The following is a 53,764-nucleotide window of genomic DNA, read 5'->3' as shown; positions in this document are numbered from 1 at the left end:
CGTCGCTGGGACCAGCTCGCCGTCCTCGAAGGTGTAGACCTCGGCCAGCCGGTCGCGGTCCTCTTCGGGGACGACGTAGCCCGTATCCTTCATGTCGAGGGGGTCGAGGATCGTCTTCTGGACGTACGCGTCGAACGGCATGCCGGACAGCCGCTCGACCATCAACGCCTGGACCTCGACCGCGTCGGAGTAGTGCCACTGCGTCCCGGGCTGATAGGCGAGGGGGACGCTGGCGAGCCGGCGGACCTCCTCTTCCAGGGTGATGTCCATGTCCCGCACGCCCGCCTCTTCATAGGCCCGTTGCGGGTAGCCCCCGATGTCGCCGCCGCCGAGCCCCGCCGTGTGGCGCGTGAAGTCGCGCACGGTCGGCATCCGCTCGGGCGCGACGAGGATCGGCTCGCCGTCCTCGTCCAGGCCTTCGAAGACCCGCACGTCCTCGAACTCGGGCACGTAGTCCGTGATCGGGTCGTCGAGGTCGAAGAGCCCCTGCTCGTAGAGCGTCATCAGCGCGACGCCGGTGATGGGCTTCGTCATCGAGTAGATGCGGAACAGCGTGTCCTGCGCCATCGATTCGTTCGCCTCGAGGTCCGCCTCGCCGAACGCGGCCTCGTAGACCTTCTCGCCGTCCTGATAGACGCGGGCGACGAGCCCCATGGCCTCGCCGCGCTCGAGGACGCCGTTGAGCGCCTTGCCGATCCGCTCCTTGCTGATCTTCAGCGGCTCGTCCGGTGCGGGGTCCGTCTGGGCGGCAGCGGCGGCGGGCAGGGCGGCGACGACCGTGACGGCGGCGAAGAGAGCGGCGATCTTCATGAGTCCTCCCGGATTTTTTCCGCAGTCTAGCGGCGCCGGGGCATGCGGACCATGCGCCTCGTCAGCCCCGCGGCGGCCGGGCGGCCTGCGCATCCCGCTGCATCTGAGTCCCGCGCGGGCTCGCAAGCCTCTCGGCAATCCGGTTTCTAGCCGCTAAGCGCCCCCTATGACCGATCAATCCTACGACCTTCTCGTCATCGGCGCGGGCCCCGGCGGCTACGTCGCCGCCATCCGCGGCAGCCAGCTCGGCATGAAGACCGCCATCATCGAGCGCGAGCACCTAGGCGGCGTCTGCCTCAACTGGGGCTGCATCCCGACCAAGGCGCTTCTTCGGACCTCCGAGGTCTACACCAACATGAAGCACGCCTCGGCCTTCGGCCTGAAGGCGGAGGGCATCGGCTACGACCTGGACGGCGTCGTTCAGCGCAGCCGCAAGATCGCCAAGCAGCTCGCGGGCGGCGTCGGCTACCTGATGAAGAAGAACAAGATCGACGTGATCATGGGCGAGGCGAAGCTGAAAGCCGCCAACGGCAAGGGCCCCGCCGTCACCGTCAACGAGAAGGGCAAGGAGCGCACGATCACCGCGAAGAACGTGATCGTGGCGACCGGCGCCCGCGCCCGCACGATCCCGCAGGCGGGCCTCGAGCCCGACGGCAAGCTGATCTGGACCGCGCGCGAGGCGATGACGCCGGACGTCATGCCGAAGCGCCTCCTGGTCATCGGCTCGGGCGCCATCGGCATCGAGTTCGCGAGCTTCTACAACGCCATGGGCTCCGAGGTCCGCGTCGTCGAGATGGTCGACCGGATCCTGCCGGCCGAGGACGAGGAGGTCTCGGCCTTCGCGCTCAAGACGTTCCAGAAGCAGGGCTTCAAGATCGACACCGAGACGCAGGTCCAAGGCCTCAAGAAGAACAAGGACACCGTCACCGCCACGATCAAGACCAAGGACGGCAAGACCGAAGAGGCCGAGTTCGACCGGGTCATCCTGGCCGTCGGCATCGTCGGGAACACCGAGAACATCGGCCTCGAGCAAGTCGGCGTGAAGGTCGAGCGCGGGCACATCGTCGTCGACGAGTGGCTCTCGACGGGCGTGCCGGGCGTCTACGCCATTGGCGACGTGACCGGCGCCCCCTGGCTCGCGCACAAGGCGTCGCACGAGGGCATCATCTGCGTCGAGAAGATCGCCGGGAAGAACGACGTCCACCCGCTCGACGTCAAGCGCATCCCGGGCTGCACCTATTGCAACCCGCAGGTCGCCTCGGTCGGGCTGACCGAGGCCAAGGCCAAGGCAGCGGGCCACGAGGTGAAGACCGGCATGTTCCCCTTCCAGGGCAACGGCAAGGCGATCGCGCTCGGCGAGCAGGAAGGCTTCATCAAGACCGTCTTCGACGCCAAGACCGGCGAGCTCCTCGGCGCCCACTGCATCGGCGCGGAGGTCACCGAGCTGATCCAAGGGTTCGGCATCGCCATGACGATGGAGGCGACGGAGGAGGACCTCTTCCACACCATCTTCCCGCACCCGACCCTGTCGGAGATGATGCATGAGAGCGCGCTCGACGCCTTCGGACGCGTCGTTCACATCTGATCATCGATACGGCGAATAGCGGACATGCGCTGCGGTCCTCACTGGCCCGCAGCGCGTCCTCGTCCTAGCTACGAGAGTGAAGCGAGAAGGAGCCCCCCATGGCGCTGAGCGGCAAGTACAACGTCACCATCAACACCCCCATGGGCAGGCAGGAGGGCATCCTGACCCTCGAAGAGGCGGGCGGCACGCTGTCCGGGACGATGGAGCAGGGCGGCGACTCCGTGCCGATCAAGAACGGACGGGTCGAGGACGACACCGCCATGTGGGACGTCGACGTGACCAAGCCGATGCCGCTGACCTTGTCCTTCGAAGGCAAGGAATCCGGCGACATGATCAACGGCACGGTCAAGCTCGGCGCCTTCGGCAACGCGCCCTTCGAAGCCCATCGGGTCTGACCTCGATTCCGGGACAACCTTAAGAGGCCGGAAACCCCGCGTGGCTAGGACACCGGTCCAGTCGCGCGGAACGGGGTCATGCTCAGGGTTGCTACGGTCGATCTGCCTGAGAGCGTGACCCGGCGCCTGGCCGAGCGCGCCGCGTTCTCGGAGAGCTGGGGCGAGTTCCTGAAGGAGCACCTGGCAGGGTTCAGGCAACCCGTGGCCGCGGCGGCGGCGTTGATCGGGCCGATCCTCGTCGCCTTCGTCTACGCCGTGTCGGACTTCACCACCATGGTCGAGGTCGCGGGCACGTTCGGCCTGACCGCGATCGCCTTCCTGCTCGGCGCCTGGTACGTGAACCGGCACGACATCCGCGAAGCGTATGCCCGGCACATGACCGCCCAGCGCCAGGCCAAGGCCGACCTCAAGGCGGGACGGGGCGTGGCGGCGGACCTCCTGCTGAAGACGCGGCCTTCCTTCTACGAGCACGAGCACGGCGTCATCGTCCTCGCCGATTCGGGCGACGGCCGGACCCTCTACTTCGACGTCGACGGCACGGGGGACGACCCGCGCTGGTTCCTCTACGTCAACGGCGACATGCACCGCGGCAACTGGCGCTGGCTGAAGCTCCTGGGCTCGGGCAACGTCACGGAGTTCGAGGCCAAGGGGCAGCGCCTCGCGGGCATCGGCGATACCCCTTACGTCGACGCGCCCGACGCCTGGGAGGCGATCAGCCTCGCCCTCGGCGAGCCGCAGGACGGCGACGTGGTCGACATGCCCTTCGAAGAGGTCAAGCAGACCGTCTCGCGCCTGCTCTGACGTTCAGACCACGAAGAGCGAAGCGCCTTCGGCTTCCGCCGCGCGCTTCTCGACGAAGGCCCGGAGCGCCGCCGGATAGAGCCTGTGCTCCGCCTTCAGGATGCGCGCGGCGAGGCTGTCTTCGGTATCGCCCGGCAGGACCGGCACGGCCGCCTGGCCGACGATCGGCCCGTCGTCGAGCGCGGGCGTGACGACGTGTACCGTGCAGCCCGCGATCTTCACGCCCGCCTCCAGCGCCTGCCGGTGAGTGTGGAGACCGCGGAAGGCGGGCAGGAGGCTCGGGTGGATGTTCAGCATCCGTCCCTCGAAGGCGCGGACGAAGTCCGCCGCGAGGACCCGCATGAAGCCCGCAAGGCAGATCACGTCCGGCGCGGCCTCCTCGAGCGAGCCGCGCAACGCCGCCTCGAAGGGCGCCCGGCCTTCATAGGCTTTGTGGTCGATGACCTCGGTCCGGACGCCCGCTGCGGCCGCCCGCTCGAGGCCGTAGACGCCCGGCCGGTTCGAGACGACCTTCACGATCTCCGCGGGAAACGCCTCGTCGGCGCAAGCCTCCAGCAGCGCCTGAAGGTTGCTGCCGGAACCTGAGATGAGGACGGCGACCCGCGCCGTCATGCAGGCCGCAGCTCGCCGATCGCCTTCGCGTCGGCGCAGGCGGAGAGGACGGCGTCGACCCTCTCCGGCGCGACGATCAGCGCCGCGCCGATGCCCGCGTTGAAGGTGCGCCGAACCTCGGCTTCCGAGAGGCCGCCCGCCTCCTTGAGCCACGAGAAGAGCGGGGGCAGGGCGAGGGCGGCGTCGTCATAGGCGGGGGTCAGCCCTTCGGGCAGGGCGCGCGGCACGTTGTCGGTCAGCCCGCCGCCGGTGATGTGCGCGAAGCCCTTCACCGCGCCGCCGCGCAGGAGGGGCAGGACGTCGCTGACGTAGAGCCGCGTCGGCGTCAGGAAGGCGTCGCCGATCGTGCCCTCGCCGAAGGGCGAGGCGTCGTCCCAAAGGAGTCCCTGATCGGCGACGATACGCCGGATCAGGCTGTAGCCGTTCGAGTGGGCGCCGGAGGACGGCAGGCCGATCAGCACGTCGCCTGGCGCCATGTCGCCCGTCCGGGGCAGGAGGCGGGCCCGGTCGACGGCGCCGACGCAGAACCCGGCGAGGTCGTAATGCCCGGGCTCGTACATGCCCGGCATCTCGGCCGTCTCGCCGCCGATCAGGGTGCAGCCCGCGCGTTTGCAGCCCTCGGCGATGCCGGCGACGACCGCCTCCGCAATGCCGGGCTCGAGCTTGCCGGTCGCGAAGTAGTCGAGGAAGAACAAAGGCTCCGCGCCCTGCGCAAGGACGTCGTTGGCGCACATCGCGACGAGGTCGATCCCGATCGTGTCGTGCCGTCCCATGGCGAAGGCCAGCATCAGCTTCGTGCCGACGCCGTCCGTGCCGGAGACCAGCAGCGGGTCGTCATAGCCCGCCGCCTTGAGGTCGAAGAGCCCGCCGAAGCCGCCCAGCGCGGCGTCGGCCCCTGGCCGCGCCGTCGCCTTGGCGATCGGCGAGATCGCCCGCACCAGGGCGTCCCCCGCCTCGATGTCCACACCGGCACGCTTGTACGCTTCGCTCATGCGGCGGGGTTACGCGCAGTCGCGAGGCGGGTCCAGAGTGCGGCGTCCGTACCAGCCAGCTCCACGCAAACCCCCGTAGCGGTTGCACATTCGGCGGTTGCCTTCGAGGTAGAATGACCTGCTCGTTCCCGAACGAGACCATGCACCGCTGCTGGAACATCAACCCCACTCATCCACTCATCGAGAAAGGAGAGCCGGACCTATTCACGCGCCGCAGCGCGTTTCGAACCGGCGAGCGCGGAACGCCGGTCTTTCTTCAGTAGATACCGACGCCTTTGCCGATCCCGGTCTCGATCCTCGTCAGAACGGCCGACTCGCCTGCTTCGTCCTCGCGCGCCACTCGAACGACGGTATCGCTTCTGCCCAGCGTCAACGCCGCGCCTTCGTTAGTGAGAGGCGCATCCATTCTCGCTATCCGTTGGCGTTCCCCGCCAAGCTCGGCCAACCAGATGTCGAAGACGGCGCCATTCTCCTTCCACTCGTGGAACACGACAGTCATGGTCAACGTCATGCCGACATCGGTCGGCTGGCGCTCGACGTCGACGGCGGACGCCATGGAGGTGCTGCCGGAATATCCTAGTCGGGTCGACAGAAGATCGCCCTCGCTTGGAACCCAGCGGCCCAGCGGAAAGCAAACAGTGCTCCAACCGAACGCGCCGTCACCTTTGTCGCGCCGTCGCGGCGCGCACCAAGTATAGTCCATCTTTGCACCGCGCATTATCCCCGCCGCGCTGACGAGAGGAGTGCCGTAGACGGGCGTTCCGGCAGGCACCGGGGCAGTGGCGATGTTGATCCAGCCCTTGGCTTTGACCTCCTTCGTCAGCACGCCGGTGATGCCGTGCCGTACGGGCACGGAGAGGACGACATCGCCTTCCTCGAGTGTAGCGCCCTCCGACGCGAGAGTTGGGTCCGCTCGAGCGACCAGAGTGGGTTCTTTCGCGAGCGCAACCAGATTCTCGATGCCGCGCTGCATCTTCGTCTTCGCCGTGGCGGCGGACTGGAACGGCTCGTTGTTGTCTTCGATGTAAAGCGCGCCGGCGCTGGGGGCTTCGACGACTTCGTAGGCAAGGGCGTCGCTTGCTTCTTCCGTCTTGAGGACGAGCGTATCGACGACGAGGTTTCCGTCCTCCTGTCGTTCGCCGAACGGACAGCGCCCCGCACTCGTCCACTTGCCATCGTGCCTTTCGATGACGCTCGCGAAGCGCGCCGGGGTGTCGTCCCCGCACCGCCGGTACCCGATCTTACGCGCCGGCCCGGCACCTTGGTCTAGACGGCGGTAAGGTATGGGTTCGGCGAGGTCGCGAATCTGGACGATCGGAGACCAAGCCAACGCCGTATTTGAGATGGTTCCGCCGAGCGTCTGCGACTGCATCAACTCATCGAACGCACCGTCGCCATCGCGATCGCGTAGGCAGGGAATGGCGCTTCGACCGAACGTGCCCGGCTCGCGGCTGTCACACCAGGCTATCTTGCTCGTATCGCTTGGCAGAGCTGTATCGGATGTCTTCGCGCCGAGAAGGGCGGCGAAGAACGGCGTTCCGGCGGGGATTGTCCAGGTGCCGGCGTGGCTGTCCTCGTCGATGACGGCGACGTAGCGGGGCCGCGCAGACCCGACGACGATGACGTCATTCTTCGCGACGATGCCGGTGGCCCCAGGCACGATAGGCTCGACTAGGTCGACCGGTGTAACGGCGGACGAGGTTTCCCTGGCGCTATAAGGATTCGTTGCGCAGGCACCGAGCATCAGGACGATACTGAACTTATGGCGGACATTCATCGGTAGCGCTCTCTCGACAACCACCTCCGCTTGCAACGTGCCGGTTAATCTGAGGTCTACACGTCCTTGAACTGACCTTGCGTTTTTCCAAGGGGGGCGGGCAGTGCGCTGGTTTTCATTCTGGGTCGAGGCTTGGGAAGCGTCGGAAGGTCATGGCAAGTCTGCCATCGGTTCTATGAGCCACGGAAACGCGACGCGCTGATGATCGCTCAGCCTCGCATCGCGGGGGCTCTAGGCTTATCCCTGCCCGCGCCGCCCATGCCGTTCTGTCTGCGCGGCGGGCAACCGGGGGTGGGACGGCCGCCTGACCTTCCCGTTCGTCGCCGCATGGCTTCGGCTGAAGGGACAGGGGCTGGTTCGCCGCTTTTCTCCTCCTTCGGTCCCATGGCAGCAGGGCGAACTCTAGCCAGGGCCTGCGAAGAAGCCGTGCGACCGCGTGCGGTCTAGGCAGTAGGATCCCCGAACGCCGTAGCTACAGTATCGTCTTCCCTGCCTCTCGCTGCGGCGAGCCGCGCGCGGATCCGCCGGACCATGCTATCACCGCGCAGCGGACGAGAAGGGCTGCACGGCATCCCCGATCCTCCAACTTGACCGTTCGGCGCCCCGACGCTAGCAGCCGCGCTCATTTTCATTTCCGGCACCCGCCGCCCGCCTTCGAGGTTTCCCATGTCCCGCGTCTGCGAGTTCACCGGTAAAGGTCCCATCACGGGCCACAACGTGTCTCACGCCAACAACAAGACCAAGCGTCGCTTCCTGCCGAACCTGTGCAAGGTCACGCTGATGAGCGACAAGCTCGAGCGCAGCTTCAAGTTCCGCATCTCGGCACACGCCTTGCGTTCGGTCGACCATGTGGGCGGTCTCGACGCGTTCCTCGCCAAGGCAAAGGACGACGTCCTCTCGGATCGTGCCCGCAAGGTGAAGCGCGACATCGTCGCGGCCGGCTGACCCGCTCTTGACCGGGCTGCCGCCGGACGAAGCGGAGGGCGGCATGACGGCGAGTGCGACCTTGAACCGAAGCGGGGCTTCGCGCCTCGCCGAGCGCAACCTGGCGAGCATCCAGGACCTGCTGATCGGTGAGCAGGACCGGCGCGAGGACTACACCGCCCGCGCCCGTGCGGTGCGCCGTCTTCAAGAAGGACTGCGCCGCCTCGGCCTCGTTGCCGGCCTCAGCGTCTTCGTCCTGCCGCTCCTTCTCGCCGCGCTCATCACGCTCGACCTGCCGCTCGGCTGGTTCGACGGCTGGGTCCACAACGACGCCCTCCGGGCGAGCCAGTGGGTCAGCCGAGGCGAGGCGCTGCTTGCGGCGTCGATCTTCCTTCTCATCCTCCTCACCCGTCGTTACGGCGCGCTGGTCGTCACCCGCGTTCAAGGCCTGTCTTGGATCCTTGCGGTCGGCCTGTCCGCCGTCATGCTCGTCTACCTCGCGCCGCAGCTGACCGAGGCCGACATGCCGCCCATGCGCTACGTGCTCGGCGTCATCGTCGCTTGGTTCACGGGGCAGCAGGTGGCGATCCAGGTCTACGACACGGTGCGGGGCAGCGCCTGGTGGCGCGCGCCCTTCTACGGCGCGCTGTTCGGATTCGGCGTGGAGGTCGCGCTCTTCTTCCCGATCGCCTATGGCGGGGCGGACGTGCCGTGGGCGTCGTGGATGTTCCTCGACTTCTGCCTCAAGGTCCTGGCCGCCGCCGCCTTCCTAGTCCTCTACCGGCTCCTGCGCCGGCGCATCCGTCCCCGCGGCGGCCTCGGCGGCGCCTGAGCCGCAGCCCGCCGCGAGGCCGACCGTCATCAGCACAGTGCGCTGGACCGGCGAGACGTTGTCGTCCGACAAGAGGTAGAGACGAAGGCTGCCGTCCGGCGCGGGGGCGAGGTCCATCCCCTCCATGTTGTCGATCCCTTCGAGGAAGCCGAGCCTTCCGAGCGCCTCGCCCTCGACGACCGCGTCGCCGATTCGGTCTTCCGGCACCCGGACGAGCCGAGCCCGCGCCCCGCGCCAGGGCGACCAGGCCCGCTCCAGGACGAAGAGGTCGCCCGACGCCGCGTCCTGGCGCACCGCCGTCACCGCGAAGTCCTCGGCGGGCCTGTAGGCCGACCTTCGCCACGCCGAGAACGCCTCGTCCTGCCGTCCCGAGCGGACGATCGCCAAGCCGTCCCGCTTGCCCTCCGAGATCGCGATGAGGCTGCCGTCCCGAAGGCGCGCGAGGCCCTCGAAGCCCGAGTTCGCGCCCAGGACGTCTTCGTCCTCCTCGGCCGGGGCTTGCGCTGCGCCGAGCCTGCCCTTCGCCGTCATGGGCACGAGCCGGTCCTCGCCCTCGAACGTGACGACGTAGCCGTCCGCGACGGGCGCCAATCCCTCCGCGTCTCCCGTCTGCTTGTCGAGCGTGCGGCCTTGGGCGTCGATCATCGGATGCCATCGGGACGCCGTCGCCGCCGTGACGTCGCCTTCGGCGTCGAAGGTCAGGGCGAGGGGCAGGACGTGGCCCGTATCGGAGATCGCGAGCGCGCTGCCGCCTTCCGCGTCCAGGAGGATATCCGAGTACCCGCCGAAGGGCGCGCTGCCGGTCAGCGTGATCGCGTCCCGCACGACGAGGCAACCGCTTTGCCGCGGCTCGTCGAGGGCCGGGAAGGGCTCGGAGCGCACGTCGATCGGCCCTACGAGCGCGAGGAGAGCGAGGATCACCGGCGGCCCGTCGCGGGCGTGTCCGCCTCGAACAGTGCGGCCAGCTGCTCCGTGATGGCGCCTGCGAGCTGGTCGACGTCCGCGATCGTCAGGGCACGGCGATAGAACCGCGTGACGTCGTGTCCGATCCCGATCGCGAGGAGTTCGACCGGCGAGGCCGTCTCGATGAAGCCGATGACCTCGCGCAGGTGCCGTTCGAGGTAGGCGCCGCCATTCGCGCTGGACGTCGCGTCGTCGACGGGCGCCCCGTCCGAGATCACCATCAGGATCCGACGCGCCTCGGGCCGGCCGAGCAGGCGCTCATGCGCCCAGAGCAGCGCCTCGCCGTCGATGTTCTCCTTGAGGAGCCCTTCCTTCAGCATCAGGCCGAGGCTGTCGCGCGAGCGGCGATAGGGCACGGAGGCGGGCTTGTAGATGATGTGGCGGAGGTCGTTGAGGCGCCCCGGGTTCTTCGGCCGTCCGTCCACGACCCACTTCTCGCGGGTCTGACCGCCCTTCCAACCCTTGGTCGTGAAGCCGAGCACCTCGACCCGCACGCCGCAGCGCTCCAGCGTTCGGGTCAGGATGTCCGCGCAGATCGCCGCGACCGTGATGGGACGGCCCCGCATGCTCCCGGAGTTGTCGATCAGCAGGGTGACGATCGTGTCCTTGAACTCCTGATCCTTCTCCTGCTTGAAGCTCAAGGGCTGCATCGGATCGACGACCACGCGGGCGAGGCGTGCGGCGTCGAGCACGCCTTCGTCGAGGTCGAACTGCCAGGCCCGGCTCTGCTGGGCCAAAAGGCGCCGGTGAAGCCGATTGGCGAGCCGGGCGATGACCGCGTGCATGGTGTCGAGCTGGCCGTCCAAGGTGGCTCTAAGACGCCCGAGCTCGCTCGGATCGCAAAGCTCCGTCGCCGCCGCGATCTGGTCGAACTCGGTCGTGTAGGGGGCGTAGCGCGAGCCTGAATCGCCCGCGAAGTCGGGCCGCGAGACGCCCGCCTGAAGCTGGTCGTCGTCCTGCTCGGCGGGGCTTTCCTGCGCGTCGGTCAGTTCCTCGGACGGTTCGCTCTCCGAGGAAGGCTGCTCGCCGAAGTCGGGGGTCTCGTCCTCCGGCTCGTCGGCGGCGCCGTCGTCCTGCTCGTCGTCGCGCTCGTCCCGTTCGTTCTTGTCGCCCTCCTCCGTGGGCGCATCGTCCTCGCCTTCCTCCTCGGTCTCGTCCTCGCCGCGCTCGTCGCCGAGGTCGAGGTCGTCGATCAGGCGGCGGGCGAGCTGGGCGAAGGCGTCCTGACTGTCCTGCGCCGCGTGCTCGGCGAGGGCGTCGAGCGCGGGACCGGCCTTGCGTTCCACCTCTTCGCGCCAGGCGTCGACGAGCTTGCGCGCGGGCGCGGGGACGGGACGACCGGTCATGCGTTCGCGTGCGAGGAGGCCGATGATGTCCGTCAGGGGGACGTCCTGGCGGTCCTCCATCCGCTGATAGCCCTTCTCCTCGAGGCTGCGGGCGAGGGCGGCGTCGAGGTTGTCGCCGACGCCCGGCAGGGCGTTGGCGCCGATCGCCTCGATCCGCATCGCCTCGAGGGCGGCGAAGACCGCTCGGCCCTCGCCGTTCTGCGGGGCGAGCGAAGCGTGAAGGCGGGCGTCGTGATGGGCGAGGCGCAGGGCGGCCGCGTCGGCATGCCCCCGGCTGATCGCCACCTTGCGCCGGTCGAGCTTGCGCGGGGGCAGGGGAAGGCGCGCGTTCGCGCCCTCGACCAGCGGCGCGTCGCCGCCATAGCGGACCTCCACGTCCCGCTCGGCGGACAGGGCGCGCGTCGCGCCGGTCAGCACGCGCTTGAAGCGGTCGGTCGGTGTCTCGGGTGCAGACGACATGGTCTGCGAGGTAAGCCTCGCGGCCCTGTCTGGCCAGGGACGATCAGGCTTCTATCGGCTTCTCCGAGCGCGGCGGCTCGAGTTCGGCGTGCCGGGCCGAGAGGAAGTCGCCGAGCCCGCGCAGCTTCGGGATGTGCTCCGAGAAGGCGCGGACGGCGATCAGGATCGGCATCGCCACGATCATGCCGATCACCGACCAAGCCCAGCCCCAGAAGGCGACCGCGAGGAACACGACCACGGTGTTCAGCTTGAGGCTGCGCCCGACGGCGTAGGGCGTGACGAACTGTCCCTCGAGCGAGGTGAGGGCGAAGAAGAGGAAGCCCGCGAAGGCTGCCTGACCGATCGTGTCGAAGGTGATGAGGCCGATCACGGTGCAAAGCGCGATGCCGGCGAGCGCGCCGAGATAGGGGATGAAGTTGAAGACGAAGGCGGCGACCCCGAAGAGGAGCGGGTTCGGCATGCCGATCGACCACATGGCGAGGCCGATCGCGACGCCCAGGCCCGCGTTGATGACGGTGATCGTGAAGAAGTAGCGGCTGAGCTTCGCCTCGATGTCGTAGATGATCTGCACCGCGCGCCGCTTGTCCCGGAACCGGCCGATCGAGTGGACGATCTTCTCGTAGAACATGTCGCCCGAGGCGAGGATGAAGAAGAGGAGGACGAGCGTCAGCACGGTCTGCGCCAGGATGAAGGGCGCGATGGCGGCGATCTTCTCGACGACGCCGGGTTCGGCGACCACGACTTCCTGAGGCGAGTCCGTGCCCTCCTTCGACAGCAACTCGATGCTGTCGCCGGCTTCCGCGACCTGGCTGACCGTGTCGGAGACGTCGCGCAGCTTGCTTTCGGCCTGCTCGAGGATCTCCGGCGCATTGGCGATGTAGCTCGAAACCGGTGCCGACAGTCCGGCCACCAAGCCGACGAGCCCGGCAAGGAGGCCGACGACGATCAAGAGAGCCGTGATGCCCGACGGGATGTGAAGGCGTTCGAGGACGCGGCGGATCGGGCTGAAGGTGAGCGCCAGCAGGAAGGCGAACATCACCGGCATCAGGAGCGCCTTGGCGTAGATGAAGACGCCGACCATCGCGATCAGGAACAAGCCGATCATCGGCCAAGTCGCCGTCGACCGCCGCGCCGCTCGTTCCTCGGCGAAGTCGGTGTCAACCTTGTAGCCGTCCGGCATCGTTTCTCCCTCGTGCCCCCAAGGCGGAATTAACCTCTAACACGCAAGAGGCGGGCCTGTCCGGCGCGCGTCTGCTGCGGCGCGCGCGATTTTCCCGTATCCTCCCGCCGCGATAGAGGAAGCCCGTGCTCGAGACTCCCCCTTCTGCGACCCGTCACGCCTCCTCGCCCGTTCCGGACTGGTCCCGCGAGCGCGCCGAGCGGTGGTGGGAGCCGAGCCGCCGACTGATCGGCGCCGTCCGCGACTATCAGCGGGCCGGTTCCCGCCTGGGCCGCGTCGCGGCGGTCCTACGGCACCGCTTCTGGTCGGCAGTCTGCTCGTCCGAGGTTCCCCTCACGCTGAACGCGGGCGGCGGCCTCCTCATGCCGCACCCGTTCGGGATCGTGATTCATCCGGAGGCCGAACTCGGCGTGAACTGCCTGGTCATGCAGGGCGTGACGATCGGCACGAACGGCAAGGGAGGCTTGCCCCGGCTGGGGAACGGCGTCGACGTCGGACCGGGCGCCGCGATCCTCGGGGGCGTGCAGATCGGCGACAACGCCGCGATTGGTGCCAATGCCGTCGTCCTGTCCGACGTGCCCCCCTACGGCGTCGCGGTCGGGATCCCGGCGAAGGTGATCAGGATCGCCGAACCGGACGCCGCCGGCTAGCCCACCGGTCCGTCAGCCGTGGAAGTGGTCGTAGATGCGCTCGGCAAGCTGCTCGGAAATGCCGTCCACGGCCTCCAAATCCGCCCTTTTCGCCCGCGCGACGGCCTTCGCGCTGCCGAAGTGGTTCAGGAGCGCCTTCTTGCGGCCGGCCCCCACGCCTTCGATCGCGTCCAGCGGGTTGCGCTTCATCTCCTGCGCGCGCTTCGCCTTCTGCGCGCCGATGACGAAGCGGTGCGCCTCGTCCCGTAGGCGCTGCAGGTAGTAGAGGACCGGGCTGCGCGGGGGCAGCAGGAAGGTCTGCCGCCCCGGCATGTGGATCTGCTCGGCCGCGGCGCTCGCCGAGCGGTCCGCGACGCGGGCGCCGGAGGCGGTCTCGCGGCGGGGCTTCGAGATCGAGACGAGGGCGACCTCGCCCTCGGCGGTGTTCGTGCCCACGGTGATGCCCGCCGCGGCCATCGCCCAGCGCGCGGCGCCCAGCTGGCCCTCGCCGCCGTCGATCACGACGAGGCTCGGCCAGTCGTCGTCGCCGGGCTTCGATTCCTTGAGGAGGCGCGAGAAGCGGCGCTTCATCACCTCGCGCATCATGCCGAAGTCGTCGCCCGCCGACAGCGTCTCGTCCTTGATGTTGAACTTGCGGTACTTCGCCCGCGCGAAGCCCTCCTCGTCGGAGACGATCATCGCGCCGACCTGGCCCGTCCCGCCGAGGTGGGAGTTGTCGTAGCACTCGACCCGGCGGGGCGGGGCGGACAGGCCCAGCGTTTCTTGTAGCTCCGCCATCAGCTTGCGTTGGCTCTGCGTGTCCGACAGCTTGCGGCCCAGCGCCTCGCGCGCGTTCATCAGGGCGTGGCGCGTCAACTCGCGCCGGTCGCCCCGGGCGGGGACCAGGATCTCGACCTTCCGCCCCGCCTTGATCGTCAGCGCCTCGGCGAGAAGCTCGCGCTCGGGCACGTCCTCGGACAGCAGGATCAAGGCCGGCGGCATCCGCCCGTCGTAGAACTGCGCGATCCAGGCGCCCATGATCTCGCCGGTCGGCACGTCGTCGTCGACCTTGGGGAAGTAGGGCACGTTGCCGAGGTTCTGCCCCGCCCGGAAGAAGAAGGCCTGGACGCAGGCGGCGCCCCCGTCCGCATGGACCGCGAAGACGTCCGCCTCGCCGACCGAGGCGGTGTTGATGCCTTGGGTCTCCTGGATGAAGGCGAGCGCGCGGATACGGTCGCGCAGGCGCGCGGCGCGTTCGAACTCCATGCGCTCGGACGCCTCCTCCATCTCCTTCGACAGCCGCTTGGTCACGTCGCGGTTGCGGCCCTTCAGGAAGGCGAGCGCCTCGTCCACAAGCTCGTCATACTCCGCCTTCGTCACCTCGCCGGTGCAGGGCGCGGAGCATCGCTTGATCTGGTGCAACAGGCAGGGCCGGGTGCGGCTGTCGTAGACGCTGTCCGAGCAAGAGCGCAGCAGGAAGGCCTTCTGCATGGTGTTCAGCGTGCGGTTGACCGCGCCCGCGCTCGCGAAGGGGCCGAAGTACTGCCCGGGCCGCTTCTGAACGCCCCTATGCTTCAGGATCTGCGGCACGGCGTGGTCGGTCGCGATCAGGATGTTCGAGAAGCTCTTGTCGTCGCGCAGGAGGACGTTGAAGCGCGGCTTCAGCGTCTTGATGAGGTTCGCCTCGAGCAGGAGCGCCTCGGTCTCGCTCTCGGTGACGACGAACTCCATCTGCCGCGTCTCGGCGATCATGCGGGCGATGCGGTTCGAGTGCCCGTTCATGCTCGCATAGTTCGAGACGCGGTTACGCAGCGACTTGGCCTTGCCCACGTAGAGGACGTCGCCCGACGCGTTCAGCATGCGGTAGACGCCGGGCTTGGCGGGCAGCCGCTTCACGTAGTCCGCGATCAGGGCGGAGCCTGTGAGCTTGGAATCGGGCTTCGTGGCTGCGGCGGGCATGCGGGACAGAACGGCTCGGTAAGGGGCGGACCCTTCATGTGAATCCGGAAGGGCCTTCCGGCAAGCCCGGCATCATCGAGCCCGTAGGGGCGGAGGGACTCGAACCCCCAACCTAGCGGTTATGAGCCGCCAGCTCTAACCATTGAGCTACGCCCCCGACGGGGCGTCACGCGTAGCACCGAACGCCGCTCTTCCCAAGCTCTTGGGCCCCGGGCTCACAGCCGCCGCAGCAGCGCCTTCGCCTGGCCGGGCCAGTCCTCGCGCCTGATCCGCTCGCCCGCGCCGAGCTTCTCGTCGAGCCAGGCGATCTGCGCGTCCGTCAGCTCGGCGAGCTGGATGTAGGTCCCGATCCCGTTCTCCCGCAGCAGCCGCTCGTAGTGCGGACCGATGCCCTGAATGCGGGTCAGGTCGTCGAAGGGACCGTCGGGCGGCGGCGGCGCTTGCGGGGCCGGCCGCGGCGCGGCGCTGCGCACCGTGCCGGGGTCGGGCAGGGGGACCGGACGCCGCGGCTCGCGCGGGGGGCGCGCCCACCAGCCGGTGAAGACCCCGAGCGCGAAGGCGATCAGCAGCGCCGCCCACATCTGTCCGATCAGCCAGATCACCGCCGGACTCCCCGCAGGCGCAGCGCCGCTCTTTCGTCCGATGCAGGCATGACATCAGCCTGCCTTATATCGACGCCCGTCACCCCGCCCGCGACGGGTCCGCCGACCGAGACGGCCCGGACGGCGACGCGCCGGGCCTCCCGCAGCGCGTCCGCGCTCGGCGCCGTGCCGAGCAGGATCGCCCGCTGGCCGTCCATCCGGACCGCGGCCCAGTCATGCCCCTCCGCGAGAAGCGCAGCCGTAACAGCGACTTCGAGCTTGGCCGACACCTCGCCATGCGACGGACCGATCAGCCCCGCATGGACGGTGGCGAGACCCAACAGCGCCGTCGCGAGGCAGCCGATCGTCAGGCGCAGGGCAGGGGACAAGGCGGGCGGACTCCGAAGATTCGCATCCCCTCTTCTTCCCGTCCGAACGGGCGAGGTCCAGCGGGCTCTTCGCAAGCAGGGGTTGCAGCGGCGCTGTGCCCGCTTCCGTTGCAAGCGATAGGGTGGCCTAATAGGTCAAAACAAAGGGCGCCCGAACGCCCGCGCGAGGAGACCCCATGGCAGACGCTCTCATCTACGACGCCGTCCGAACGCCGCGAGGCAAGGGCAAGCCCGACGGCTCCTTGCACGAGATCACCCCCGTCGCGCTCGGCACCCAGGTGCTCGAGGCGCTGCGCGACCGCAATGAGCTCGACACGGCGCACGTCGACGACGTCATCTTCGGCTGCGTCTCGCCGGTGGGCGAGCAAGGCTCGGACATCGCACGCACTTGCGTCCTGATGGCGGACTACGCGCAGACGACGGCGGGAGTTCAGGTCAACCGCTTCTGCGCGAGCGGCCTCGAGGCCGTGAACATGGCCGCCGCCAAGGTGATGACCGGCGAGGCGGAGATGGCGATCGGCGGCGGGGTCGAGGCGATGAGCCGCGTGCCGATGGGCTCGGACGGCGGCGCCATGGTCTCGGACCCCGCGGTCACCTTCAAGAACTACATCGTGCCCCAGGGCATCTCGGCCGACCTCATCGCGACCCGCTACGGGATCAGCCGCGACGACGCCGACGCCTATGCGGTCGAGAGCCACAAGCGCGCGGCGAAGTCCTGGGAAGAGGGCCGCTTCAAGGGCTCGGTCGTCCCGGTGAAGGACGTCATCGGCATGGACGTCCTCTCCACCGACGAGACGATCCGGCCGAACACGGACATGCAGTCCCTCGGCGCGCTCAACCCTGCCTTCTTGGGCCTCGGCGAGATGATGCCGGGCTTCGACAAGGTCGCGATCCAGAAGTACCCCGAGGTCGAGAAGATCGACCACGTCCACACGGCGGGCAACAGCTCGGGCATCGTCGACGGCGCGGCGGGCGTGCTGATCGGCTCTGCCGAGATGGGATCGAAGTTCGGCATGAAGCCGCGCGCCCGCATCCGCGCCATGGCGTCCATCGGCTCGGAGCCGACCATCATGCTGACGGGGCCGGAGTTCGTGACCCGCAAGGTCCTGGACCGCGCCGGCATGACGAGGGACGACATCGACCTCTTCGAGCTCAACGAAGCCTTCGCCAGCGTCGTCCTGCGCTACATGCAGGCGCTCGACATCGACCACGACAAGATCAACGTCTGCGGCGGCGCCATCGCGATGGGCCACCCCTTGGGCGCGACCGGCGCGGTGATCCTCGGCACGGTGCTCGACGAGCTCGAGCGCACGGGGAAGGGCACGGCGCTCGTGACCTTGTGCGTCGGCGGCGGCATGGGCACCGCGACGATCATCGAGCGGGTGGCGTGACGATATGAGCGAGAAGAATGCTCTCGATTACCCACAGAGCAGGTACGTTTCGTTCGTCGACTCGATCCCGCTTTTCTTTCGTAACTACCTGAAGTTCGAAGGGCGCTCGTCCCGCGGCGCGTTCTGGTGGTGGATGCTGGCCAGCGTCCTCATCAACGTTGGACTTGCTTTGCTGGACGGAATGATCGTCGGGTGGGAGCAAGACAATGGCCCGCTTGGTATGCTCTTCTCGTTGATCACGCTCATCCCGAGCCTGGCACTGAACGTTCGGCGGCTGCACGATGTCGGAAGGAGTGGCTGGTGGTTGCTCCTCGCAGTGACGATAATCGGGATACTACTCCTATTCTATTGGGCCGTGCTGCCTGGCCAACGCAGGCGAAACCGCTTCGGCCCCGACCATGAAACCGGTCGTGGCGACTATCATGAAGAATTGGCCACAACTTTCAGCTGAGGCGCAGACTATGTCAGACTACGATACCCTGACCCTCGACATCGACGCAGACGGCATCGCGCTCGTCACGATCGACCTGCCGGACGCCTCGATGAACGTCTGGAACCGGGCGCTGATCGAGGAGTTCTCGGCAGTCATCGACCGCTTCGCGAGCGACGATGCGATCACCGGCCTCGTCGTCACCTCCGGCAAGGCGTCTGGCTTCCTCGCGGGTGCCGACCTCCGCATGCTGAGCGACGTGCCGGCGGACGCGACCGCCGCGCAGGTCTTCGAAGAGAACTTCAAGCTCCAATCCCTCCTTCGCAAGATGGAGACGGCGGGCAGGGCGCCCAAGGACCTCCTCAAGGGCGCGGCGACCGCCAAGCCCGTGGTCGCGGCGGTGAACGGCCTCGCGCTCGGCGGCGGGATGGAGCTGGCGCTCGCCTGCCACTACCGCCTCGCGGCGGACAATGGGCGCGTCCAGATGGGCCAACCCGAGGTGCAGGTCGGCCTCATCCCGGGCGCGGGCGGCACGCAGCGCACGCTGCGCCTCGCGGGCGTTCAAACGGCGCTTCAGACCTGCTCCCTCGGCAAGCCCATGAAGGCAGCGGAGGCGAAGGCGGCGGGCTTCCTCGACGAGATCGTGCCCGAGGGCGAACTGATCGATCGCGCCAAGCAGTGGTGCCGCGACAACCCTAAGTCCACCCAGCGCTGGGACAAGAAGGGCTTCAAGATCCCTGGCGGCGCGGGCGCGATGGACCCGCGCGTCGTGCCGATCTTCGCGGGCGCGAGCGCGATGGCGCAGGGAACGACCAACCACAACTACCCCGCGGTTCAGCGCATCCTCTCCTCGATCTACGAGGGCTCGATCGTCCCGATCGACACCGGCCTCAGAATCGAATCGAAGTACTTCACCAAGTGCCTGATGGAGCCGCAGGCGCAGAACATGATCCGTACCCTGTTCGTGAACAAGCAGGCGGCGGAGAAGGGCATGGCCCGCCCCGAAGGCGTGCCGAAGTCTGACCTCAGACGCGTGGGCGTCCTCGGCGCCGGCATGATGGGCGCGGGCATCGCCTACGTCACGGCGCGCGCCGGCATGGAGGTCGTCCTCCTCGACCGCGACATGTCGTATGCGGAGAAGGGCAAGGCCTACTCAGCCAAGCTCAACGAGAAGGGCATCGGCCGGGGCAAGCTGACCAAGGAAGCCTCCGAAGAGATGCTGGCCCGCATCAAGACGACGACGGACTATGCGGACCTCAAGGACGTCGACCTCATCATCGAGGCCGTGTTCGAGGACCCGGGCGTCAAAAGGGATGTCACCGAGAAGACCGAAGCGGTGATCCCCGAGGACGTCGTCTTCGCGTCCAACACCTCGACCATTCCGATCGCCAGCCTGGCCGCGAACTCGAAGCGGCCGGACCAGTTCATCGGCATCCACTTCTTCTCGCCCGTCGACAAGATGCCGCTGGTTGAGATCATCCGCCCCGAGGGCACGGGCGACAAGGCGCTCGCCACCGCGCTCGACTACGTGGCGAAGATCAAGAAGACGCCGATCGTGGTCTCGGATGCGCGCGGCTTCTACTGCAACTCCGTCGTCGTGCCCTACCTCAACGAGGCGGCGCTGATGGTGAAGGAGGGAATCTCCGCCGCCCTCATCGACAACTGCGCCGTCCACATGGGCATGCCGGTGGGGCCGCTCGCTCTCATGGACGAAACGAGCCAGGAGCTCGGCCTCTCGATTACTCGCTCGGCCCAGCGCGACATGGGCGACGCCTACGTCCCCACGGGCGTCGAAGACATGCTGGAGCTCTTCGTGGACGAGCTCGGCCGGAAGGGCCGCAAGGTCGGCAAGGGCTTCTACGACTACCCCGAGGGCGAGAAGAAACGCATCTGGCCCGGCCTGACCGAGCACTATCCGCATGCGGCCGAGCAGCCGAGCGCAGAGGAGGTCAAGGAACGTCTCCTCTACAACCAGCTCGTCAACGCGGCGCGGATGTACGCGCAGGGCGTCGTCCACGATCCGCAGTCGGCGGACCTCGGCGCCATCTTCGGCTGGGGCTTCTGTCCCTGGACCGGCGGCCCGATGAGCTACATCGACATGGTCGGGGTGAAGACCTTCGTCGAGACAGCCGACCGTCTCGCCGCCAAGCACGGCGACCGCTTCTCTCCGCCCGAAGCCTTCCGCGAGATGGCGAAGAAGGGCCAATCGCTCTACGGCGAAGAGAAGGCGGCCGCGTAGGGCGGCTGCCCGGCCACACTGCCACCGACGGCTTCCGGCCTCTCCGGCAGCCGCGCACCGACCTTGCCGCTCGCGATGTCTTATCGTCCGGCCCCGAGGCTGCGGGCATTCCCTGCGCGCCGCCTCGGCGTTCGTGCCCGCGCAGTCGCCCTACGACTTATCCCCGCCCCCTTGGCCCCGTGCCATTCTCCCCCCGTCGCGGCAGGACCGGGGCGGGGCGGACAGCTGACGTCTCCCCTGCCTGCCGCCACGAGGTCACGTGCTGACGAAGTCTGGATGATGGAATGCATCCCACTTGGTCAGGCCAGACACGCGCCGGGCGAGCTGAAGAACGGCCCCGGCGGATCGCCTCGAGGGAGGTGGAGGGTCCCGTACCGCGCGTCAGGCTACGGTGTGGGACCCTTCACGCCGCAGCAACTCCAAATCAAACCCTTCGCTGCGGCGAGCCGCGCGCGGGACACCCCGGACCATCGTACCACCGCGCGAGCGGACGCGAACGGCTGCCTCGCTTCCGGTCTCGCTGCGCGGCGTTCAGCGTCCCAACGCAGTCGCCGTCCGGTCCGCTTCCGCCGCGAGGCTGACCACGTGATAGAGGATGCTGGTCGGCATGTCTTCGCTCACGACCCGTCCGTCCGCGTCGTACTGCTCGTTCCAACCGCCGGGGAAGGGGGCATCGAAGTAGCTGCCGAGCATGCCGTCGATCAGGCGCGCGGCCTTCCCCTCCATCGCCGTTTCGCCCCGCCGCGCTAGAACGAGGCTTGCCTTGGCGTGCTCGATCGCGACCCAGGAACGGCGCGTCGTGCGAAGCGGCGTGCCGTCCGCCTTCGCCTCGTCGATGAGCCAGCCGTCGTGGCCCATGCCGGTGCGCTCGGCCGCCTCGTAGAGCGCGTGCATCAGCGCCGACTGGTCCTCGCCGGTCAGCTCTTCGTAAGCGTCGAGAAGCCAGACCCACTCGACCATGTGGCCGGGTTCGATGACGTCCCCGCGTTCGGGATCGGGGGTAAGATCTTCGGCGAAGAACTCGCGCAGGACTTCACCGTCCCAGAAGCGCTCCGTAAAGAGACGATGGATGGCCTTCGCACGGTCGAGCGCGCCGTCCAGCCCTGCGCGGTGAAGCGCCATGAACGCCTCGAAGAGGTGCATGTGCGGGTTCTGACGGCGGGGCAGGGCGTCGGGCTTGCCCTCCAGGTAGCTGCCGTCGGGCTGCCCGATGGTGTCGAGGAAGCCGATGGTGCGCTCCGCGACTTCGCGCGACTGCGCATCGCCGAAGGCGATTCCGCGCCAGGCGCAGGCCAAGAGGACGAAGGCGTGGTCGTAGGTGTCGCGCTTCGCGTCCACCACGGCGCCTTCGGGCGACAGGACGTGTGCGAAGCCGGTGAAGGTGCCGTCGCCCGCCAGGCTGTGGTCGTCCGTCCCCGCCTCGAGCGCGAAGGCGAAGGCATGGTCGGACGCGCTGCGTCCCTGCTCGGTCCAGCCGAGGTGCTCCGCGTGGGCGAAGGCGTAGGCCTGGCGCGGCTGCACGCGGAAGCGCTTGTTCCGGTCCATGAGCGGCGCGCCGTCGGGCGTCAGCGCTTCGTAGAAGCCGCCGCGATGGTCCCGCGCTCGTCGCGACCACATGGGCAGGCAGGTCTCGATCATCCAGGACTTGAGGCGCGCATTGGCGGCGGAAAGGTCGGTCATAGGAGCGCGCTCCGATCGCCGGCCTTGAGCTGCTCGATGATCGCCTTGACGTCCTGCGACCGGCTCTCGTCGATGACGAGGACCGCGTCGTCCATCGCGACGACGATCACGCCCTTCAGGCCCACCGCCGCCACCAGCGGCCCTTCGGAGCGGACATAGGTATCCTCGCAGTCGATCGTCACGACGTCGCCCTTCGCCGCGACGCTGTCCGCCCCGCGGGCGAGGCTCGCGACCGCGCTCCACGAGCCGATGTCGTCCCAGCCGACGTCGACGGGATGCACGATGGCCGCGCGCTCGGTCCGCTCCATGATCGCGTAGTCGATCGAGTCCGCCGGGACCTGCGCGAAGCTGGCCTCGTCGAGGCGGAGCGTCGTGCCGTCCTGCACCGCCCGGTCGTAGGCCTTCCTGACCTCGGCCATCATCTCCGGCACGAAGCGCTGGGCCTCTTCCAGCAGGTCGCGGGCCCGGAACAGGAAGATGCCTGCGTTCCAAGCGTAAGAGCCATCCTCGAGGTAGGACTTCGCGGTCTCGACGTCGGGCTTCTCCCGGAACGCCTCCACCTCGTAGACCCCTTCCGTCAGCGGGGCGCCGCGCTTGATGTAGCCATAGCCGCTCTCGGGCGCGGTCGGCTTGATCCCGAGGGTGACGAGGTGACCGCGACGGGCGGCCTCCTCCCCGCGGCGCACGGCCTGCCAGAACCCTTCGACGTCCCGTACGAAGTGGTCGGCGGGCAGAAGGAGAACCATCCCCTCGGGATCGTCCTGTGCTACGTGAAGGCTGGCGACGATGGCGACCGGGGCGGTGTTCCGGCCCACAGGCTCGGTGATGACGGCGGACGGGCCGCCCATCTCGGCGAGGAGGCTGGTGATGCGCCCGCAATGCGCCTCGGAGCAGATGACGACCGGCCGCTTCACGTCCGCTCCGGCCTGCGTCACGCGGACGGCGGTCTCCTCCAGCATGGTGCGGTCGGAGACGAGGGGGCGGTACTGCTTCGGGTCGGCGTGGCGGGACAGGGGCCACAGCCGCGTGCCGGAGCCGCCGGACATGATGACGGGGGTGATGGAGGGCATGGGACCTCGAGAAACTGGTTCGGCCCGCTTAACGCGGTCACAGGGCTCCGGACATAGCCCCGGCGGCGGGGGACGGCGACCCGTCACCGCACTAAGTCTACTCGATGGCTGACGGTTCCGACCTCGACATCCTCCCGCCCCGCTTCCGCGACTGGTTCGAAGGGCGCGGCTGGCGCCTGCGCGATCATCAGCGCGACGTGCTCCTGGCGTCGCGAGCGGACCGCTCCGCCCTGCTGATCGCGCCGACGGGCGGGGGCAAGACGCTCGCGGGCTTCCTGCCGTCCCTGATCGACCTCGCGGAGCGGCCGCAGAACCAGCGGAGCCTTCACACCCTCTATGTCAGCCCGCTCAAGGCGCTCGCCGTCGACATCCAGCGCAACCTGATGACGCCCGTCACGGAGATGGGTCTCGACGTTCAGATCGAGAGCCGGACGGGCGACACGAAGTCCTCCGTGAGGCAGCGCCAGCGGCACACCCCGCCCGACATGCTCTTGACGACGCCGGAGCAGATCGCGCTGCTCCTCGCGCACCCTTCGGCGGAGACGCTGTTCTCGAGCCTCAGATGCGTCATCCTCGACGAACTCCACGCCCTCAGAGGCTCCAAGCGCGGCGACCTCCTCGCGCTCGACCTCGCTCGGCTCTGGACGCTCGCGCCGGGCATGCGGACGGTCGGCCTCTCCGCCACCGTCGCCGACCCCGTGCCGCTACAGCGCTACCTCGTGCCGCAGCCCGAGGAGGGCACCGAGGAGGCCGCGCTGATCGTGGGGCAGGGCGGCGTGAAGCCGGACGTCCGTGTCCTGACCGCCGAGGACCGCATTCCCTGGTCCGGGCACTCAGGGCGCCACGCCTTCGGGCAGGTCTACGAGGCGATCAAGGGCGCCACGACGGCGCTCATCTTCACCAACACCCGCTCCCAAGCCGAGGTCTGCTTCCAAGAACTGTGGCGGATGAACGACGACAACCTCGCCATCGCGCTTCATCACGGCAGCCTCGAGCGGGCGCAGCGAGAGCGGGTCGAGGCGGCGATGAGCGCGGGCCAGCTTCGAGCGGTCGTCTGCACGGCGACCCTCGACATGGGAATCGACTGGGGCGCGGTGGACCTCGTCATCTGCCTGGGCGCGCCAAAGGGCGCCTCGCGCCTCGTCCAGCGGATCGGCCGGGCGAACCACCGAATGGACGAGCCGAGCCGTGCGCTGCTCGTCCCTGCCAACCGCTTCGAGGTGCTGGAGTGCGTCGCCGCGAAGGAAGCCGTAGACGCAGGTCTGCTGGACGGCGAAGGGCAGAAGCCCGGCGCGCTCGACGTCCTCTGCCAGCACATCTGGGGCATGGCCTGCGCCGAGCCATTCCGTCCGGACGCGCTCTACCGCGAGGTGACCTCCGCCGCGCCCTATGCCGGACTGCCGCGCGAGGTCTTCGACCGGGCCTTGGGCTTCGTGACGAACGGCGGCTACGCCATGCGCGCCTACGACCGGTACAAGCGGATCGTGCCGATGCCGGACGGCCGCATGCGGATCAAGGACCCCCGCACCGCGCAGCTCTATCGCCTCAACGCGGGCACGATCGTCGAGATGCCGGTCTACACCGTGCGCTACGGCCGCGTGACCCGAGAGGACGGGCGCCCCGGCCGGGCGCGGGGCGGGCGCAAGCTCGGCACGATGGAGGAGTGGTTCTCGAGCCAGCTGACGCCGGGCGATACGTTCTTATTCGCTGGCGAAGTGCTGCGCTTCGAGGGCATTCAGGACATGGACCTCTTCGTCACCCGCGCCGCGTCCGACGACGTCATGATTCCCTCCTGGCGGGGCGCGAAGTTCCCTTTGTCGAGCTTCCTCTCCGCCCGCGTCCGCGACATCGTCAACGATCCCAAACGCTGGCGGCAGCTCCCGCCCCAGGTCCAGGAGTGGCTACAGCTGCAGAAGCGGAAGTCGGTCATCCCCGGGCCGAACCAGCTCCTCATCGAGACGTTCGAACGGGCGGAGAAGTTCTACCTCGTCTGCTACCCCTTCGACGGCCGCATCGCGCATCAATCGCTCGGCACGCTGTTGACGCGACGGCTCGAGCGGGCGGGGATGCAGCCCTTGGGCTTCTGCCCAACCGAGTACGCGCTCTCCATCTGGATGCGCCGCGATCCGCGCGGCCTCGATATGAACGCCCTCTTCGATCAGGACATGCTGGGCGACGACCTCGACAGCTGGCTCGCCGACGCCGAGCTGATGAAGCGCACCTTCCGCTACTGCGCTCTCATCGCCGGCATGATCGAACGGCAGCATCCGGGCCAGGAGAAGTCCGGCCGTCAAGTCAGCTTCTCAGCCTCGCTCATCTATGACGTCCTGCGTGAGCACGAGCCCGATCACATCCTCCTGCAGGCGGCGTGGAACGACGCGGCGGCGGGTTTCCTCGACATCCGCCGCCTGTCGGACCTCCTCGCGCGGATCCAGGGGCACCTGATCGTGAAGCACTTGGCGCACGTCTCGCCGATGGCCGTCCCCGTGATGATGGAAGCGGGGCGGGAGACGATCGTCGGCGGCGCGAACGAGGCGATCCTGGCCGAGCTGCAAGACGAGCTTCTGGCCGAGATGATGAGCTGACGCTGGCTCTCTCTCCGGGTTGTAACCGAACGGGCGCACGGGCCTCCGTGTCCCCCCTTCGTCCGTTCACAGCATTTCCAGACGGCGCGGCGTAACGGCCGCTGCGCCCAGAGGAGACGAACCATGGCAGACCGAAACTACTCGGGCGACAGGAACGAAGGCCGCCGCGGCGGCGGCCGCTACGGCCAGGATGAGGGCGCCTACATGCGCGGGGGCCAGGACCGAGACCGCTTCTACGATGCCGAACGCTCTAACGACGACCGGATGCGCGGCTATTACGGCCGGACGCGCCGGTCCGAAGGCGGCACGATCAACGACGTCGAGGACGACTTCGAGGACGCAGACTTCGGCCTTGGCGGCGGGCCTGGCCGCGGGCGCATTGGCGGCGGGATGAGCCGGACGCTCTCCCGGCAGAACCGCCGCTATGGTGACGACGAACGCCTCGCCGAGCGCAATATGGGGCAGGGCGGCTACGCCCGCGACTTCGACGATCGCGGCCGGAACGCAGGGACCTTCGGGGCCGCCGATCGCCCAAGCCACCGCGGCAAGGGACCCAAGAACTACGTCCGGTCCGACGAGCGCATCTTGGAAGAGGTCAACGACTGGCTGACCGACGATCACGAACTCGACGCGAGCGAGATCACCGTCACCGTTCAGGACCGCGAGGTCACGCTCGACGGCGTCGTCGACTCGCGCAGCCAGAAGCGTCTGGCCGAGGACATCGCGCACGACATCTCCGGCGTGACCCACGTCCAGAACAACCTGCGCATTCAGGACCCGAACGTCTCGAGCGGCGAGATCGAGTAGGCTGCCCACGCGGCCCGCGGTTCACCCGCGGGTCGCGACCTTCCAGCCCGGCCGGGCGGTGCAGCGCTCGAAGTAGGCGCTCACCGCTGCCGGGAACGCCTTCGACATGCCGGCGAACTTCGCGAGAAGGAGCATGTAGGCGACGGAGATATCCGCCGCGCTGAACCCGCTCGGCAGCAGGTAGTCGTTCGCCGATAGCGGCCCCGCGAGCACGTCGAAGCAAGCGGCGGCTTCCCGCTCGCCCCACTTCGCCATCGCCTCGATCCGCGCCGCTTCGGGAAGAAGGCGCCGGTGGCCGAGCGCCATCGTGACGGAGGGCCCCATCCCCGCTTCGCCGTAGTGAAGCCATTGAAGGTAGGGACCGTACAGACGGTCCTCTGGTGCGGGCGCCAAGTCCCCCGGGCCGAAGCGGGCGAGCAGGTACTCCATGATGGCCACGCTCTCGAACAGGATGAGGTCGTCGTGTTTGAGAGCGGGAATCTTTCCTGTCGGGTTCACCGCCCGGTACTCGTCGCCGGTCAGGACCTTCCGGTCGAGCGGCATCGCCACCGTCTCGTAGGGCACGCCCAGCTCTTCTAGGAGCCAGACGACCCTGACGGAGCGGGCGGGCGGGGCGTGGTAGACGGTCAGGCTCATGCGCGGCCTCGTGCTCGTGACTGGCGTTGCACCCTTGGACCGGGGAAGGGGCGGTCGCCGCAAGCCCGCGGCGCACAAGGCACCGCCATGACGAAATCCTCCGCCTCGACGAGCCTCACCGACGCGATCGACGTTGCAACCGTGCTCGCCTTCCGCCTGCCCATGCTGATGATGACGCCGAACGCTACGCGCCAGCGCGAGGCCGAACGGATGATCGCCGAGAAGGTGCAGGCTGCGTGGGACGGTACGCTCGCTTGGCAGGCTTATTGTATGAAAGCGAGCCTGATGATGTGGTCGAACCCACCGAGCGCTGACTCCTTCGCCGATGCCTACGAGGCCTGGGTTGCCCCGGGGCGGCGGACTTTGCGAGCGAACGCACGCCGCCTGTCCGCACGGAAGCGGATCTGAGGACTTCCCCTGCGAGCGAGTCCTTCGCCCAACTTTCGCCGCAGGACCTAACCCTTCGGTTCAACTCGATGAAACCGCAGCAATCTCGTGATAGAACTGCACATCGTATGTTGTGACCGCACACCGATGTGATTAACGTCACATTAGGGATAGGAGACGGCATGGAAGCGGTATCGTCTGGCGCGCTTATTCTGGCGCACAAGTTTCTCGGTTCGACCATGCTGGTCTGCGGTGCGGTTTTCCTTCCTCTTCCGATCCCCCTCGGCCTGCCGCTGATCGCGCTCGGGCTGGCGTTTCTCGCCCCCTACTTCGATCCGGCGCAGACGGTCATCCGCAGCCTTCGCCGCCGCGCGCCCGGTTTCGACGTCGTGCTCATCAAGCATGCGCATCGCTGTCCCCGGGTCATTCAGACGACGATCGAGCGGACCGCGCCCGCTTTCTGACGCCTCTCGTCGCGGTTCTCCGCAAAGACGGTCGACGCGAGGCGGACCCGCCTTAAGTGCCCGTCGTGGCCCGCATTCTCTTCCTCCTGCTCTTGCTGCCGGGCTGTTCGGGCCTGACCCTGCTCAACGCCGTCGCGCCGAACCCTGACCGAACGGTCTCGCGCGTTTCGGACCTCTCCTACGGCGAAGGCGACCGCCGGGCCTACGATCTCTACGTGCCGTCGGCGCCCGGACCGCACCCCATCCTCGTCTTCTTCCACGGCGGCTCTTGGGCGAGCGGCGACAAGGACGGCTACGTCTTCGCAGGGCGGCGGTTCGCGGCGGAAGGGTTCCTGACGGCCGTGCCGAACTACACGCTGGTTCCGGACGGCGCCTATCCGGTGTTCATGCAGGACGCGGCCGCTGCGCTCGCCGCCGTGCTGAGGGAAGCGCCAACGCGAGGCGGAGACCCCGCCCGCGTGTTCCTGGTCGGCCACTCCGCGGGCGCGTACATCGCAGTCCAACTCGCCCTCGCGACCGAGTTCCTCGAGGCGGAGGACATCGATCCGGCGCGCATCGGCGCCGTCGCGGGCCTGTCGGGTCCCTACGACTTCCTACCCCTCGACCCCGGCGCGGCGCAGGCGGCCTTCGGAAGGGCGCCGGACCTGGAAGCAACGCAGCCGGTCGCGCGCGTCGGCGCGAAGGCGCCCCCGATGCTTCTTCTGACGGGGACCGGCGATAAGACGGTTCGTCCTCGGAACAGCGCCGTGCTCGCCGAGGCGCTTCGAGCGGCCGGTGCCGAGGCGGCGCTCCGGACCTATGACGGCGCAAGCCACACGGACACGATAATCGCCGTCGCCTTTCCCCGGCGCCTGCCTGTGGTCCGGGACGTGACCGAGTTTTTCGCTTCGAAAGGATCGCAGCTTTGAGAACGGTCGATGTCGCTATCATTGGAGCCGGCACGGCGGGGCTTCAGGCCTACGCTGCGGCGAGGCATTGGACCGACTCCATCGTCTTGATCGAAGACGGTGCCTACGGAACGACCTGCGCGCGTTCGGGTTGCATGCCATCCAAGCTCCTGATCGCAGCGGCGGAGCGGGCGCACGAAGCCCGCGGCGCGAAGGTCTTCGGGATCGAGACAGGCGAGGTGACGGTCGACGGTCCCGCTGTCATGCGTCGCTTGCAAGACCTGCGCGACCACTTCCTCGAGGGCGTGGTCGCGCAGACCGAGGCCATTCCGGAAGCCCGCCGCCTCCGCGGCCACGCACGCTTCCGCGAGCCCGGTGTCCTCGAGGTCGGGGGCGAGATGCTACGCGCACAGAGGATCGTCATCGCGACGGGGTCCGTCTCCCGCATTCCCGATCAGCTGCGCGAGGGCGCGGGCGCACGGCTCTTGACCATCGCCGACCTGTTCGAGCTTCGGGACCTGCCTGAAAGCGTTGTCGTTTTCGGCGCCGGCGTGATCGGCGTCGAGGCGGCGCAGGCGCTGGTGCGGCTCGGCGTCCGGGTCCGATGCCTGTCGAAGGGCGGAGACGTCGCCATGCTGACCGATCCCGTGATCACCAAGACCGCCCACGAGATCCTGGGCGGAGAATTTCCGGTCGAACTCGACGCCCAGATCGACGAGGTCAGGAATGATCAGGACGGCGTCCACGTGACCTTCACGATCGATGGCGAAGCGAGAACCGAGACCTTCGAGCGCGCGCTCGTGGCGACGGGGCGTGTTCCCAACATGGGCGGGCTCGACATCGAGAACGCGGGACTGAAGCTAGACGAGCACGGCGTGCCCCTGTCCGATCGCGCGACTTGCCTGTGCGAGGCCGGCGAGAGCCCGAGCGCCGTCGCGGTCTTCATCGCGGGCGACGCGGAGGGCAATGCGCCCGTCCTGCCGGTCGCCTCGGACGATGGCCGCATCGCGGGCGACAATGCGGGGCGTTGGCCGCATGTGAAGGCGCATCGCCGCAAGACCGACCTCTTCATCACCTACACGAAGCCCTCGATCGCCACGGCAGGTATGCGGTACGCGCAGATCGTTAAGAGCGGCCGCCGCTTCGAGGTCGGCGAGGCGTCCTTCGCCGATCAGGGCCGCGCGGTGATCGAGGATAGGGCGCGGGGGCTCCTGCGGCTCTACGGCGAGTGGGAGACGGGCATCCTTCTCGGCGCGGAGCTGATCGCGCCCGACGCCGAGCACCACGCCCACCTCCTCGCGGCGCTCATCGCACAAGGGCTCTGCGCGCCCGAGGCGCTCGGTATTCCCTTCTATCACCCTTGCACGGAGGAAGCGATCAGGACTTCGCTCCGTGACCTGTGTGCGAAGCTTCTGCTCGACGACCTGCCGGTCGAGCGGATGATCAACAGGAAGTAGCCGCTAAGAGGTAAGGGCCTCGACGGCCTTGAGCGCGAGGGCGACGCGGGGCCTGCCCGCTTCGCTCTCCTCGCGAAGGAGGAGGCGGCCGTCATTCTCTTCGGTTCTGCCGACCGAACCGAGAAGACGGGCACCATCCTGGCGCTCGTCGCTCAGAGTGATCGCGACCGCCTTGGGGCCCGCGTCGAGCGCCGCGATGCCCGCGGTCCGGCAGGCCGCACGAAGCCGCGCGACGTCCAGGAACAGGCGGGCGGCCTCCGGCAACGGGCCGAAGCGGTCCTCGGTCTCCTCCGATAGCGCATCCACCGCCGACACGTCGTTGGCGTGCGCGAGGCGGGCGTAAAGACGAAGCCGGGCGGTCTCGTCGGGAATGTAGGCTTCAGGCAGGCGGCCGCCGGGTCCGACCTCGAGCCGCGTAGAAAGCGCGCCCGTCGCTTCGCGGCCGGCGAGCGCGGCGGTCAGGAGGTGTCGGTACAGGCCGACGCCGAGCACGTGGAGGTGACCGGCCTGCTCGTCACCGAAGAGGTCGCCCGCGCCGCGCTGGTCCAGGTCGCTGGCGGAGAGGGCGAAGCCGGCGCCGAGCCGGTCCTCGGCTGCGAGCGCACCGAGACGTGCTTCCTGCGCGTCCGACAGATCGTCCTCGTGCAGGAGCCAGAAGACGGCTCGTCCGCCGCCCCGACCGACGCGTCCGCGTAGCTGATGAAGCTGCGCGAGGCCGAAGAGTTCGGCCCCGGCGACGATCATCGTGTTCGCGCGCGCGACGTCGACGCCGTTGCCCACCAGGGACGTGGCGAGGAGGACGTCGGCATCCCCGTTCGCGAAGTCGTCGACGGCACGGGCCGCTTCGTCCGCCGGCAGGTCGCCGTGAGCGATCCTGAGACGAAGGTCCGGCGCGCGGTCCTCTAGCATCTTCGCCAACGGATCGATCCCGTTGATGCGGGGACACACGACGAAGCTTCGCCCCCCGAGCCTGGCCTCCCGCGTTATCGCGCTGACGATCGCGTCGTCGCTCAGCGGCGCGATCCGCGTTCTGACCGGCCAGCGGCCCGGCGGCGGATCTGCCAGGACCGAAACCGTTCGCAGTCCGGCGCCGGCCGCCGCGAGGGTGCGGGGGATCGGCGTCGCGGTCATGGAAAGGCGATGACAGCCGCGCGTCCGCTGGCGCAGCGCTTCCTTGTCCGCCGCGCCGAAGAGCTGCTCCTCGTCGATGATGACGAGGCTGAGGTTCGAAAAGGAGATGTCTTCGGAGAGCAGGGCCTGCGTGCCGACGACGATGCCGATCTCGCCCGAGGCCAGTCCCTCCCGCACGGTGCGGCCATCCGTATCCGACGTGGCGCCGGTCAGGGCGGCGACCTCGACGCCGAAGCCTTCGAACCGCGCCTGCAGCGCGGCGAGCGTCTGCGTCGCGAGGATGGTGGTCGGCACGCAGAAGGCGACCTGCCCACCGCGGAGCGCGACGGCAGCGGCGGCCCGCAGAGCGACCTCGGTCTTCCCGTAGCCGACGTCTCCGATGAGCACGCGGTCCATCGGTTTCCCCGAGGCCAGGTCCTTCACGACGGCATCGACCGCGCAGGCTTGATCGCCCGTCACGGGGTGAGGAAAGCCGGCGCAGAACCGGCGAAAGACCGCGCCCGGGCGCTTGATTTCTGGCGCGTCCTCGGCATCCCGCCGATCGATCATCTTCGCGACCTCCTCGGCGGAGGCGAGGATCTCCCGTACGGTCTCTGCCCTGCGTTCGGCCCAGTCCTCCGCGCCGAGGTCGTCCAGCCTGACGTCGTCGGCGCGGCCGCCATATCGCCAAAGCCGGTCCGCCTCGTGGACCGGTACGAGCAGGCGTTCATCGTCCGCGAAGGTCAGGCGGACGACCTCCGCCTCTTCTTCTCCGAGGACGACCGTCTCGAGGCCGTCGAGCCGGGCGAGGCCGTGATCGAGATGGACGACCGCGTCGCCGATCGACAGCGCCTGGTCGCCGAAGAGCAGCGACTCGTATGCGCCCTCAGCATGCTCGGCATGATCGCCAGCGCCGAGAAGGTCCCGATCCGTCACGAGGGCCACGCCGAGGGCCGGGTCGGCGAAGCCAGCGTCGAGCCGTCCCCGGACCGCGTAGGTGCCTTCGTGCTTCGATCCGCAGATGGACCCGAGCCTCGCTTCCTGGACGTCGCCGTCAGCCGCGACCGCTTCTTGAATCCGCTCGAGCCGCCTGTCGCTCTCCCCCGCGAGGACCACCGTCAGTCCACTCTCTTGGCACTCGGCGAAGAAGCGCTTGAGCGCTCTTCGCGGTGCGCGGGTCGTGGCGAGGGAGGGAGCGGGGCGGACTTCGCTCGGGTTCGGCGCCGTGAAGGAGACGGCGGAGTGCGCGGCACTGACGGCCTGCCAATCCTCGCTTCCGACGTAGAGGGTTTGAAACCGCGCTGCGTCTTCTCGCAGCGCGTCGTAGGCGCCTGTGAGGACCTCGATCCGGTCCGAGGCGCCGTGGTCGAGCACGAGGACCGCCGAAGGCCACAGCTCCGGGATGGAGGTCATGCCCGGGAGGAGCGTCGTCAGCCTCGCTTCCCGGTCTGGTTCGTCCAGCAGGGCTTCGGTCAGAAGCTCACTCGCCGGGGACAGGGTGACGGCGCGCAGCGGCCTGCCTTCCGATCGCTGGGTCTCGATGTCGAAGGCCAGGATCGTCTCGATCGTATCACCGCCGAACGTCACGCGCAGGCCGGTTCCGTCTGCCCGGACGACGTCCACGACCTGGCCCGAGACCGCGACGGTGCACGGCGTGTCGGCGCGCGGGGCCGCACGGTAGCCGCGGGCGATTAGGTCGGCACCCAGACGATCGGCGGATCCCCTCTCGCCACGCTTCAAGTACAAGCAGAGCGCGGCGAGCGGTTCGAGGGGCGGCACACGCTGAAGCAGGCTTTCCGGCGTGACGAAGACCACCGGATCCCCACCTTCCGCGAGCAGCGCGAGGGCGGCGGCACGAAGGCCCGCGCTCTCCGGGGAGGGGGCCCGCCGTTCCTGCGCCAGCACGTCCCACGGGGGCAGGGTCACGATCGTGCGGTCCGGCGCGATCGTCCGCAGGGCCTCCGAGAGCGCAGCGAGCCGCGCCATTCCGTTTGCAACGACGATCGCGGCGCCGGGGCGCGACACGAGATCGGCGAGGATGAAACCGGCGTGGGCGGCGGACGACAGGACGGGCAGGGTGGTCGGAAGGGCTTCGGCCATGGGTGCTTTCTTTGAAGCGAGGCGAACACCTGGCCCGACGCAGCCTCTCGCCCGTAAGGGCCGGCCGCGAACAAAAAGGCCCCGCCGAAGCGGGGCCCTTCTTTGTCGACGTTGCCGAGGCTCAGCGGTCGGCGCGCAGGTCGTCCCGGTCGGAGTCCTTGCGGACGAAGTCTTCGCCTTCTTCGACGTCGACCTCCGTCGAACGGATCTTGTCGACCACGTGACGCGTCTTCTCGGTCGCGGCCTTCCTCACGTCCACTTCCTCTTTGACTACGGCTTCCTTCTCGATCACGGGCTCCTCGCCGCGCGCGTGGACTTCCACCGTGCGGTCTTGGAACGCGGCGTTCGCTTCATCGGCGGAGAGGACGCGGTTCGCAGGATGCCGATCGAGGAAGACCTCTTCTTCACGCAGGGTGACGTCCTGCTCGAAGGGCTTCTCGACGACGTAGGAGCGGACCTTCACGGCGCCCCGGTCGACGTCCCGCTTACCGATGTTCAGGCGTTCCTCGACCAGGTCGATATGCCCGGAATCATCTGCGTCCAGTTGGCTCGGCGCGGCGTCGCGGCGGTCCTCGGCGGTCCGACCGTCATCTTCCGCAGCCCGGCCGGCCCCGAAGAAGCCCGCCCGGTCCGCATAGTCGCGGCGATAGGCGTTGCGGGTGCCGAAGCGATGTTCGTCCGTATAGGACTTCTCGCGCTCGTCGAGGTCGAGCGCCGCCCCGCCTTCGAGGATGCGGACGGCTTCGGTCACGTCGTCCTCATCGACACGGGCTTGGACCAGCGTCTCGCCGCGCTCGAGCGCGTCGTGATAGGTGTGAAGCTCGTCGCCGGGGATAGCGCTGTCGCGAAGGTAGCTATAGCGCTTGGAGGACTCGTCGTATCTGCCTCCTTCGAGCTCGCTTGCACGGTCGATGATGTGAATCTTATCGGCGTCCACCTTGGCGGCCTTGAGGGCCTCCTTCGCAGATTCGGCCTGTTGGCGGTTCGGGTAGACCGCGGTTACGATGCGGTTCATCGGAATGTCTCCTTCAGTCTCTGGTGGCGGTGAGGGGGCGGGCGGGGGCATCGCCGGCGGCAGGTCGAGAGGTACTGGTAACGCTCTCGTCCCGGGCCGGGATCTCGTCGATCCGCAGGTGCTGCTTCGCAACGCGCACCGTCCGGCTGTCCGTTTCGGTCAGTTCGTCGAGGCGGACACGGACTTCTTCGATCACGACGAGCTGCTTTGTGACGACGGCCCGCTCCTCGACGACCGAGATGACGACGGTGTCGCCCTCGACGCGCGGCTCCGGTGCGGCCTCGACGAAGCGTTCGACGGGCATGCGGTCGAGCTTCGCCCACTGGCGGCGCAGGGGGGTCTCGACCGTCTCGTCTTCGTGTTCCGTCACGGTCGAGACGCGCACGCCGCCGCGATCGACGGTCCGCTTCGCGACGCGGATCCGCTCTTCGGCGAGGGTCAGCCGGGTTTCGGCCGGATCGCCGTTCGCGGCGGACCGGCCCTTTTCTGCGTCTGTTTCGTCTCGATCGTCCATAAACCTCGGAACACGGACGATCGGGAGGCGTTACTGCGCAACTAGGTGACGAATCAGAAAGTTACCGCACAATCTTGCCGGGATCGGACGCCTGCTCCTTGGATCCGTCGTAGTCGCGCGCTTCGCCGGCCGAGCCGTCGGGGCGGACCTGGTCCTCACGGCTCCAGCTGCCTTCCGGACCCCCTTGCATGTGGGTCGTGCCGGCGCCCGCGCGCGGTGCCTCGGAAGCGTTCACGCCGCGCGTGTCGTTCGGATCGCGATCGCCTTTGAGGATCGCGACCGCGCGATCGACCTCCTCGGGTTGAACGTAGGCTCGCACGGCGATGCCGCCGGCTTCTTCCTCCATGTGAATGTCGTGCGCATAGATGTTGGCCCGTTCGAGCGCGTCGTGTGCCGCCTCGGCGCTGGCACGGTCGGGAAAGTGGGCGGTGACGTGTTTATGCATGGGGGGCTCCGGTTCGCGTCCTGGAAAGCGAACAAGGACGTAGCGCCTTCGGTTCGACCAAGAGGCGGCGTGCCGCGTTGATCTCGGTTCCGCTCGGCGCTACTCCCCCGTCAGGCGGCCTCCGGAGGCCGAGAGTTCGAGGATTTCATGGCCGGCGACGTCAAGCACGACTACCATCTCGTCTCACCCAGCCCCTGGCCGCTGGTGGGCAGCATCTCAGCGATGGTGATGATGCTAGGAGCCGTCGTCTGGCGTTACAGCGCCGGCGGCGATCAGACGCTCTACGGCATGTCCGGCGCTTGGGTGTTCTTCGTCGGCCTCCTTGGCGTCCTCTTCACCATGGCGGGCTGGTGGCGCGACGTCGTCGCCGAGTCGATGCGGGGCGAGAACACCTCCGCCGTCGTGCGCATCGGTCTGCGCTACGGGATGGTGCTGTTCATCCTGTCCGAGGTGATGTTCTTCGTCGCCTGGTTTTGGGCCTTCTTCGCCGGCGCGCTCTTCCCCGACGCGGGTCCCGCGATCGTCCTGTCCGACGGCAGCCAGATGCTGAACGCCGAAGGGCTTCCCGCCTACCTCATGAACGATGCGAAGTTCCATCACCTGGGCGGGCAGTGGCCGCCTCAGGGTGTCGAACCGCTGGCGGCCTGGGGTCTGCCGCTCGTCAACACGATCATCCTTCTTCTGTCAGGGACGACGGTGACCTGGGCGCACCACGCCATGCAGATCGGCGACCGGCAGGGCTTCAAGGTCGGCATGATCGTCACGATCGCGCTCGGGGCCTTCTTCTCCTGCCTACAGGCGGTCGAGTACTTCGAGGCGCTGCGCTTCAACATGTTCGCGTTCGGTAACGGCTCGGTCTACGGCGCGACCTTCTTCATGGCCACGGGCTTCCACGGCCTCCACGTCATCATCGGGACCTTGTTCCTGCTCGTCTGCCTGATCCGAGGGCTTCGCCACCAGTTCACCCCGGAGCGTCACTTCGGTTTCGAGGCGGCGGCTTGGTACTGGCACTTCGTCGACGTCGTCTGGCTCTTCCTCTTCGCGGCGATCTACGTGCTGGGGAACGAAGGCCTGTTGAGCTGAGGCCACCCATCGCGCGAGAGCCTTACTACCCGCCGGTCCCGCCGGTCCCGCCGAGCGCCGCGGCGCTCGGCGCCAAGTGTCCGCGCTGCGGCAAGGGAAAGCTCTTCGCGGGGTTCTTGCGGCTGAAGGACCGCTGCCCGGTCTGTGACCTCGACTACTCGAAGGCCGATTCGGGCGACGGACCGGCCTTCTTCGTCATGTCGGCGGTCGGCTTCGTCTCGGTCGCCTTCGCCTTCGCCCTGCGGTTCGCCTTCGGCCTTCCGGCGGGCGCGGTCCTGATCCTGGCGATCCTCCTGACGCTCGGTCTCACGCTTCTCCTCTTGCGCCCGGCCAAGGCGCTGATGGTCGCGCTTCAGTACAAGAACCAAGCGTCGGAGGGGCGGGCACGGTGAGGTTCCGCTTCCGCCCCGTTCTGACGGGCGCGACGCTTCTCGGCCTGATCGTTCTCGTCTCGCTGGGCACCTGGCAAGTGCGCCGGTTGGCCTGGAAGGAGGACCTGATCGCCAAGGTCGAAGCGCGGGTCGATCAGCCGCCGGTTCCCCTCGGCGAACCGCTCTCGATGATAGGGGCGGGGCAAGACCCCGAGTACCTTCCCGTCGAGGTCCAGGGAGGATTTCTGACAGATCGGACCGCCCACGTCTTCGGCACCTATGACGGCGTCGCGGGTTGGTACGTGTTCCAACCTTTCAGACCCGACGGCACGGACGAAACGCTCCTCGTCAATCGCGGCTTCGTGCCGGACGAGGCACGCCAGCCGACCTACACGCCGCCGGATGCCGCAGCCATGACGGGCCTCGTCCGGCGCTTCGAATCGGGCAGGGGGCTCGCCGCCGCCATCGCGCCGCCGGACGAACCCGCAGCAGGGTCCTACTTCTCACGCAGAGCCGACCCGCTCTACGAGGCGTTCGCCGATGTCGGCGGGACGGCGTTGCCCTTCTACCTCGACAGCACCCTGCCGACCGCACTGCCCGAGGGCGGCACGACGCGGATCGAGTTCAGCAATCGCCACCTCGGCTACGTCCTGACCTGGTACGGCCTCGCGGCGGCCCTCCTCGCCGTCTACCTGGCCGCGTCGCGTGCACCGAAGGGGTAGCGCAGCGCGGCGGTGGGCGCCGCATCTCGCCGTAGGCGTCGTCGCGTTCGGCTTCGTCCTAGCGCCGGGTGAGGGCGCGGCCGTCCTGCAGGCCGCCGCCCGCTGGTTCCTCCGCCGCTTCGACTGGCTGACGCTCTGGGGCGCGACGGCGTGCCTCCTCCTTTGCGCGCTGATGCTGCTGCCCCCCTGGGGGGGACGCCGGATCGGCGGCGCGGACGCGAGGCCCGAATTCCGGACACTGACTTGGCTCTCCATGCTGTTCGCCGCAGGCATGGGGGCGGGCCTCGTCTTCTGGGGCGCGGCCGAGCCCCTGATCCACGCGGGCTCGCCGCCGCCCGGCTCGGTCATCGGCGGCAATCCGACCGCGCAGGCGCACGCGCTTACGCAGTTCCACTGGTCGCTCCACGCCTGGGCGATCTACGCCGTCGCAGCGCTCGCCGTCGCGCTCGCAACGAAGGCGGGCGAAGCGCCGCTGCCGAGCGCACCCTTCGAGGCGGCGCCCCGGCGGGCGCGGCGCCTCCTCGACTGGACGGCGCTCGTCGCGGTGCTGTTCGGACTGGTCGCCAGCCTGGGCCAGGGTCTCTTTCAGATGAGCGCGGGGGCGGGGTTCATCTTGGGGACACCGCCGGGCAGGGCGACGCAGCTCGTCCTCCTGCTCGTCCTCCTCGCCGCCTACGGCACTTCCGCCGCCAGCGGCCTTCGGCGCGGCATCGCCGTCCTCTCGCTCGTCAACGTCGCGCTCGCGCTTCTCCTGCTCGTCTTCGTCCTGGCAACCGGGCCGACCGCCACGCTTCTCGAGACCGTGGGGAAGGCCGGGCGAGCCTATGTGGAGGCGCTGCCCGAGCTGTCCGTCCGCCTCCGGCCCGAGGGGGCCGGGCGGGCGTGGACGCGGGAGTGGTCCTTGACCTACTTCTTGTGGTGGGTCGCGTGGACGCCCTTCGTCGGAGTCTTCGTCGCGCGCATCAGCCGGGGACGCACGGTCCGAGCGTTCGTCACGGGCGTCGTCCTCGTGCCGGCACTCGCGACGCTCCTATGGTTCGGCGTCTTCGGCGGCGCCGCGCTCGAGGTGCAGGCATCGGGGGCGGAACTCGGCGTGGCGGACTTCTCGACGGCGCCAAGAGCGACCTACGCGCTTCTCGGGCACTACCCGTTGGCGGCGCTCACTCAGGCCGTGACGCTGCTCCTCGTCTTCTTGTTCCTGGTGACCAGCGCGGACAGCGGGGCCTACGTCCTCGGCCTCTTGAGCCGAGGCGGCGGCGAGCCGCCGATCGCGGAACGGCTTTACTGGGGCGTGGTCCTGGCCGCGATGACGGGGGCCGCGATCTGGTCGGCGGGCGGTCAGGCGGTCACGCGCGCCATGGCGGTGACGGGCGCGATCCCGCTCGTCTTCCTGCTCGGTGCGCAGGCCGTCACGATCGTGCGTCGCAAAGAGAAAGGGACGCCGAAGCGTCCCTTCTAAGTACGATATCCGATCCGGCTCAGAACAGCCGTTCGAAGAAGTTGGGATCGCCGCCGCCATCGCGCGCGTAGGCCGTCTCCGCCTCGATCATCTTGCGTTCACCCTGCCGGATGAGGTCCTCGCCCTTCTTGATCCGGTCCTGGCCGTCGCGGATGTCCTTGCGGCCCCGCTCGATCTTCTTCCGCTCGTCCTTGACGTCGTCCTGCAGCTTGGCGACCCGCTTCTCTAGACGCTGAAGGGAGTCGTCTTCTTCGTCCTCCGCGACTGGCGTCCCGGTGGTCGCGCTGCGCGCGGCCGAAGCGCCGGAGAGAAGCAGAGCGGCGTTGTAGGCTTCGCGCGCTTGGCTCAGGTCGCGTTCGTAGCGGGCGAGCTGCTTCGTTGCGTCCTGAACGTCCTCTCGGCCGTCCTTGACCTCGTCGCGGCCTTTCTCGACCGTTCGGCGGCCCTTCTCGACGTCGTCCTTCCCGTCCCGCCACGCATCGGCAATGTCCGAGATCTGGGAGGCGAAGTTGTCCTCCTTACCCCCGATGGAGCTGCAGGCGACGAGAGGCAACGCGCAAAGCGCGAGGATGCCGTTCGCTAGGATGGATCGCATGAGGCCCGCTCCCTATGATGTCTGACGCGTCAATTATTATGGGGCGTCGCGCCCTTCTTTCAGTCAACGTTGGGTTACAGTCTATTCGCTGTACCCCGGCCCCCGTTCAGCCGAGCCGGACGGCAACGTCCGAAATCGCCCGGTCGATGAGCGGGTCCCGCCCGTCAGCCGCCTTCTCCGCGATGATCCGGCGCGCGGCGGCGACGGCGAGGTCGGCTGCATGACCACGAACGTCGGCGATAGCCTGCGCTTCGGCCCGGGCGATCCGGTCCTCCGCGGCACGGGTCCGGCGCGCCAGCTGCTCATCGAGGTGCACGCGGGCGTCGGACGTCATGATCTTGGCGTCGTCCTTGGCCTGCTCGATGATCGACTTGGCTTCCTCTTCGGCTTCGCGCTGGCGCTTCTGGTACTCGGCGAGCAGGCGCTGCGCCTCCTCCCGGAGCGACCGCGCCTCGTCGAGTTGGCCCCGGATGCGATCGCTACGCGCGCCGAGGGCGCCGCCGACCTTGCGGTGCACGCCCTGCCAGGCGAGCAGGCCGAGCACGAGCAGGAAGGCCACGAGGACCCACAGGTTCGTATCCTCGTACCAGGCGCCATGGGCCGAGTGGTCGTCGACCTGGGCGTGAGAGTCGACGAGGGTGCCGTCGTCGAGCGTCAACTCGTCCCGGACATCGTCGACGAAGTCGTCGTTCGGGTTCTGAAGATCATGCTGCTCTTGCATGGATGTCCTCCCTCGCGGTCGTAAGCGCGTCGTCGACGTCGGCTTCGGAGGGCGCCTCGCCGGTCAGGCTCGACACGATCTCACGGGTCGTCTCGCGCGCCGCCTGGAAGACGGCGTCGCGCGCACGTTCGGCGGTCTCCGCGATCCGAGCCTCGGCGGCGTGGATCTTCGCGTCGAGCCGGGCGTCGTTCTCCTCTTCCATCTCCGCGATCTCGGCGTCGATCGACGCGCGGGTCTCCGCGGCGATGGAGGCCGCGCGGGCCTTCGCGTCGGCGAGCGCCTTCTCGTAGCCCGCCTGCGCTTCCTCGGCCTGCCGCTTGAACTCGGCGGCTTGGTCGTAATCGTCGGCGATGCGGTTCCGGCGCTCCTCGATCACCCCGCCGAGGCGCGGCAGGAAGATGCGGGAGAGCACGAAGTAGAGCGCGCCGAAGGTCAGCAGCAGCCAGAAGATCTGGCTCGCATAGGTCGAGGCGTCGAGCTGAGGCAGCCCGCCCTCCTGCTCGCCGGGGACGGGCTCGGCCGCGAAGGCCGCGCCGAAGAGGAAGAGGGACGAAGCCCCCGAAGCTAGCAAGGCACGCATGGGTCTCACCAAGGAAGGTGGGCCCGCGAGGGGCCGGAACGGCGGACGGGGCGGCCCCGCCCGCCGGGAGCTGATCCGATCAGGAGAAGAGGATCAGGAAGGCGATGACGAGCGCGAAGAGGCCCGTCGCTTCGGTCAGCGCGAAGGCGATGAAGAAGTTGCCGGTCAGCCCTTGCGTGGCGGACGGGTTGCGGAAGGCGCCCTGCATGAAGTTGCCGAACAGGATGCCGAGGCCGATGCCGACCCCGAACAGGGGAAGGACCGCGAGGCCCGCGCCGATGTACTTTGCCGCTTCTGCGTCCATGGAAACTCTCCGAAGGTTCGGCCCCTCCGGGGCCAGGGTGGATGGAAGAAAGCCCGGTCAGTGCGCCGGGTGCAGCGCGTCCTGAAGGTAGATGCAGGTCAGGATCGCGAAGACGAAGGCCTGGAGGAACGCCACCAGGAACTCGAGGATGAAGACGCCGACGATGCCGATCAGCGGCAGGATCGCGATGCCCATGAGCAGCGGCCCGGATGCGAGGAGCACGGCCACGAAGCCCGCGAACACCTTCAGCACGACGTGGCCGGCCAGCATGTTGGCGAAGAGACGCACGGCGAGGCTGATCGGGCGCGAAAGGAACGAGATGATCTCGATCGGGGTGATCAGCGGCAGCAGCCAAAGCGGCACGCCGTGGGGCGCGAACAGCTTCAGGAACCCGAAGCCGTGCTTGTAGAGGCCGTAGACCAACACGAGGCCGACCGAGAGAACCGCCAGTGTGAAAGTGACGATGATGTGGCTCGTCGGCGTGAAGCTGTGCGCCGCGGCGGGCGAGCCGGGCAGGGAGGGCAGGAGGCCCAGGAAGTTCGACAGAAAGACGAAGATGAAGAGTGTGAAGACGAAGGGAAAGAAGCGCCGGCCCTCCTCGCCCATGGTGTCGCGGACCATCTTCGAGATGAACTCGTAGACGACCTCAGCGGAGCCTTGCGCCTTGCCCGGCACGAGGGCGGCGCGCCGCGTCGCCCAGGTGAAGAAGAGCAGCGCCGTGCCGAAGCTGATCAGCATCCACAGCGAGGCGTTGGTGAAGCTGAGGTCCACGCCCTCGCCGAAGGTGAGCGGCACGATCGGAACGATCTCGAACTGCTCCATCGGGCCGGCGGCCATGCCGCGGGCCAGGCCGAGCAGCCAGCTCGCCACGTCGAACGGCGCGTCAAGCATCGCGGTCACGTCCAGGCTCATCCGTCTCCGTCCCGTTCTCGGCGGCAGTACCCGCCATCATTCCGCGATAGACGCCGCGAAGCCCGGCTGCGAACCCGAAGAAGAGCCCCAGCAGCAGGCCGATGACCCGGCCGCCGAGCAGTCCTCCGAGGACGTATCCAAGCCCCGCGCCGACAAGCACGGACACCACGAACTCGATCGCGATGCGAAGGCCGTCTCCGACGGCGCCGCCCGCATGCTGCGCGCCGGGGGGCGGGGTAAGCCCCGCCTCGCTCCGGCCCTGGGTCAACCGCTCTCCAAGCCGATCGAGGTCGGAAGAAGGGGGCCGGTTCGGATCAGGCTCGCTCATGCGGAAGAAGCCGCAAGGAGGACCCTCACGCCGCGTCGATTTCGTGCGCGCGTGTAACGGTCCGTGCAGGGGGGGTCAAGCAAGCAGGCTAACCGCGAAGCCATGTGGGCTTCAGGAGCGCCCTGGCCCCCGCCGGAAGGTTTGCTACAGCACCGGGCGAGTCGCCGTAAGGACGCCCCGATGGCCGTCTACACCCACGTTCCGGAAGACGAGCTGACTAGGTTCCTCGCGAGCTACGGTCTGCCGCCGGCAAGCGTCTTCAAGGGCATAGCGGAGGGCGTCGAGAACTCGAACTATCTCCTCGAAGCGGGCGGGCAGCGTCTGATCCTCACTCTCTACGAGAAGCGAGTCGCGCCTGCGGACCTGCCCTACTTCCTCGCGCTGATGGACCACGTCGCCGACGCGGGCCTGCCTGCGGCGAGGCCCCTGACGGCGAAGGACGGCGAACGGCTTCGAGAACTGTGCGGCAGGCCCGCCGCCCTTATCACCTTCGTCCGCGGCGTCTCGCCCGACCGGCCGTCGCCGGCCCAGGCCCGCGTTTGCGGCGAGGCGTTGGCCCGGCTGCACGCGGCCACCGGCGACTTCGAGCCGACGCGGCGGAACGACCTGGGGGCTGAGGACTGGCCTCGGCTGACGGGCGCGCTGATGCCGCGGGCCGACGAGATCCAGTCCGGCCTGTCCGAAGAGCTGCCCCGCCTCCTGGCTTCGGCGTGCGGCGCTCTTCCCCAAGGGCTGCCGACCGGCACGATTCACGCCGACCTGTTTCCCGACAACCTGCTCCTGACCGAGGGCGAGGTGACGGGCATCATCGACTTCTACTTCGCCTGCACCGGTCCGCTCGCCTACGACCTCGCCGTTTCCATGAACGCCTGGACGCCCGAGCCGCAAACCGACGCTCCGATCGATACGCGCAATGCCCGGGCGCTGCTCGAGGGGTATGAGAGCGTGCGTCCGCTGGCCGCGGCCGAGCGCGAGGCCCTGCCGACGCTTCTGACCGGGGCGGCGCTGCGGTTCTTCCTGACACGGGCCCACGACTGGCTGCACCGCGTCCCGGGGGCGCTCACCCGGATCAAGGATCCGCTTCCCTATCTGCGCCTGATGCGGCACCACGCGGCGCTTTCGAACGACATCACGAGGACGGTTTGACGGACGTTTATACGGACGGCGCCTGCGCCGGGAATCCCGGCCCCGGCGGCTGGGGCGTGCTCATCGAGGGCGAAAGCCCCCGCCGCCTGTCGGGCGGCGAGCGCGCGACGACGAACAACAGGATGGAGCTGCAGGCCGCGATCGAGGCGTTGGCGGCCTTCCGGCCCGGGACCAAGGTCACGATCCATACCGACAGCCAGTACGTCCGCAACGGCGTGACGAGCTGGGTTCACGGCTGGAAGAAGAACGGCTGGCGCACCGCCGCGAAGAAGCCGGTGAAGAATCAGGACCTTTGGCAAGCGCTCGACGCCCTCGCGACCGAGCGGGCGGTCACTTGGAAGTGGGTGAAGGGTCACGCCGGTCATCCCGGCAATGAAGAAGCGGACAGGCTTGCCCGCGAAGGCATGGCCCCCTTCGCATAGGGGTATGTTCGGCCTATGTTCCAGGGGCACAGAGGAGAGGTCCCATGAAACGTATTCTTGCCCCTGCCATGCTGGTTCTGGCCGCCGCTTGCGCCACGAGTGGGCCCGCCAGCTTCGATAGCTTCGAGGCCGCCGAAGCGGCCGACTTCGCGTCCTACGATCAGGTCTACATCGCGCCGATCACGGCGTCTCAGGACGTTCTGGACCGCATTGGCGCGCGGCCGATCAGCCGGTTCGACCGGACCCGCCCGCTCGACCAGGACGACATCGACGGGCAGATCGAAGACCTCCGCGAGGCGATCGAGGAGCGCGTCGGCCGCGTCGCGACGCTGACCGATGCGCCCGGACCCGGGGTCCTGACGATGCAGATCACGCTCACCGAGCTGCAATCGAACCGGCCGACCATGGCGGAGATGCGCGAGGATCCGTCCTTGAGCTTCGAGTCGATCTCGGTCGGGGCGGCGGCGGTCGACATCGTCCTTTCCGAAGAGGGCCGGACGCTGGCGACGATCGAGGACGAGAACTTCTTCCGCCGCATCGACGATCCAGCCGTCAGCAGCCGCCGCTGGGCGACCGCCGACATCTACTTCGACCGGCTGTCGCGGAAGCTGGCCGACCTCCTGGCGTAAGCCTCAGGGGATTCCCGTCACCTTGTGCGTCTGAACCGACAGGCGCCACTTAGGATGGCGGCGGCAGTAGTCGATCGCCGCCGCCGTGTTCGTCACTCTCTCCGGTCCGTCCATGGGCTGGAGGAAGTGGTGCGTGAAGGCGAGACCGGCGAAGCGCTCGGGCCGCGCCTTCGCTTGCGGAAAGACGAGCTTCAACTCCGAGCCCTCGGTCAGGACGATCTCAGCGTCGGCCTTGGGGCTGACGCAGATCCAGTCGAGCCCCGGCGGGGCGGGCAGGGTGCCGTTGGTCTCCACGCCGACCTCGAAGCCGCGCTCGTGGAGTGCCTCGATGAGGTCACCATCGAGCTGGAGGAGCGGCTCGCCGCCCGTACACACGACGTAAGGGACGCCGCCTTCCGCGCCGGTCGGCCAGTGGCCCGCAATGGTCGCCGCGAGGTCGCGTGCCGTCGCGAATCGTCCGCCTCCGGGGCCGTCCATGCCGACGAAGTCCGTGTCGCAGAAGCTGCAAACGGCGCGCGCCCGGTCCTCTTCCCGCCCGGACCAGAGGTTGCAGCCCGCGAAGCGCAGGAACACGGCGGCGCGCCCTGCCTGCGCGCCTTCGCCCTGAAGCGTGTAGTAGATCTCCTTGACGGCGTAGCTCACCGGGCCCGGTACTCCCGCCAACCCTTCGCCCGCAGCTCGCAGGCCGGGCAGTCGCCGCAGCCATAGCCCCATTCGTGCAGCGTGCCGCGCTCGCCGCGGTAGCAGGTGTGCGTGTCGACGCGGATGACCTCGACCAAGGCTTCGCCGCCGATCGTCTCGGCCAGCTGCCAGCTCTGCGCCTTCGTCAGATCCATCAGCGGCGTCTCGACACGCATGTCGGTCGCCATGCCGAGGCGCAGGGCTTCGGCTTGGGCTTGCACCGCGTCCTCTCGGCAATCGGGGTAACCCGAGTAGTCGGTCTGGCACATCCCGCCGACGAGGACGCCGAGGCCCCGGCGATAGGCGAGGGCGCCCGCCAGGACGAGGAAGGCGAGGTTTCGTCCCGGAACGAAGGTGTTGGGAAGACCTGACGCCTCGGCGGCGAAGGCGACTTCGCTCGTCATCGCGGTCTCGCCGAGCTGGGACAGGCCGCGAAGGTCCGCGCCGTGATCGGCACCCAGGCGAGAACCCCAGTCCTTGAGGGCGGCCAGCTTCCGACGGACGACCTGCCGCGCCTCCAGTTCGACCTTGTGGCGCTGCCCATAGTCGAAGCCGATGGTCTCCACCCGCTCGAACCGGTCCAGCGCCCAGGCGAGGCAGGTCGCGGAGTCCTGGCCACCCGAAAGAAGGACGAGCGCCGCATGTGAGTTGTCCTGCATCGGGCGCAGATAGGACGTCCGAGCCGATCTCGCACGTCCCAAAAGACCGGCCTCACGAAAACGCGAGGCGTTAACCTGCCTTTTACCGAAACAACCTAAGGTTGGTATCGTTCGGGGCGGTTCTCACCCTCACCCCCAGCCGACGGCCCACAACTCCCTCCCCAGGGGCCCGAGGCACGCACCGGACGAACAAGAGCGCGGGCGTCCCATCTTGCCCTGATCGGGGCGTCCGCGCTCATCTGCTTCCCGCCGCCACCTCCGTGCTCGCCGCGATGCTCTCGAACCTATGGTCGGCATGCCCGAAGGAGAAGGCGAGGGCGACCGCCACACCGAAGAGGTAGGTCGCGACGAGCGCCGGCTTCGTCTTGTGGCCGAGGTGACCCGGCAGGTGCGTCGCGCCGACGTAGAGGAGCGCGCCCGCAGCACCCGCGAGCAGCAGACCGAGTCCGGAGACCGGCAGGACGGCCAGCAGCCCCTGGGAAGCGATCGCGCCGACGGGCGTCGTCGCCGCCGCGCCGAGGAAGGCGCCGAGCAGCGCGCGGGACAGACGCAGACCTGCGGCGCGCAGCACCGCGAAGAGGACGACGCCCTCGGCGAACTCGTGCGCCACGAGGCCTACCGATGCGACCGCGCCCATATGCTCGTCATGCGCGAAGAGAACGCCGTACTCTATTCCGTCGAAGAAGGAATGAAGCCCGATCGCGAGCAACGGCGCCAAGGCGGCGCCGACCGTCTCCTTGAAGGAGAGGTTCACGCCGTAAAGAAGAAGGTAGCCGGCCAAGGCGGCGAACGGCGCGCTCGTGCTGAGCGTGGCCGCTGCGGGCAGCAGCATCAACGCCGTCGTGACCAGGACGCCGGCGGCGAAGGTGGTGAAGTAGGGGCTCTGACGGACCGCCCAGTCGCTGCGCAGCGCCGCTGCGACGAGGCCGAGAGTCGCCAGCGCCGCTGCGATCAGGCTGGCCCAAACGGCCGGCGGCACCGTCACGCTTCCCGCAGCCATGCTTTGCGACCCCGATCCCGACCCGTCATGCCCGAGGATCCGGGCGCGTCCGCCCCTGTGGCAGCTTCGCTTCGGCCGAACAAGGACAGGGGCACTCGCTTGCTAGCGGGGCACCGAACCCTAACCTCGGGGTCAGGAGGAAGTCTCATGCGCATTCAAACAGTCTTGCCGTTCCTACTCCTCGCCGCCTGCACGACCACGGACGGTGGGGGCGGGGATGAGACCCTGCTCGGTCTGGACGATCCCCGGATCGGCGCCGAAGTCGGACAGGTCTGCTTCCTCGGCAGCATCGACGGCTTCTCCGAGTGGGATCAAGGCGAAGGCGTCGTCCTTCGCAAGGGGCCGCAAGAGCGCTACCTCGCGACGATCAGGGGCGTCTGCCAGCCGCTCGAATTCGTCCAGCGCGTCGGGTTCGACCCGCGCGGCGCCAGCCAGTCCTGCCTGACGCAGGGCGACTACCTCTTCGTCTCGTCCGCGATCTCGCCGCTGTCGACCACCGACAGCTTCGACAACGCCCGCTGTCTTGTCGACGGCCTCTACGAATGGAGCGGCGAGGCGCCGGATGGCGAGACGCTGACGCCGACGGACGACGCGGCGGCAACGGAGTCCTGAGGGTGGAGGCGCTTCTGCTTCCGTTCGGTGGGAAGACGCCGCGGGTTCATGAGACCGCCTTCGTGGCGCCGGGCGCGGTCCTCATCGGCGATGTCGAAGTCGGGGAGGAGGCTTCCGTATGGTATGGTTGCGTCCTGCGTGCCGACACGAATGCGATCCGCATCGGCGCGCGCAGCAACGTACAGGACGGCACCGTCATTCACGTCGACGCCCCGGAGATGGGCGGCTTGCCGGTCGAGATCGGCGAAGAGGCGTTGATCGGTCATCGATGCCTGCTTCACGGCGCCCACGTTCAGGACGGCGGCTTCGTCGGCATGGGATCGACCATGCTGGACGGTTCGGTCGTCGAGACGGGCGGCTTTCTGGCCGCGGGGGCCTTCCTCGCACCGAGGAAACGCGTGCCGGCCGGCGAGATGTGGGGCGGATTGCCAGCCCGGCGGTTACGGTCCTTGAAGGAGGGGGAGGGGGCGGCCGCCCGTCTTGGCGCGGCGCACTACGTCCTAGAGGCGAAGGCCCATGCCGACGCCCTGGCCGATCACGCCGCCGACTTGACCCCTTCGTAGCGGTTCCTGATCGCGCGCGCGAAGTAGGCGCCCTTCGAAGGCGCCCGTTGCAGGCCGTGCCAAACGGCCAAGGGCACGCCCTCATAGGCGTAAGGGTCCGCATCGCCCGCGAACCACAAGAAGAGGCGGCGGGAGAACGCGTCGTACTCGGCGCGGTCGAAGAGGGAAGAGGACCAGTAGACCATTGGAAGGAAACGCTTCTGCTGGTTCACAAATGGGAACGACCAGACGTCCTCGCCAGCGCTCGGTACGATTTCGCCAGCGGAACGGAAGCTTTCCGCGAGGGCGCCGAGAACCCCTCCTCGCCGCTTGACCGGCCCCGACGCGACGCCTATTCACCGCCGCGTTGGGGCCGTAGCTCAGTTGGTAGAGCGCGTCGTTCGCAATGACGAGGCCAGCGGTTCGATTCCGCTCGGCTCCACCACTTCTCTTCTTACTGCGTCCGTGTTTGCGGGCCCGAGGTCACCAAAGCCTCGAGCTCGGCGAGCGTCATGACGCCGTCACCGCCCGACACGGCTTCGAACTGTGCCTCGGTGCCGGGGCCGACATAAGCCACGAACTCTTCTTCCACGACCTGGCCATCGTGATCCGCGTCGATCTCGTCGAAAGCTTCGGAAACGCTCTGCGGTTGGGGCTGCGGCGCGGGCGCATCGCTCTCCTGCGCGACGGCGACACCGGCAAGGCAAAGCGCGGCGACGGACAAGCAGATGGGCTTCATCATAAGAACCTCTCAAAAGGGCAACGCAAAGAGCGCGTCGTAAAGAGAAGATCGTGCCTGGGTTCGGCGCCGCAGTGGTCCTGATAAGGTAAATCCGCGGCCGAGGCGGCTGAAAGAAGGCGCCCTAACTTACTGTAACTCTACTTAAGCCCGTCGCGCCGACCGGATGAGAAGGTAGAGAAGTCCGCCCAGCGCTATCGGCGCTGCGAGAACGCGCAAGACGGCCAGCAGCGGTATAAGAACCGTCGCCAGCACACGGAAGACGGTCGCAAGGGCAAGGCCGACCGTTCCGGCGATGCCCACGGCGAGGTCGTGCCCGACGTCGCCGACCGGCAGCACGCCTTGCGACGCGGACCAGATGCAAAGCCCGAGCGCGAGAAGAAAGACCAGGCTAGCTTTCAGGATCTTCATGGAGAAGAGGTGGGGTGGGCATCGGAGCAGGTCAAGCGCGATGCGCCATGCGAAAGGGGGAGGGCGAACCCTCCCCCTCGCGAAGGCTGTGAGTGGAATTAGGCGCTGGCTTGGCCCGGCGCGCTGCCGCGATCGTCGCCGACGGCCAGGGCGTTCAGCATCCAAGCGAACTCTTCATGCGTGCCGATCCGTTCGGTGACGAAGTCGGCCGTGAACGTGTCGCCGATCTCTTCGGCCTTCTCGACCGTGTCGCGCATCTTCCCGGCGAGGTGCTGGTGGTCGAGCGCCAGCTCGCGCAGCATGGCGCCCGCTTCGGGCACGCCGGTCGGATCGTCGATCGCACTCGACTGGTAGATGTTCTTCAGGCCGGCGGGCGCGGGGAAGCCGAGGGCGCGGATGCGCTCGGCGATGGCGTCGATCGCCTTGGCCAAGTCCTTGTACTGCTTATCGGTAAGCTTGTGGACCGAGTAGAAGAGCGGGCCCGTGACGTTCCAGTGATAGGTCTGGGTCTTGTGGTACAGAACGTAGGTGCCGGCGAGGTTGTCCGCGAGCTTCTGGCAAAGCGCCTCGCGGCCGTCATGGGAGAGGCCACTCTCGACGGGCAGTTCCGGAGAGCGGGCGGTGTGGGCTTCGGTCATGAATTCGGTCTCCTGAAATGGTCGAACGGGCCGGGAACACAGCTCCCGGCCTTCTCGTTCCTAGAATGCGGTCTTCGGTCGCTTCGGCCTCAGACGCGGGTGCCGCGTCCGCGCATCAGGTTCACGATCAGAGAGATCACGAAAAGCGCGACGAAGACGAAGAACAGGATCTGCGCGATGCCCGCCGCAGCGCCGGCGATGCCGCCGAAGCCGAGCACGGCTGCGATGATCGCGATGACGAGGAAGGTAAGAGCCCATCCTAGCATTGTATAACTCCTTCGTTCCCACGGCCGGATGCCGTTTCGATGTCGGACTTACGTGCGGGAGCGCGCCGTCGTTCCGCGCTTTCCCGCGAACGTGAAAGCCTGGAAAGGGAAGGGTTCGGCCTTCGTTCCGCTACTGGAACCGGCGCCGTTGCGTCGTACATAACCGGCCATGTCTCAAACCTTGCCCGACGACACCGGTTTCTCCGAAGCCATCGCGACCTATCACGGCCGGATGGTGCCGTCCGGCTGGGCGCCGCACCGCCCTCAGCGGCCGGCCAAGCTCGACGGCGGGAAGAAGTTCCAGGTCGTCTCCGACTACGAGCCGGCGGGGGACCAGCCCGCCGCGATCGAGGAGCTGGTCGACGGCATCGAGGTGCACGAGCAGGACCAGGTGCTGCTCGGCGTCACCGGGTCGGGCAAGACCTTCACCATGGCGAAGGTGATCGAGGCGACGCAGCGCCCGGCCCTCATCCTCGCGCATAACAAGACGCTGGCCGCGCAGCTCTACGGCGAGTTCAAGGCGTTCTTCCCGAACAACGCGGTCGAGTACTTTGTCAGCTACTACGACTACTACCAGCCGGAAGCCTACGTTCCGCGCACGGACACCTACATCGAGAAGGAATCCACGATCAACGAGCAGATCGACCGGATGCGGCACTCCGCGACCCGGGCGCTGCTCGAGCGAGACGACGTCATCATCGTCGCGAGCGTGTCCTGCATCTACGGCATCGGCTCGGTCGAGACCTACACGGCCATGACCTTCACGATCAGTGAAGGCGATCAGATCGACCGCAAGCGCCTGCTCGCCGACCTCGTCGCCCTTCAGTACAAGCGCAACGACGCGGCGTTCACGCGGGGCACGTTCCGGGCGCGCGGCGACACGATCGAGGTCTTCCCCGCGCACTATGAGGACGCGGCCTGGCGGATCACGCTCTTCGGCGACGAGGTCGAGGAGATCGTCGAGTTCGACCCGCTGACCGGCAAGAAGATCACGACGCTGCCGCGCGTGAAGCTGTATGCGAACAGCCACTACGTCACGCCCCGCCCGACGCTCGCCAAGGCGGTGGACGGCATCAAGGCGGAGCTGAAGCAGACGCTTCCGAAGCTGCACGAGGAGGGCAAGCTCCTCGAAGCGCAGCGCCTGGAGCAGCGGGTGCAATTCGACCTCGAGATGCTGCAGGCGACGGGCTCGTGTCAGGGGATCGAGAACTACTCGCGCTACCTGACGGGCCGGAAGCCTGGCGAGCCGCCGCCCACCCTGTTCGAGTACCTGCCCGACAACGCGCTCCTCTTCTGTGACGAGAGCCACGTGACGGTGCCGCAGATCGGCGCCATGTTCAAAGGCGACTACGCGCGCAAAAGGACGCTCGCGGAGTACGGGTTCAGGCTTCCGAGCTGCCTCGACAACCGCCCCCTCAAGTTCGACGAGTGGGACGCCATGCGCCCGCAGACCTGCCACGTCTCCGCGACGCCGGGGCCGTGGGAGCTCGACCGGACGGGCGGCGTCTTCACCGAGCAGGTGATCCGCCCCACAGGCCTCGTCGACCCGCCGGTCGAGATCCGGCCGGTCTCCAAGGACGGCTTCAGCCAGGTCGACGACGTCATCGACGAGGTGAAGCAGACGGCGAAGCGCGGCGGGCGCAGCCTCGTCACCGTGCTGACGAAGAAGATGGCCGAGGACCTGACGGAGTACATGCACGAGCAGGGCGTCAAGGTCCGCTACATGCACTCCGACGTCGACACGGTGGAGCGGATCGAGATCATTCGCGACCTGAGGCTTGGTGTCTTCGACACGCTGATCGGCATCAACCTCCTGCGCGAAGGCCTCGACATCCCCGAGTGCCAGTTCGTCGCGATCCTGGATGCGGACAAGGAAGGATTCCTGCGCTCCGAGACCTCGCTGATCCAGACGATCGGCCGGGCGGCGAGGAACGTGGACGGACGGGTCGTCCTCTACGCCGACGGCGTCACCGGCTCGATGGAGCGCGCGCTCGCCGAGACGACGCGCCGGCGCGAGAAGCAGGAGGCGCACAACGCCGAGCACGGCATCACGCCGATGACGGTGAAGGCCAAGATCGCCGAGATCGTGGACTCGGACGACGAGGGCACGAAGGCCGCCTACGGCACGACCTTCTCGAGCGCGAAGCTGACCACCGGCATGGGCGCCATGAACGAGGAACGGGCCGCCTACGCCGCGGCGGGCGGCAACATGCAGAAGCACCTCAAGGCCCTCGAGACCCAGATGCGCGAGGCGGCGGCGGACCTCGACTTCGAAAAGGCGGCGGCGCTGCGGGACGAGATCAAGAAGCTACAGGCGTTGGAGTTGGAGACTGGGTGAGCTGTAACAGAGCCGGATTCCATCATAATTTGCGAACTCGACGTTTGGGTGGGCGGAAGTGAAAGTAGAAGTTCACTCGGGGTGCACGTCTGCAGACGTCGATCGGGCACTTCGGCAAATCGAGCAGACATTCGGTGTCATCGTCGCGCGCTTGGCCGCCGAGCACGAGCCTCTTGAGAACATGTCGTGCTTGAGTACCTCGCCTTCCTGCCAACACCCTTTCACGAACATTCCTGCGAAAGTGGGTCAAAGCTTCCACAAGGCGAGTGCCACCTGCTTCGTCGATGCTCCGGTTGATTACCTCCAGTTCGCGTCTTCGAATTGGGCGACCCGAGTGCGTGCCTACGCGGCAACGGTAGAAGCGTGCGTATTGAAGATAGCAAGGACGAGGGTGACGGCTGACGAGCGCCAAATCCTTCTCGGTATTGTGGAGCGCGCGTCACAAGAATTGTCCGTAGAAGTTCCCGAAGTCATCGCGGAAGTGGGTCCAGTGTACGTGAGATCGACGGCGGCAACTGACGTCACTCCGATGCTCAGTTTCAAACCGCATCCTAGCATGATGCCGGTTCGGCCCGAAGAGATATGGATGCATGATCGCGGTGACGGTGTAAGAAAGGAGACCCTGTTCAAGCTCTACAATAGGCGTAGCGAGGTGATCTTCTATCGAGAAGGTTGGTTCTCCGATGACTTAACTATTGTCGAGCATTGGGGCACGTGCGGGAGTCGTGGTGAAGCAAGAAGTCATACGCATACCGATAAAAGCAATGCTCGTAAGACGTATGATCGTTTGAAAAAGGTAGCCTACGAAGCTGGCTTCCGAGCGATACCGCTAAGCGAGCATGCGAAGCTGGTCGTGGAATATCCAGTCGCAGAGACGAAGGCAGAAACGGACCTGGAGCGACGGCATGCGCTCGAAGACCTTCTCGATGAACTTACCGGATGGCTTGGTTTAGGTCATGTGGACGGCAGTTCGATCGGTTCCGGGACGATGGAGGTCTTGTCTTATGTGGTCGACTTCCAAACCGCGAAGGCCGCTATTGTCGAAGCACTAAGCGAAACCGCATTCTTGGACTTCAACCGCATCTATCGGGCGGCGACCTGATCTGGTTGTGCTGCTTGTCTACGGCCCCAGTGCAAATTTCGTCTCCGCGTTCC

At 67.9% G+C, this 53,764-nt stretch carries 58 protein-coding genes and 2 tRNA genes (2 of these 60 cut by a window edge); 27 read left to right on the top strand and 33 right to left on the bottom strand.

The genetic code is table 11. The annotated features are described in order from the left end of the window. On the bottom strand, positions 1-810 hold the 5' portion of the coding sequence (locus GGQ59_RS06460; protein WP_183816968.1) for a serine hydrolase domain-containing protein. It extends 444 nt beyond the left edge of the window; 810 of the gene's 1,254 nt are visible here — the first part of the coding sequence; it begins with the start codon at positions 808-810; its stop codon lies beyond the left edge, outside the window. Positions 811-976: 166 nt separating this feature from the next. Between GGQ59_RS06460 and lpdA the strand changes: the two genes are divergently transcribed. The 3 genes from lpdA (at position 977) to GGQ59_RS06445 (ending at position 3,591) form a co-directional block, all read left to right on the top strand. Then, positions 977-2,395 carry a dihydrolipoyl dehydrogenase gene (lpdA, locus tag GGQ59_RS06455; RefSeq protein ID WP_183816967.1) on the top strand — a complete coding sequence of 473 codons (1,419 nt, stop codon included), beginning with the start codon at positions 977-979 and terminating at the stop codon, positions 2,393-2,395. Between the two features lie 98 nt (positions 2,396-2,493). Next, the gene (locus GGQ59_RS06450; RefSeq protein WP_183816966.1) at positions 2,494-2,790 is read left to right on the top strand and encodes a hypothetical protein; all 297 of its coding nucleotides are present in this window, start codon (positions 2,494-2,496) and stop codon (positions 2,788-2,790) included. Positions 2,791-2,868: 78 nt separating this feature from the next. Then, positions 2,869-3,591 (top strand): hypothetical protein, encoded by a 723-nt coding sequence (locus tag GGQ59_RS06445; RefSeq protein WP_183816965.1) that lies wholly within the window; start codon positions 2,869-2,871, stop codon positions 3,589-3,591. 3 nt (positions 3,592-3,594) lie between these two features. Here the strand turns inward: GGQ59_RS06445 and purN are convergent, their stop codons facing one another. The 3 genes from purN to GGQ59_RS06430 all read right to left on the bottom strand — a co-directional run bounded on the left by purN (position 3,595) and on the right by GGQ59_RS06430 (position 7,008). Beyond that, on the bottom strand, positions 3,595-4,203 hold the full coding sequence (gene purN, locus GGQ59_RS06440) for a phosphoribosylglycinamide formyltransferase (RefSeq protein ID WP_183816964.1): 609 nt from the start codon (positions 4,201-4,203) through the stop codon (positions 3,595-3,597). Continuing rightward, positions 4,200-5,195: a phosphoribosylformylglycinamidine cyclo-ligase gene (gene purM, locus GGQ59_RS06435; RefSeq protein WP_183816963.1), complete on the bottom strand. Its 996-nt coding sequence runs from the start codon at positions 5,193-5,195 to the stop codon at positions 4,200-4,202. Before purM ends, purN begins: the two co-directional genes overlap by 4 nt. 256 nt (positions 5,196-5,451) lie before the next feature. After that, complete coding sequence (locus tag GGQ59_RS06430) at positions 5,452-7,008, bottom strand: hypothetical protein (RefSeq protein WP_183816962.1); 1,557 nt, start codon at positions 7,006-7,008, stop codon at positions 5,452-5,454. Positions 7,009-7,638: 630 nt separating this feature from the next. On the opposite strand from GGQ59_RS06430, the gene rpmB reads away from it, so the two are divergent. Both rpmB and GGQ59_RS06420 read left to right on the top strand, forming a co-directional pair. Continuing rightward, positions 7,639-7,917, top strand: coding sequence for a 50S ribosomal protein L28 (gene rpmB, locus GGQ59_RS06425; RefSeq protein WP_183816961.1), 279 nt, complete (start codon positions 7,639-7,641; stop codon positions 7,915-7,917). A gap of 7 nt (positions 7,918-7,924) precedes the next feature. Then, positions 7,925-8,728 carry a VUT family protein gene (locus tag GGQ59_RS06420; protein WP_183816960.1) on the top strand — a complete coding sequence of 268 codons (804 nt, stop codon included), beginning with the start codon at positions 7,925-7,927 and terminating at the stop codon, positions 8,726-8,728. Here GGQ59_RS06420 and GGQ59_RS06415 read toward each other — a convergent pair. Genes GGQ59_RS06415 through GGQ59_RS06405 form a run of 3 tightly spaced genes read right to left on the bottom strand, consistent with a single transcriptional unit; the run spans position 8,666 to position 12,676 of the window. Then, the gene (locus GGQ59_RS06415) at positions 8,666-9,649 is read right to left on the bottom strand and encodes an esterase-like activity of phytase family protein (protein ID WP_183816959.1); all 984 of its coding nucleotides are present in this window, start codon (positions 9,647-9,649) and stop codon (positions 8,666-8,668) included. The two genes, GGQ59_RS06420 and GGQ59_RS06415, sit on opposite strands and share 63 nt — an antisense overlap. After that, a complete protein-coding gene (gene cobT / locus GGQ59_RS06410) occupies positions 9,646-11,496 on the bottom strand; it encodes a cobaltochelatase subunit CobT (RefSeq protein ID WP_183816958.1) in 1,851 nt (616 codons plus the stop codon). Before cobT ends, GGQ59_RS06415 begins: the two co-directional genes overlap by 4 nt. A gap of 43 nt (positions 11,497-11,539) precedes the next feature. Further along, positions 11,540-12,676: an AI-2E family transporter gene (locus GGQ59_RS06405; protein WP_221400914.1), complete on the bottom strand. Its 1,137-nt coding sequence runs from the start codon at positions 12,674-12,676 to the stop codon at positions 11,540-11,542. Between the two features lie 125 nt (positions 12,677-12,801). On the opposite strand from GGQ59_RS06405, the gene GGQ59_RS15400 reads away from it, so the two are divergent. Beyond that, positions 12,802-13,326, top strand: coding sequence for a serine O-acetyltransferase (locus GGQ59_RS15400; protein WP_183816957.1), 525 nt, complete (start codon positions 12,802-12,804; stop codon positions 13,324-13,326). A gap of 12 nt (positions 13,327-13,338) precedes the next feature. Here the strand turns inward: GGQ59_RS15400 and uvrC are convergent, their stop codons facing one another. The 4 genes from uvrC to GGQ59_RS06380 form a co-directional block, all read right to left on the bottom strand. Continuing rightward, entirely contained in the window at positions 13,339-15,264 is a 1,926-nt protein-coding gene (uvrC, locus tag GGQ59_RS06395; RefSeq protein WP_183816956.1) for an excinuclease ABC subunit UvrC, read from the bottom strand. Between the two features lie 84 nt (positions 15,265-15,348). Beyond that, positions 15,349-15,421 (bottom strand) — tRNA-Ile (locus GGQ59_RS06390). A gap of 58 nt (positions 15,422-15,479) precedes the next feature. Continuing rightward, a complete protein-coding gene (locus GGQ59_RS06385; protein WP_183816955.1) occupies positions 15,480-15,866 on the bottom strand; it encodes a helix-hairpin-helix domain-containing protein in 387 nt (128 codons plus the stop codon). Next, positions 15,863-16,234 carry a hypothetical protein gene (locus GGQ59_RS06380; RefSeq protein ID WP_183816954.1) on the bottom strand — a complete coding sequence of 124 codons (372 nt, stop codon included), beginning with the start codon at positions 16,232-16,234 and terminating at the stop codon, positions 15,863-15,865. Before GGQ59_RS06380 ends, GGQ59_RS06385 begins: the two co-directional genes overlap by 4 nt. Positions 16,235-16,410: 176 nt before the next feature. On the opposite strand from GGQ59_RS06380, the gene GGQ59_RS06375 reads away from it, so the two are divergent. Genes GGQ59_RS06375 through GGQ59_RS06365 form a run of 3 tightly spaced genes read left to right on the top strand, consistent with a single transcriptional unit; the run spans position 16,411 to position 20,294 of the window. Further along, the gene (locus GGQ59_RS06375; protein ID WP_183816953.1) at positions 16,411-17,625 is read left to right on the top strand and encodes an acetyl-CoA C-acetyltransferase; all 1,215 of its coding nucleotides are present in this window, start codon (positions 16,411-16,413) and stop codon (positions 17,623-17,625) included. A gap of 4 nt (positions 17,626-17,629) precedes the next feature. Beyond that, positions 17,630-18,076, top strand: a complete 447-nt coding sequence (locus tag GGQ59_RS06370; protein ID WP_183816952.1) for a DUF805 domain-containing protein — start codon at positions 17,630-17,632, stop codon at positions 18,074-18,076. Positions 18,077-18,086: 10 nt separating this feature from the next. Continuing rightward, the gene (locus GGQ59_RS06365) at positions 18,087-20,294 is read left to right on the top strand and encodes a 3-hydroxyacyl-CoA dehydrogenase NAD-binding domain-containing protein (RefSeq protein ID WP_183816951.1); all 2,208 of its coding nucleotides are present in this window, start codon (positions 18,087-18,089) and stop codon (positions 20,292-20,294) included. 531 nt (positions 20,295-20,825) lie between these two features. Here GGQ59_RS06365 and GGQ59_RS06360 read toward each other — a convergent pair. Further along, positions 20,826-21,974 carry an AGE family epimerase/isomerase gene (locus GGQ59_RS06360; RefSeq protein ID WP_183816950.1) on the bottom strand — a complete coding sequence of 383 codons (1,149 nt, stop codon included), beginning with the start codon at positions 21,972-21,974 and terminating at the stop codon, positions 20,826-20,828. After that, positions 21,971-23,044 (bottom strand): mannose-1-phosphate guanylyltransferase/mannose-6-phosphate isomerase, encoded by a 1,074-nt coding sequence (locus tag GGQ59_RS06355; RefSeq protein ID WP_183816949.1) that lies wholly within the window; start codon positions 23,042-23,044, stop codon positions 21,971-21,973. The genes GGQ59_RS06360 and GGQ59_RS06355 overlap by 4 nt, the downstream gene beginning before the upstream one ends. A gap of 104 nt (positions 23,045-23,148) precedes the next feature. Between GGQ59_RS06355 and GGQ59_RS06350 the strand changes: the two genes are divergently transcribed. Further along, positions 23,149-25,629, top strand: coding sequence for a ligase-associated DNA damage response DEXH box helicase (locus GGQ59_RS06350; protein WP_183816948.1), 2,481 nt, complete (start codon positions 23,149-23,151; stop codon positions 25,627-25,629). A 123-nt stretch (positions 25,630-25,752) separates the two neighbouring features. Continuing rightward, entirely contained in the window at positions 25,753-26,436 is a 684-nt protein-coding gene (locus GGQ59_RS06345; RefSeq protein ID WP_183816947.1) for a BON domain-containing protein, read from the top strand. A gap of 21 nt (positions 26,437-26,457) precedes the next feature. On the opposite strand, the gene GGQ59_RS06340 is transcribed toward GGQ59_RS06345, so the two are convergent. Then, positions 26,458-27,072 carry a glutathione S-transferase family protein gene (locus tag GGQ59_RS06340; protein ID WP_183816946.1) on the bottom strand — a complete coding sequence of 205 codons (615 nt, stop codon included), beginning with the start codon at positions 27,070-27,072 and terminating at the stop codon, positions 26,458-26,460. An 87-nt stretch (positions 27,073-27,159) separates the two neighbouring features. Between GGQ59_RS06340 and GGQ59_RS06335 the strand changes: the two genes are divergently transcribed. The 4 genes from GGQ59_RS06335 (at position 27,160) to GGQ59_RS06320 (ending at position 30,267) form a co-directional block, all read left to right on the top strand. Next, positions 27,160-27,480, top strand: coding sequence for a hypothetical protein (locus tag GGQ59_RS06335; RefSeq protein ID WP_183816945.1), 321 nt, complete (start codon positions 27,160-27,162; stop codon positions 27,478-27,480). A 161-nt stretch (positions 27,481-27,641) separates the two neighbouring features. Continuing rightward, the gene (locus tag GGQ59_RS06330) at positions 27,642-27,923 is read left to right on the top strand and encodes a PGPGW domain-containing protein (protein ID WP_183816944.1); all 282 of its coding nucleotides are present in this window, start codon (positions 27,642-27,644) and stop codon (positions 27,921-27,923) included. Between the two features lie 65 nt (positions 27,924-27,988). Beyond that, positions 27,989-28,831, top strand: a complete 843-nt coding sequence (locus GGQ59_RS06325) for an alpha/beta hydrolase fold domain-containing protein (protein WP_183816943.1) — start codon at positions 27,989-27,991, stop codon at positions 28,829-28,831. Next, positions 28,828-30,267 (top strand): dihydrolipoyl dehydrogenase, encoded by a 1,440-nt coding sequence (locus tag GGQ59_RS06320; protein WP_183816942.1) that lies wholly within the window; start codon positions 28,828-28,830, stop codon positions 30,265-30,267. Before GGQ59_RS06325 ends, GGQ59_RS06320 begins: the two co-directional genes overlap by 4 nt. A 3-nt stretch (positions 30,268-30,270) precedes the next feature. Here the strand turns inward: GGQ59_RS06320 and GGQ59_RS06315 are convergent, their stop codons facing one another. The 4 genes from GGQ59_RS06315 to GGQ59_RS06300 form a co-directional block, all read right to left on the bottom strand. Further along, a complete protein-coding gene (locus GGQ59_RS06315; protein WP_183816941.1) occupies positions 30,271-33,477 on the bottom strand; it encodes a TRCF domain-containing protein in 3,207 nt (1,068 codons plus the stop codon). A 121-nt stretch (positions 33,478-33,598) separates the two neighbouring features. Then, positions 33,599-34,492: a YsnF/AvaK domain-containing protein gene (locus GGQ59_RS06310; protein WP_183816940.1), complete on the bottom strand. Its 894-nt coding sequence runs from the start codon at positions 34,490-34,492 to the stop codon at positions 33,599-33,601. A gap of 13 nt (positions 34,493-34,505) precedes the next feature. Further along, complete coding sequence (locus GGQ59_RS06305) at positions 34,506-35,006, bottom strand: YsnF/AvaK domain-containing protein (RefSeq protein ID WP_183816939.1); 501 nt, start codon at positions 35,004-35,006, stop codon at positions 34,506-34,508. A gap of 61 nt (positions 35,007-35,067) precedes the next feature. Then, complete coding sequence (locus tag GGQ59_RS06300) at positions 35,068-35,451, bottom strand: hypothetical protein (protein WP_183816938.1); 384 nt, start codon at positions 35,449-35,451, stop codon at positions 35,068-35,070. 147 nt (positions 35,452-35,598) lie between these two features. Between GGQ59_RS06300 and GGQ59_RS06295 the strand changes: the two genes are divergently transcribed. The 4 genes from GGQ59_RS06295 (at position 35,599) to GGQ59_RS06280 (ending at position 39,086) form a co-directional block, all read left to right on the top strand. Then, entirely contained in the window at positions 35,599-36,534 is a 936-nt protein-coding gene (locus tag GGQ59_RS06295) for a cytochrome c oxidase subunit 3 (RefSeq protein WP_183816937.1), read from the top strand. Between the two features lie 116 nt (positions 36,535-36,650). Next, positions 36,651-36,926, top strand: coding sequence for a DUF983 domain-containing protein (locus GGQ59_RS06290; RefSeq protein WP_246408510.1), 276 nt, complete (start codon positions 36,651-36,653; stop codon positions 36,924-36,926). Continuing rightward, complete coding sequence (locus GGQ59_RS06285; protein ID WP_183816936.1) at positions 36,923-37,627, top strand: SURF1 family cytochrome oxidase biogenesis protein; 705 nt, start codon at positions 36,923-36,925, stop codon at positions 37,625-37,627. The genes GGQ59_RS06290 and GGQ59_RS06285 overlap by 4 nt, the downstream gene beginning before the upstream one ends. Continuing rightward, the gene (locus GGQ59_RS06280) at positions 37,611-39,086 is read left to right on the top strand and encodes a BCCT family transporter (RefSeq protein ID WP_183816935.1); all 1,476 of its coding nucleotides are present in this window, start codon (positions 37,611-37,613) and stop codon (positions 39,084-39,086) included. The genes GGQ59_RS06285 and GGQ59_RS06280 overlap by 17 nt, the downstream gene beginning before the upstream one ends. 19 nt (positions 39,087-39,105) lie before the next feature. On the opposite strand, the gene GGQ59_RS06275 is transcribed toward GGQ59_RS06280, so the two are convergent. The 6 genes from GGQ59_RS06275 to GGQ59_RS06250 form a co-directional block, all read right to left on the bottom strand. Continuing rightward, positions 39,106-39,681, bottom strand: a complete 576-nt coding sequence (locus GGQ59_RS06275) for a hypothetical protein (RefSeq protein WP_183816934.1) — start codon at positions 39,679-39,681, stop codon at positions 39,106-39,108. A 106-nt stretch (positions 39,682-39,787) separates the two neighbouring features. Continuing rightward, the gene (locus GGQ59_RS06270; protein ID WP_183816933.1) at positions 39,788-40,402 is read right to left on the bottom strand and encodes a F0F1 ATP synthase subunit B family protein; all 615 of its coding nucleotides are present in this window, start codon (positions 40,400-40,402) and stop codon (positions 39,788-39,790) included. After that, positions 40,386-40,982: a F0F1 ATP synthase subunit B family protein gene (locus GGQ59_RS06265; protein ID WP_183816932.1), complete on the bottom strand. Its 597-nt coding sequence runs from the start codon at positions 40,980-40,982 to the stop codon at positions 40,386-40,388. Before GGQ59_RS06265 ends, GGQ59_RS06270 begins: the two co-directional genes overlap by 17 nt. A 79-nt stretch (positions 40,983-41,061) precedes the next feature. Further along, positions 41,062-41,286 carry a F0F1 ATP synthase subunit C gene (locus tag GGQ59_RS06260; RefSeq protein WP_183816931.1) on the bottom strand — a complete coding sequence of 75 codons (225 nt, stop codon included), beginning with the start codon at positions 41,284-41,286 and terminating at the stop codon, positions 41,062-41,064. Between the two features lie 57 nt (positions 41,287-41,343). Continuing rightward, entirely contained in the window at positions 41,344-42,123 is a 780-nt protein-coding gene (locus tag GGQ59_RS06255) for a F0F1 ATP synthase subunit A (protein WP_183817297.1), read from the bottom strand. A gap of 46 nt (positions 42,124-42,169) precedes the next feature. Next, the gene (locus GGQ59_RS06250; protein WP_183816930.1) at positions 42,170-42,526 is read right to left on the bottom strand and encodes an AtpZ/AtpI family protein; all 357 of its coding nucleotides are present in this window, start codon (positions 42,524-42,526) and stop codon (positions 42,170-42,172) included. A 180-nt stretch (positions 42,527-42,706) separates the two neighbouring features. On the opposite strand from GGQ59_RS06250, the gene thrB reads away from it, so the two are divergent. The 3 genes from thrB to GGQ59_RS06235 are packed head-to-tail and all read left to right on the top strand — an operon-like array spanning position 42,707 to position 44,723. Further along, positions 42,707-43,672: a homoserine kinase gene (gene thrB, locus GGQ59_RS06245; protein WP_183816929.1), complete on the top strand. Its 966-nt coding sequence runs from the start codon at positions 42,707-42,709 to the stop codon at positions 43,670-43,672. Beyond that, positions 43,669-44,094, top strand: a complete 426-nt coding sequence (rnhA, locus tag GGQ59_RS06240; RefSeq protein ID WP_183816928.1) for a ribonuclease HI — start codon at positions 43,669-43,671, stop codon at positions 44,092-44,094. Before thrB ends, rnhA begins: the two co-directional genes overlap by 4 nt. 44 nt (positions 44,095-44,138) lie before the next feature. Continuing rightward, a complete protein-coding gene (locus GGQ59_RS06235) occupies positions 44,139-44,723 on the top strand; it encodes a DUF3313 family protein (RefSeq protein WP_183816927.1) in 585 nt (194 codons plus the stop codon). A gap of 3 nt (positions 44,724-44,726) precedes the next feature. On the opposite strand, the gene queE is transcribed toward GGQ59_RS06235, so the two are convergent. From queE to GGQ59_RS06220, 3 genes are all read right to left on the bottom strand, one after another. Further along, positions 44,727-45,365, bottom strand: coding sequence for a 7-carboxy-7-deazaguanine synthase (gene queE, locus GGQ59_RS06230; RefSeq protein WP_183816926.1), 639 nt, complete (start codon positions 45,363-45,365; stop codon positions 44,727-44,729). Continuing rightward, the gene (gene queC / locus GGQ59_RS06225; RefSeq protein WP_183816925.1) at positions 45,362-46,063 is read right to left on the bottom strand and encodes a 7-cyano-7-deazaguanine synthase QueC; all 702 of its coding nucleotides are present in this window, start codon (positions 46,061-46,063) and stop codon (positions 45,362-45,364) included. The genes queE and queC overlap by 4 nt, the downstream gene beginning before the upstream one ends. Positions 46,064-46,298: 235 nt before the next feature. Beyond that, positions 46,299-47,063 (bottom strand): ZIP family metal transporter, encoded by a 765-nt coding sequence (locus tag GGQ59_RS06220; protein WP_183816924.1) that lies wholly within the window; start codon positions 47,061-47,063, stop codon positions 46,299-46,301. A 147-nt stretch (positions 47,064-47,210) separates the two neighbouring features. Between GGQ59_RS06220 and GGQ59_RS06215 the strand changes: the two genes are divergently transcribed. Both GGQ59_RS06215 and GGQ59_RS06210 read left to right on the top strand, forming a co-directional pair. Then, entirely contained in the window at positions 47,211-47,675 is a 465-nt protein-coding gene (locus GGQ59_RS06215) for a DUF6491 family protein (protein ID WP_183816923.1), read from the top strand. 2 nt (positions 47,676-47,677) lie between these two features. Next, complete coding sequence (locus tag GGQ59_RS06210) at positions 47,678-48,238, top strand: gamma carbonic anhydrase family protein (RefSeq protein WP_343074281.1); 561 nt, start codon at positions 47,678-47,680, stop codon at positions 48,236-48,238. Here GGQ59_RS06210 and GGQ59_RS06205 read toward each other — a convergent pair. After that, on the bottom strand, positions 48,211-48,450 hold the full coding sequence (locus tag GGQ59_RS06205) for a KTSC domain-containing protein (protein WP_221400912.1): 240 nt from the start codon (positions 48,448-48,450) through the stop codon (positions 48,211-48,213). The genes GGQ59_RS06210 and GGQ59_RS06205 overlap by 28 nt on opposite strands. 136 nt (positions 48,451-48,586) lie before the next feature. On the opposite strand from GGQ59_RS06205, the gene GGQ59_RS06200 reads away from it, so the two are divergent. Continuing rightward, positions 48,587-48,662: transfer RNA gene (locus GGQ59_RS06200), tRNA-Ala, on the top strand. Positions 48,663-48,671: 9 nt separating this feature from the next. Here the strand turns inward: GGQ59_RS06200 and GGQ59_RS06195 are convergent. From GGQ59_RS06195 to GGQ59_RS06180, 4 genes are all read right to left on the bottom strand, one after another. Next, positions 48,672-48,959, bottom strand: a complete 288-nt coding sequence (locus tag GGQ59_RS06195) for an EF-hand domain-containing protein (RefSeq protein ID WP_183816921.1) — start codon at positions 48,957-48,959, stop codon at positions 48,672-48,674. Between the two features lie 141 nt (positions 48,960-49,100). Then, positions 49,101-49,367 carry a hypothetical protein gene (locus tag GGQ59_RS06190; protein WP_183816920.1) on the bottom strand — a complete coding sequence of 89 codons (267 nt, stop codon included), beginning with the start codon at positions 49,365-49,367 and terminating at the stop codon, positions 49,101-49,103. Positions 49,368-49,465: 98 nt separating this feature from the next. Continuing rightward, complete coding sequence (locus GGQ59_RS06185; protein ID WP_183816919.1) at positions 49,466-50,005, bottom strand: Dps family protein; 540 nt, start codon at positions 50,003-50,005, stop codon at positions 49,466-49,468. An 89-nt stretch (positions 50,006-50,094) separates the two neighbouring features. After that, entirely contained in the window at positions 50,095-50,271 is a 177-nt protein-coding gene (locus GGQ59_RS06180) for a DUF1328 domain-containing protein (protein ID WP_183816918.1), read from the bottom strand. A gap of 232 nt (positions 50,272-50,503) precedes the next feature. Between GGQ59_RS06180 and uvrB the strand changes: the two genes are divergently transcribed. Beyond that, positions 50,504-52,609 (top strand): excinuclease ABC subunit UvrB, encoded by a 2,106-nt coding sequence (uvrB, locus tag GGQ59_RS06175; RefSeq protein ID WP_425511352.1) that lies wholly within the window; start codon positions 50,504-50,506, stop codon positions 52,607-52,609. Positions 52,610-53,000: 391 nt separating this feature from the next. Then, complete coding sequence (locus GGQ59_RS06170; RefSeq protein ID WP_183816916.1) at positions 53,001-53,711, top strand: hypothetical protein; 711 nt, start codon at positions 53,001-53,003, stop codon at positions 53,709-53,711. An 18-nt stretch (positions 53,712-53,729) separates the two neighbouring features. Here the strand turns inward: GGQ59_RS06170 and GGQ59_RS06165 are convergent, their stop codons facing one another. Next, positions 53,730-53,764, bottom strand: partial view of an arsenate reductase family protein gene (locus GGQ59_RS06165; RefSeq protein WP_183816915.1) — the final stretch only. Its footprint extends 307 nt past the window's final position; the window shows 35 of its 342 coding nt (coding positions 308-342); its start codon lies off the right edge, out of view; it ends in the stop codon at positions 53,730-53,732.

Source organism: Parvularcula dongshanensis, assembly GCF_014199615.1.
Classification (GTDB): Bacteria; Pseudomonadota; Alphaproteobacteria; order Caulobacterales; family Parvularculaceae; genus Parvularcula; species Parvularcula dongshanensis.
The sequence above is the reverse complement of the archived record's forward strand: the minus strand, read 5'-3'. Positions and strand labels throughout refer to the sequence as shown.

Coding starts and splice junctions, on each gene's coding strand:
- lpdA (WP_183816967.1), top strand. CDS start 977: ATGACCGATCAATCCTACGACCTTCTCGTCATCGGCGCGGGCCCCGGC.
- GGQ59_RS06450 (WP_183816966.1), top strand. CDS start 2,494: ATGGCGCTGAGCGGCAAGTACAACGTCACCATCAACACCCCCATGGGC.
- GGQ59_RS06445 (WP_183816965.1), top strand. CDS start 2,869: ATGCTCAGGGTTGCTACGGTCGATCTGCCTGAGAGCGTGACCCGGCGC.
- purN (WP_183816964.1), bottom strand. CDS start 4,203: ATGACGGCGCGGGTCGCCGTCCTCATCTCAGGTTCCGGCAGCAACCTT.
- purM (WP_183816963.1), bottom strand. CDS start 5,195: ATGAGCGAAGCGTACAAGCGTGCCGGTGTGGACATCGAGGCGGGGGAC.
- rpmB (WP_183816961.1), top strand. CDS start 7,639: ATGTCCCGCGTCTGCGAGTTCACCGGTAAAGGTCCCATCACGGGCCAC.
- cobT (WP_183816958.1), bottom strand. CDS start 11,496: ATGTCGTCTGCACCCGAGACACCGACCGACCGCTTCAAGCGCGTGCTG.
- GGQ59_RS06405 (WP_221400914.1), bottom strand. CDS start 12,676: ATGCCGGACGGCTACAAGGTTGACACCGACTTCGCCGAGGAACGAGCG.
- uvrC (WP_183816956.1), bottom strand. CDS start 15,264: ATGCCCGCCGCAGCCACGAAGCCCGATTCCAAGCTCACAGGCTCCGCC.
- GGQ59_RS06375 (WP_183816953.1), top strand. CDS start 16,411: ATGGCAGACGCTCTCATCTACGACGCCGTCCGAACGCCGCGAGGCAAG.
- GGQ59_RS06370 (WP_183816952.1), top strand. CDS start 17,630: ATGAGCGAGAAGAATGCTCTCGATTACCCACAGAGCAGGTACGTTTCG.
- GGQ59_RS06365 (WP_183816951.1), top strand. CDS start 18,087: ATGTCAGACTACGATACCCTGACCCTCGACATCGACGCAGACGGCATC.
- GGQ59_RS06360 (WP_183816950.1), bottom strand. CDS start 21,974: ATGACCGACCTTTCCGCCGCCAATGCGCGCCTCAAGTCCTGGATGATC.
- GGQ59_RS06355 (WP_183816949.1), bottom strand. CDS start 23,044: ATGCCCTCCATCACCCCCGTCATCATGTCCGGCGGCTCCGGCACGCGG.
- GGQ59_RS06350 (WP_183816948.1), top strand. CDS start 23,149: ATGGCTGACGGTTCCGACCTCGACATCCTCCCGCCCCGCTTCCGCGAC.
- GGQ59_RS06345 (WP_183816947.1), top strand. CDS start 25,753: ATGGCAGACCGAAACTACTCGGGCGACAGGAACGAAGGCCGCCGCGGC.
- GGQ59_RS06340 (WP_183816946.1), bottom strand. CDS start 27,072: ATGAGCCTGACCGTCTACCACGCCCCGCCCGCCCGCTCCGTCAGGGTC.
- GGQ59_RS06335 (WP_183816945.1), top strand. CDS start 27,160: ATGACGAAATCCTCCGCCTCGACGAGCCTCACCGACGCGATCGACGTT.
- GGQ59_RS06330 (WP_183816944.1), top strand. CDS start 27,642: ATGGAAGCGGTATCGTCTGGCGCGCTTATTCTGGCGCACAAGTTTCTC.
- GGQ59_RS06315 (WP_183816941.1), bottom strand. CDS start 33,477: ATGGCCGAAGCCCTTCCGACCACCCTGCCCGTCCTGTCGTCCGCCGCC.
- GGQ59_RS06310 (WP_183816940.1), bottom strand. CDS start 34,492: ATGAACCGCATCGTAACCGCGGTCTACCCGAACCGCCAACAGGCCGAA.
- GGQ59_RS06305 (WP_183816939.1), bottom strand. CDS start 35,006: ATGGACGATCGAGACGAAACAGACGCAGAAAAGGGCCGGTCCGCCGCG.
- GGQ59_RS06300 (WP_183816938.1), bottom strand. CDS start 35,451: ATGCATAAACACGTCACCGCCCACTTTCCCGACCGTGCCAGCGCCGAG.
- GGQ59_RS06295 (WP_183816937.1), top strand. CDS start 35,599: ATGGCCGGCGACGTCAAGCACGACTACCATCTCGTCTCACCCAGCCCC.
- GGQ59_RS06275 (WP_183816934.1), bottom strand. CDS start 39,681: ATGCGATCCATCCTAGCGAACGGCATCCTCGCGCTTTGCGCGTTGCCT.
- GGQ59_RS06270 (WP_183816933.1), bottom strand. CDS start 40,402: ATGCAAGAGCAGCATGATCTTCAGAACCCGAACGACGACTTCGTCGAC.
- GGQ59_RS06265 (WP_183816932.1), bottom strand. CDS start 40,982: ATGCGTGCCTTGCTAGCTTCGGGGGCTTCGTCCCTCTTCCTCTTCGGC.
- GGQ59_RS06260 (WP_183816931.1), bottom strand. CDS start 41,286: ATGGACGCAGAAGCGGCAAAGTACATCGGCGCGGGCCTCGCGGTCCTT.
- GGQ59_RS06255 (WP_183817297.1), bottom strand. CDS start 42,123: ATGGCCGCCGGCCCGATGGAGCAGTTCGAGATCGTTCCGATCGTGCCG.
- GGQ59_RS06250 (WP_183816930.1), bottom strand. CDS start 42,526: ATGAGCGAGCCTGATCCGAACCGGCCCCCTTCTTCCGACCTCGATCGG.
- thrB (WP_183816929.1), top strand. CDS start 42,707: ATGGCCGTCTACACCCACGTTCCGGAAGACGAGCTGACTAGGTTCCTC.
- GGQ59_RS06235 (WP_183816927.1), top strand. CDS start 44,139: ATGAAACGTATTCTTGCCCCTGCCATGCTGGTTCTGGCCGCCGCTTGC.
- queC (WP_183816925.1), bottom strand. CDS start 46,063: ATGCAGGACAACTCACATGCGGCGCTCGTCCTTCTTTCGGGTGGCCAG.
- GGQ59_RS06220 (WP_183816924.1), bottom strand. CDS start 47,063: ATGGCTGCGGGAAGCGTGACGGTGCCGCCGGCCGTTTGGGCCAGCCTG.
- GGQ59_RS06215 (WP_183816923.1), top strand. CDS start 47,211: ATGCGCATTCAAACAGTCTTGCCGTTCCTACTCCTCGCCGCCTGCACG.
- GGQ59_RS06195 (WP_183816921.1), bottom strand. CDS start 48,959: ATGATGAAGCCCATCTGCTTGTCCGTCGCCGCGCTTTGCCTTGCCGGT.
- GGQ59_RS06190 (WP_183816920.1), bottom strand. CDS start 49,367: ATGAAGATCCTGAAAGCTAGCCTGGTCTTTCTTCTCGCGCTCGGGCTT.
- GGQ59_RS06185 (WP_183816919.1), bottom strand. CDS start 50,005: ATGACCGAAGCCCACACCGCCCGCTCTCCGGAACTGCCCGTCGAGAGT.
- GGQ59_RS06180 (WP_183816918.1), bottom strand. CDS start 50,271: ATGCTAGGATGGGCTCTTACCTTCCTCGTCATCGCGATCATCGCAGCC.
- uvrB (WP_425511352.1), top strand. CDS start 50,504: ATGGTGCCGTCCGGCTGGGCGCCGCACCGCCCTCAGCGGCCGGCCAAG.